Consider the following 42,968-nt stretch of genomic DNA (forward strand, 5'->3'; position numbering starts at 1 on the left):
TTTTTATACCAATACATATGAGATATATCCTACGAATGTGGTTAAATTCCAACAGAACGTAAACTTGCAAACGTACGCAATAATCGACATAAGATTAAAGCGTAGAAGCGCGCAAATTCACGAAATATTAAGATGCATACACGTATCTCATATGTTAAAGCTCATATGTTAAAGCTAAAGCGAGGAATGATGGCTGAGAACTTGAATACTACGGTAACTGTGAACGAATCCTCGGATCCGCAAAACAAAAGCGGCGAAGACCGTACAGCATTGAACCGTCAACTGGCACAAATGCTTAAAGGCGGCGTGATTATGGATGTCACCACCCCAGAGCAGGCGCGAATTGCTGAGGATTCTGGCGCGTGTGCAGTTATGGCTTTGGAACGTATTCCTGCTGATATTCGCGCAGCCGGCGGCGTTTCTCGTATGAGCGACCCAGCAATGATTCACGGCATTCAAGAGGCTGTGTCTATTCCTGTTATGGCAAAATGCCGCATCGGTCACTTTGTTGAAGCACAAGTGCTTGAAGCTATCGAGATCGACTACATCGACGAAAGCGAAGTGCTTTCTCCAGCCGACGACGTGTATCACATCAATAAGCGCGATTTTGCTGTGCCTTTCGTTTGCGGTGCTAAGGATTTGGGCGAAGCTTTGCGCCGAATTAACGAAGGTGCTTCCATGATTCGCACTAAGGGCGAGCCTGGAACTGGAGACGTGATTCAGGCTGTGCGTCACATGCGCATGATGAATTCCGCAATTCGTAAGCTTACAAGCATGCGCGAGGATGAGCTTTTTGAAGAAGCCAAAAATTTGCGCGTGCCTTTCGAACTCGTAAAATACGTTGCACAAAACGGCAAGCTTCCTGTTGTTAACTTCGCAGCCGGCGGCGTTGCTACCCCAGCCGATGCTGCTTTAATGATGCAGCTTGGTGCCGAAGGCGTATTCGTTGGCTCCGGCATCTTTAAGTCTGGAGACCCAGCAAAGCGCGCTGCCGCAATCGTTAAGGCTGTAACTAATTACAAGGATGCCAAGATGATTGCTCAACTTTCCGAAAACTTGGGCGAAGCTATGGTTGGCATTAACGAGCAGGAAATCAAGCTTTTAATGGCTGAGCGAGGCGAGTGATTTTGTCAAACTCACCTACCAATACTGATAACTCCGCTCATACTGTAGCAGTTTTAGCTGTTCAAGGTGCTTTTCTTGAACATCGCTTAATGCTTGAAAAATTAGGCGCGCACGTTATTGAACTTCGTCAAGCGCGCGACTTGGAGCAGTCTTTTGACCGCTTAGTACTTCCGGGCGGCGAAAGCACTGTGCAAGCTAAGCTTCTTCGTGAGCAAAATATGCTCGAACCTTTGCGCGAGCGCATTGCAGGAGGGATGCCTGTTCTTGGCACTTGCGCAGGTTTGATTTTGCTTGCGAAAAACGTGGAAGGTGACGAAGTAAACGGTTTTGGCACTTTAGACGTAACAGTTAAACGCAATGCTTACGGACGCCAGCTCGGAAGCTTCCATTGCGAGGCTGAATTTGGTGAGCTAGGCAATGTGCCGATGACGTTTATTCGCGCGCCTTACATTGCAGAAGTAGGCTCTAATGCCAAAGCTCTTGCAACTGTAGATGGTCATGTTGTCGCCGCGTGCCAAGGAAAGCAAATCGGCACATCCTTCCACCCGGAGCTTGACGACGATATGCGAATCCATCAGCTTTTCCTGGATTTGTAATCGAATTTGCAAATAAAAACGTAAGTAAAGCGCCAGTTAAAGCGTAAAATTTAAATAAGTTACATACAAAAACCTTCGCAAGTAGCAATATTTGCGGAGGTTTTTGATTCTGAACATTGACACAGAACGAAAACTATCCTGCCTTCATATTTATCGACGAAGGCAGACCTCCCTCACATTTGGAGCACAACACAACCCAAAACCCTCCAAACACGAGCAAAATTACCCACGTTTGGAGCAAAAAACAACAAATAAACGATATTTACTATTAGCGCAAGTTTCGTTGATAAATCGAAGCCATACCTTTGAAAATAAGATCCGGATCGTAATAATCAATCGATTGCACGTCATTTTCAAAAAGCCTACCCAAGCCACCAGTAGCAACTACCTTAAATGGCTCGTCTATTTCAGTTTTAAATTGTGCAATTGTGCGCTCAATTCCACCCAAGAAGCTGTAATATAATCCAGCTTGCATTGCGAGTTTAGTAGATTTTGCAAGAACAGACTGCGGTCTAGCTATTTCCACTTCTGGAAGCTGAGCCGTGTTATCCCAAAGTGCCGCAGCTGCAGTACGAATACCTGTGCAAATAAGTCCGCAAGTAATAGCACCACTTTTATCTATATAGTTGTAAGTTGTTGCCGTACCAAAATCAATAACTAGTACAGATCCTCCATACTCACTAAACGCACCAACGCAATCAGCTAAACAATCCGCGCCAAGAGTTCTTGGCTCATCAATACGAATATTCATACCGGTTTTAACACCAGGACCTACAATCATAGGATCAATATGAAGAAATTTGATAATACTAGCGCGGAATGAATGCATAACTTTCGGCACAACAGAAGCAACGATAACATCTTCAACATCGTTTATTGTAAATCCGCTTAAATGCAAAAATTGCGCAATCATAATGCCATACTCGTCTGATGTATGATTAGACTTTGTTGTCATACGATAAGTGCCAACAATTTGGTTATTTTCCAAAAAACCCAGCACAATATTCGTATTACCAATGTCTACTGCTAATAACATGTGTGCCTACTTCCTATATTGACATTTACGGATTAATTAAGTTAATCTGCAATCACGCGCGCACGTATTGTATGTGTATTTATACTATCCTATTGTATTTATACTACTTTTGCTAATGATCTTACTTTTACGCAAAATTAAGCTGCTTTTACGAAATCACTTAATTTTAATACGTTACGAAATTATCTAACTACAAATCCTTGATTGTAACCATATTCTTGAAGATCTTTTTCCCACAATAAAAGACCATCTTTTAAAGAAATACGTTTACCAGGATCATCTGGAAGCCACAATTTACTTCCATCATCTTGAGTAACACCAGCATCAATCATGGCTTGCACGTTTAATCTAGCTAAAGATTTAACACTCCAGTCATATGCTTGACCCATAGTTGCTCTAAAATCACTTCGCGAATACACTTCAAAAGGCAAATACCTGTATCCCGTATCCACGCGATTAGCGGCATCTGCAAATACACGATTAAACTTCTGGCCGCCAAAATAAGGTATATCAATGCCTCGTGAATCACGAATAGTAGCTCTATCTAAAAATGACTTATCTCTAAGCGTAACAACATCTGCAGGAAACGCTCCACCATTGACACGAGTACGAATTCCATGCATATCATGGCATACAAAATTCACAAATCGCATTGCTGCTTCAGGCTTACGACTCGATTTAAGCACAGATAACGAAGAACCGCCCATTTCTGCATTACGCTTTTCTCCGTGCATAGTTGGCACATTCGTCACCTTCCACAATCCTGCAGTTCCAGGCACATTTTCCAGAAGCAAAGACGGCATCCAGGCTCCTGAGAAAACAGAAGCAATCTTACCAGCTCCAACACCGTTCTTCCAGCGTTGACTCCAAGTTGTAGTTCTAATGTCAATCAATCCTTCATCAATCATTGATTGCCAGAACTTTGTAAACTCTTCAGTACCCTTATCTTTGCTCAATCTAACAGTAACTGTTTTCCCATCATGAGAAGTCATAAACGGGTGTCCACCTGCAAGCCAAATCATAGCGTTATAAAAACTTGCGTCACCTGAGTCTGCTGCAATATACACACCGATATCTTTAAGCTTACGAGCAGCGTGACGGTAATCTTCCCAAGTGTGTATTTTTGTGGCATCTACACCAGCCTGCTTAAACACGTCATCATTATAAAACCAAGCCATTGGGCCAGAATCCATCGGCAAACCGTAAACACGTCCACCAAGTTGCACAGAAGACCATGTTCCAGGAGTATAGAATGTGCGAGTATTTTTCACACGATCAGTAATATCTAAAAGCTGTCCACTTACAGCATATTGCGGAAGAGCAAAATATTCTAATTGAACAATATCTGGCATACCATAGCCATCTTGAATAGCACTATTAAGATTGCTATATCCGCTAGTATCTTTTACAGTTACATGAACATCTGGATTATGTAATTCAAATTCTTCAGCAAGTCGTTTCATGCTTGGTTCCCAAGACCAAACACTAATTTGAGTTCTAGAATCTTTAGTTCCGCATCCGCAAGAAAACAGCAAAGAAAAAACACAAAGTATCGACAGAAGCAAGCGTCCAAAATGATTGCGTTGTTGCAAAATTCTTGCAAATGCAGACATAAGATTTGCCATCCGTTACTTTATGTTACTCAACGTTGTTATGCGCTTACTCAACAGTTACAGACTTTGCAAGATTACGAGGCTTATCAACATCATAACCTTTTAACTTTGCCATATCCATTGCAAATAATTGCAATGCAACTACATCTACAAGAGGACTTAGCAAAGTCGCACATTTAGGACGCCAGAACACAATATCTGCATAGCGAGAAGCATCTGGATCACCCTCTTCTGCAACAGCTATAGTGAAAGCTCCGCGCGCTTTAACTTCTTCAATTCCAGAAATAACTTTCGCATGAAGCACATCACGACCGCGAGAAGATGGCACAATCACAACTACCGGCTCACCTTCATCTACAAGCGCAATAGGACCGTGCTTAAGCTCACCCGCAGCAAAACCTTCAGTAAACGTATACGCAATTTCCTTAAGCTTCAACGCACCTTCTAGCGCAACAGGATATCCAACATGTCGACCTAAGAAAAGGAAAGATTTAGCTTCCAGAGTATGCTCAGCAGCTTTCATAATTGATTCAGATTGTGTATCAAGTACATGCTGAATTTTATCCGGCATCTCTTTTAATTGCGCAACGATTTGCTGAATTTCGTCGCGATACATAGTGCCTTTTACTTGCGCCAAAAACAGACCAAGCATATAGGCTGCAACTATTTGCGCAACAAAAGCTTTAGTAGATGCAACTGCTATTTCTGGACCTGCATGCGTGTAAAGAACTGCATCAGATTCGCGCGGAATGCTAGAACCTTGCGTATTGCAAATTGCAAGAACTCGACTACCTTGCTCGCGCGCATGGCGCAAAGCCATAAGCGTGTCCATTGTTTCACCAGATTGCGAAATAGCAACAACCAGCGTGCGATGAGTCAAAATAGGATCACGATATCTAAACTCATGCGCTAATTCAACTTCTACAGGCACACGAACCCAATGCTCGATAGCATATTTTGCAACCAATCCGGCATAACTTGCAGTTCCGCAAGCAACAACAATAATTTTATCTATTGAACGCAAAACATCTTGGCTAATATGCACTTCATCTAGCACAATATTTCCTTGCGCATCAAAGCGACCTCGCAAAGTGTCAGCGACAGCATGTGGATCCTCATGAATTTCCTTATCCATAAAGGAATCCCAACCGCCTTTTTCTACTGCAGAAGCATCCCAATCAACCGTAAAACAAGTAGGATTTTCAACAATATTATTGTCAAAATCAGTTAGAAGCAAAGATGCCTTGCCGCTGCCATCTACATCTCCAATGCACACAGCTTGATCTTGACCAACTTCCAAGACTCGATCCGTATAAGCAACAAAAGCTGCAACGTCAGAGCCAAGGAAATATTCACCGTCTCCAAGACCTACGACCAAAGGCGAATCATGACGAACAGCAGCCACAATACCAGGCTGACGAACGTCAACAGCAAGTAATGTGAAAGCTCCTTTTAACATTTTTGCAGTACGACGAAGAGCTGTAAATAAATCAGGCTTACCAGTTTCGTTTACAATATCATTCGCAATTTTGCCAAGTAATTTTGCAGCAACTTCAGTATCTGTTTGAGAAGAAAATTCGTATCCTTCTTCGTGAAGCTGCTCTTTTAATACAACAGCATTTTCAATAATGCCATTATGAATAAGCGCGATTTTGCCATCTGCACTAGTATGAGGATGCGCATTAATGTCACAAGGAGCACCATTAGTAGCCCAACGAGTATGACCAATAGCTGCACTCGCCTCAGGCATAGGGTTTGCATCAATATCATTGCGAAGAACAGATAAACGACCAGCTTTCTTTCTCACAGTCGCACATTTCATCCCAGGAGCAACTAAAGCTACGCCCGAAGAGTCATATCCGCGATATTCTAGACGCTCTAACCCACCTAAACAAACTTCTAAAGGTTTTGCACAAACTTTTCCAAAACCTGCGTATCCTACAATGCCACACATAATCTTCTATTGTACGTTATGCGAGCGAGTGCACGCCAGAGAAGCACACAAAAACTATGCAAAACTACATAAATAAGATACGTTTCTTACGTAAATTACAATACGTGATTTAGGAAATCTTTAAAACGATCAGTTTGCGGATTAGTAATAATATCTGCACTACCCTGCTCAACTATGACACCGCCATCCATAAACACAACCTGATCTGCAACCTCACGCGCAAAACCAATTTCGTGAGTTACTACAATCATAGTCATGCCATCTTTAGCAAGATTTCGCATAACGGTTAACACTTCACCTACAAGCTCTGGATCTAGCGCAGATGTTGGCTCGTCAAATAGCATAATTTCCGGTTTCATAGCAAGAGCGCGAGCAATTGCAACGCGCTGCTGCTGACCGCCTGAAAGTTCTGCAGGATAATGGTTCATACGCTCATCCATGCCAACTCGCTTTAGTTCTTCAATAGCTAAATCGCGCGCTTCTTGAGCTTTCATATGCATAACATGAACAGGAGCTTCCATAACGTTCTCTAAAGCCGTCATATGAGGGAATAAATTAAAACGCTGGAATACCATGCCAAGCTTCGCACGCTGTTGAGCAATTTCTTTGTCGTTAAGAGCCTGCAGACATTTCTCACCTTTATGCATTACTTGCTTTACACCGATGCGCTCGCCATAAATACTTATACTTCCTGCAGTCAAAGTTTCTAGTTGATTAATTAAACGCAATAACGTCGATTTTCCAGAACCGGACGGACCCAAAATAACTGTTACGCTACCTGGATTCACTGTCATATTAATACCGTTAAGTACATGCAATTGACCGAAAGATTTCTGCACGTCGTTAATAGCRACCGCAGGAAGATTAGATTTTGCTTCTACCATTTATTCACATCCAATTTGTTTGTTTCATGCAAAATTTAAAGTTTACAAAGAAAAATATTTAAAATTTAAGCTATTATGCGTTTATTTAGGCATTAAATCCGAGCATAGCAGCATCATTTCGTCCTTTAACATTTTTCCGTTTAGCATCTAATGATTGATCGCCGCGCTGATCAGAATCAGTATTAAGTTGAGCATGCTTTACAATATCTCTTGCTTCAAAACCTTTAGCAAAATGCTTCTCGAGCATGTATTGCAAAACCATCAAAATGGAAGTAATAATCAAATACCAAATACTCGCAACAAGAAGAAGCGGAATTGGTTTATAGATACGGTTAGCAATAGCATTTGTAGCAAATTGCAATTCAAGAGTAAACGGAACTGCAAGAACTAACGAAGTCGTTTTTAGCATACCGATTGTTTCGTTACCAAGCGGAGGAACAATAATACGCATTGCTTGAGGAAGAATTATACGCCTCATAGTTAAAGCTCTACCCATTCCAAGAGCCTTAGCAGCTTCAACTTGTCCACTATCGACAGCTTCCAATCCTGCGCGAACAATTTCCGACAAATAAGCCGATTCATTCAAAGACAAACCAACTACAGCAGCAGTAAGAGAAGTCATAATTACATTAGAATCAATAGACCAAAATTCTACAGAAGTAAAAGGAATACCAATACCAATTCTCGGCACAAGAACCGCAAACATGCCCCAAAATACAAGCTGCGTATAAACAGGAGTACCACGGAAAAACCAAATAAAGAACCAACTTACGCCACGAAGCACAGGATTAACTGACTTGCGCATCATCGCTAAGCCTACAGCAAACACGATTGAAATTACCATAGCAATTAGCGTAAGAAGTAACGTCCAGCCAATACCAGAAAGCACATTATCGCTTATTAGATATATTCCGACTACTTGCCATTCAAAACGAGGGTTAGTAATAATACTGTAAAGAAGCGAACATGCTATTACAGCTACAATGACTCCGGCAATAATAGGTCCTGGCTTTTTTACTGGCAAAATACGTTCAGAGTTAGCTACTCCGGACTTGCTCTTAGCAGAGTTACCAATTAAAGAATTCAAAATATGCTCCAATAAATACGTTTATACAAAAACAGCAAAGTAAAGAAACAATCTGAGCCGAGAATTAAATCACGACTCAGATTAACGATATCATTTTAGATAATTATTCAATTATTTGRTAGCTAAAGTTTGATAGCTAAAGTTTTATAGTTTTGGATTAACTACAGACTTTTCAATAGCAACATCTTCAACGCCCCACTTCTTCAAGATATCCTTGTAGATGCCGGACTTCATAAGCTTATCAATACCAGCTTTTACAGCCTTCAACATCGCTGCATCACCCTTTTTAACAGCCGCTCCCATTGGTTCAGAATCCTTGCTGTTTTCCAAAATTTCAAGCTTTCCAGGATTCTTAATTGAAGCGTAACCGGCAACAGGAGTATCTGCATACATAACATCAGCGCGACCGGAAAGAAGTGCGGTAGTTGCGTCAGTTTGCTCCTTGAAGCTCATGATTTCAAGAGGCTTATTCCCTTTAGCTGCGCACTGTTTCTTTGCTTCTTCCATAATAGGTTCGCCAACAGTTCCAGTTTCCAAAGTTACTTTCTTGCCACAAAGGTTCTTTGGATCTACTTTAGTAGGATTTCCCTTACGCACTTCAAAAGACAAGCCTGCGTTGGCATAAGTAATAAAGTCTACAGACTTCATACGTTCAGCATTTACTGTAAAACCAGAAATACCGACATTATATTTGCTTCCTATTGCTGGAATGATTGAGTCAAACTGAGCATGCATAATTTTTGCTTTTAAGCCCATGACCTTTGCAAGAGCCTTCGAAAAATCAATTTCGTAACCTACAGGAGTTTTACCGTCTGCAGCAAAGAATTCTGCAGGGGCATAACTTACGTTTACACCAACAGTTAACTCTCCTGTTTTTGCAACTTCTGCTGGTACCAATGCTGCAACAGCATCATCTTTTTGCACATGACTTATATCATAGCTACGAGCAATATCAGGGTCTGCTTCTTTAGAATCAGCAGGTCCACATGCAGCAATACTGCCAATCATTACTAAAGATGCAACAATAGCAACAGGCTTCATAGATTTAAACATAGTTCTTCTCCTCATGTATGTACTAAGAATCTATAATTTGCATTAATGTGTATAACTATACACGATAACCCTACAAATTCAACAGCCTTTTATACGATTATTGAATATACGAAGATACTCATGCAGTACATCTGCACAATAATTATGCTTTTCATAAACAAAAACTGCATATTATTCGCAATAATGTATAATATGTGCGTGTCGTATTGTCGCACTTTCTATCCCATGCGAAGCGCACATGTGTTTCAAAAACGTATAAAAAGAAACATCAACTCTTAATCAATACTACGAGAACGCAGATTACGGTAACGCATTTCACGCAAAGCCTCTCGCTTATCTTGCTCCTCACGCAAAGCCTGACGCTTATCAAATTCCTTTTTACCGCGCGCTAAAGCAATTTCTACTTTTACGTAGCTTCCCTTAAAATACAAACGCAAAGGCACAACAGTGTAGCCTTTCGCCTCAGTTTGCCTAGAAAGCTTAGCAATCTCAGCAGCATGAAGCAGAAGCTTACGCTTGCGCTTAGGAGCATGATTATTCCATGTGCCGTTTAAATATTCAGGAATATTTGCTCCTTCAAGCCACATTTCACCACGACGATCAATATTCACAAATGATTCAGCTAAAGAAGCACGCCCTTCGCGAAGTGACTTAACTTCAGTACCAGTAAGAGCAAGACCTGCTTCATAACAATCTTCAATTACATAATCATGATGCGCTTTACGGTTTTGTGCCACAGTAACAGTGCCATCTTGCGCAGGCTTATTTGCCATAATTCCCCTCCAGTACACATCACACACAAAAGAAACTTGCCATAAGATACTACTATCTTATGGCAAGAACAATAAGTCGTAAATCTTACAACGTTTTCAATTTCAATAAATTGAAAACTATGAAGTGCTTATATTTAATAATGAATGTACTCATAATCGCCTGGATTATAAATAGTTTCATAAGCAGGGAATGTTGCAAAACCAGTTCCACCTTCAGAAATAAGAACTGATCCATCAGCATTCACACGTTCCACAACCGCAACATGTCCATATTGCCAATCAGCATTCCAATTACCAACACGTTGGCCACGAGCAAACACCATAACAGCACCAACATGTGGAATTCTATTAACTAAATATCCAAGCCTACGAGCAGTATTCGCCCACTCAGCACCATTACCCATGTAGGAGCCAACAGGCAGACCAAGTTGCGAACGACGCAAATAAGCCCATAACGTGCATTGACGAGCAGGATAAGCAGAACCACCAACAGTGTTTCCAGTATTATGCCCGTAGCAGAACTTAGAACCTTCTGCGCAATTTCCAGGAACAGTATAATTCATACCATTAGCAGCGCCATTAGAAAGTTGCATCGGAGGAAGGTAAACATTCTTCCCAGAACTTCCATTCAATTGCTGACGATTACCAGCATTCGGATCGGCTTTAGCGAATGACTTATTAGCAAGAGCACGCGCTTGAGCATCGATGGCAGATTTCATTGCTATAATTTCTGCAGCCTCACGCGCAGACTGAGAAGTCAAACTACTCTTTTGACCTTCCAGCTGCTTACGAATCTCTTCACCATGATCTCGCAAACTTTGCAAGGACTTTTTGCGATCATTGGCAGCTTTCGCAGCGATTTGAGCACTTTGCGCTTGGGCATCCGCCTGCTGCTTTAACTTGGTTATTTCTGCTTCAATAGCAGCCAAACGCTGACGACGATTCATAGAAGTATTCAACTTGATAGCAGCATCATTAGCAGCGTTTGCTTCACTTCTAGCAACAGCAGCCTCGGATTGTAACTTTCCAACAAACTGTTCTGTGGTAGTTGATTTAGTCACAATATCCATAACATTAGATGCCTGAGAACCATGGAAACTCTTACGAGCAAGCTGTGCTACAGCAGCCTTAGCATCATCAAAATCTTCACCAGTTTTTTTAATTTTCTCTTCCAAATCACGCTTATCTTTTTGTGCAGACTCTAGACGCTGCTGCGTTGATTCTACAAGACTGCGCGCCTGAGAAGCTTGCTCTTCTGCTTGTTGAGCAGCTCGTATTTGATTTGGAATTTTATGCTCATTTAAATCATTCAATTCAATGATCTTATTTGCAAGTTGTTTACTTACGCCAGCAAGTTGGCGCTTCAAATTCTCGTTTCGTTGTATTTTGCGCCTATATTCCTTCATGTTGACAGCACTTGCTGTAGACGCATTAAATAATGCACCAGCAACACCAGCAAACATCATTGAAATAGCAACTATTAAACTCACTACAGTATGAGTGCGTCGAATTGCATACATGCTATGTCGATCTTCGCTCATATCACTTCCCTTTCAACATCACTATTGCGAATTATACCGTAATGCAAGGAATCACGCGAGTTTCTACTTCAAATCTTCTAAAATAGTACTTTTACAATACTCATACGAAAATAACGCAAATAATTACACACCTATTATTTTGCATTTTAAGCTTTTAAGTATCGTCTCAAAGCAATAGCAGAAGCAACTATAGATAACACCACTGCACCAGCTACAAGTATTGGAACGCATAGCCACACAGTTGTTTGAGTAACAAATGGCATCCAACGCACATTCTGCGCAAGCCAATCAGTTACAAAAATTTTAACTACTAAACTTAACGCAGCACCAGCAAGTAAAGAACCTACAAACGACGCGAACGCTCCTTCAAGAATAAACGGCATACGAATAGTCCAGTTAGAGGCACCAACTAAGCGCATAATTTCGGTTTCTTGACGACGGCTAGCAGCAGACATTCGAATCGTAGTGCCAGTAAGCATAATAGCTACAACAACCATAACCGCTGCAAGCACAATTGTCACAACAGTAGCGCGATTAAGTACACTGAAAACAGGATCAAAAATCTGACGCTGATCAACAACTTCTTCCACACCATCGCGTCCAGAAAGAACTTCTGAAACAACCTGATATTTCATAGGATTAGTAAGCTTCAAGCGCAACGAATCTTGCATGTCTGCCGCAGTTAAAGTACGTCCTTGATACATTCCGTTAGGATATTGCTTTAAGAATGTGTTTTTATAAAATTCGTTGCGGCTAGCATAAGTGATATTTGAAACATCATCGCCTAATTCTTGGTGAATAATATGCTCCAATTTTACAATTTCGGCACTAGTAGGCGCTTTTCCAGAAGCACAAGAAGGAGATTGGCTAGTTCCATCCGGGCACAGCCAGGCAACCACTTCTACTTTGTCATACCAGTCACCTTTTGCCTTGGTAATCTGCGCTTGCATAAGCACTGAAACACCAATAAAAAGGAAAGAAATGAACGTTACAAGCATAACCGAAAGAATCATCGAAACATTACGACGCAAACTAATGCAAGTTTCGGAAAAAATAAATCGTAAACGCATTACTCTGCTCCTTCAGTTTTATTAATGTCATTATTGCTATCGTCAACACTAATGTTCTCATTATTAGTATTTTCAGCTGCAACAGGTGGCTTAGGCGGAGCTGGAGGCATAGGAGGAAGCTGAGATTTACGCTCAGATTCAGCATCGGATTGCAACTTACTTTCTGCTTCTGATTGCAACTCATCGCTGGTTTCGGATTGTGATTCTCCGCTCACTTCAGAGTTTTCAGTAGATTCAGTAGATTCAGTAGATTCATTAGTTTCAGCAGTTTCGTGAGATTCGGCAGTTTCATAGGATTCTTTATTATCTTCCGAAATCTCAACTTCTGAATCATTCTCTTCAACATCTTCATTATCGTTTGCAGAAATCAATCCGCGTCCCCAAGTCATCGTTGTTTCCAAAGACTGGAACACTTCGCCGTAACGACCAGTTCTGCCAGAATGAACAGACTGAGCCAAACGTGCAATTCCTTCATTTTCTGAAGTGTCACTCTTCAACGATTGCGTTACCATGTCAACAACTTCACGCGCCTGAGCAGCACGTTGAGCTTTTTTAGAAAGCCTCTTATGACGTTCAGTATGCTCAGATTGAGCAATTGATTTTTGAGCATCACTATCTGATTGATCTTGAGAATTTTCAACAGTTTGTTGTGCTTTAGAATTATGCTCAACTTCACTATCCGGGAAATACAATGCAGAATCATATGATCCTTCACGCTCATCACGCACAATTTTGCCGGCATGAAGCTCCACAACGCGCTTACGCATTGAGTTCACAATTTCCTCATTATGCGTAGCCATAACAATCGTTGTGCCAGTTCGGTTAATAGCATCCAAAACTTCCATAATTCCAAGAGAAGTAGTTGGATCCAAATTACCAGTAGGCTCATCTGCAAGAATAATTTGAGGGTGATTGACATATGCGCGAGCAATTGCAACTCGCTGCGCCTCACCACCAGAAAGCTCATGTGGGTAATTATTTTCTTTACCAGTCAAACCAACCGTTTCAAGAACACGAGGAACAAGTGAACGAATCGTAGACCGACTCGTGCCAATCACTTCCAAAGCAAAAGCAACATTTTGGTAAACTGTTTTATTATTAAGCAGCTTATAATCCTGAAAAATAAAGCCAAGAGATCTACGATACTGCGGCACCTGTCGGTTAGAAAGTCTGCGCAAATCGTTACCGGCTACGTGAATTTCCCCACCATTTGCTTCTTCTTCGCGAAGCAGCAAACTAAGCAATGTAGTTTTACCAGAACCGGAAGCGCCAACAAGAAACACAAAATCTCCACGATCTACATGCAAAGACACATCGTCTAATGCAGGACGTGTACCTCGAGGATATATTTTTGACACATGATCTAATGAAATCAGCGACATTGTTTCAATTCCTTCCGAAGATTATGTGTAATTGTTGGTTTTTAGTTCTAGCTTTAGTTTTTTAAGATTCTGCTTCAGCTTCTTTTTGAGCTGCGACTCGCTGCTCGTGACGCCAACGAATGCCAGCTTCAATAAAACCGTCAATATCGCCGTCAAAAACAGCCTGAGTTTGCGAAGTTTCGTAGCCAGTGCGCAAATCCTTCACCATCTGATAAGGGTGAAGCACGTAAGAGCGCATTTGATCTCCCCAACTTGCCTTAATATCTCCAGCAAGTTCCTTCTTTTTTGCAGCTTCCTCAGCATGCTTAAGCACAAGCAAACGCGATTGCAAAACTGCCATTGCAGCGGCGCGGTTCTGAATCTGACTTCGCTCATCTTGCATAGAAACAACCAAGCCGGTTGGCAAATGCGTAATACGAACAGCAGAATACGTAGTGTTCACGCCCTGACCTCCTGGCCCTGAAGCCTGGAAAGTATCCACGCGAATATCCGAATCCGGAATATCAATATGATCCGTAGCTTCAACAAGAGGAATTACTTCAACAGCAGAAAAACCAGTTTGGCGACGTCCTTGATTGTCGAATGGCGAAATACGAACCATTCTGTGAGTGCCACCTTCTACAGAAAGACGACCATACGCGTACGGGGCATCCACTTGGAAAGTGGCTGATTTAATACCAGCCTCTTCTGCATAAGACGTGTCCATCATCTTAGTTTTATAGCCGTTTCGCTCAGCCCAGCGCAAGTACATACGAAGAAGCATTTGAGCAAAATCGGCAGCATCCACACCGCCCGCACCAGAACGGATCGTAACAACCGCAGAACGAGCGTCATACTCGCCGTCAAGAAGAGTCTGAACTTCCATATCGTCCAACTCGTGAGCAATATTTCCAAGCTCTTCTTGAGCCTCATTCATTGAATCAGCATCGCCTTCTTCTTCACCAAGCTCAATTAAAGTCTTAGTATCTTCAATACGCTGTTCAACAGCTTGCAAACGCTTCAATTGAGACTGAGCTGCAGAAAGCTTACTCGTGACTTGCTGAGCATGCTCAGAATCGTCCCAAAGTCCAGGCTCTGCAGCCTGCTTTTCTAAATCAGCAATCGTAGCCTTCAACGAATCGACATCTAGTGCTTTAGAAATCAAAGAATACTTTGCTTCAACATCATTTAACGCTTGGGAAAAATCAAATTCCGCCATTTACTTAAAGTACCTCTTTACATACCTGTTTTACGCAATTACTACTCGCAAAATACTTACAAAATCAACTATTGATAAGTTTAGCGCACGGTCAAAATCTCAGGACCGTTTTCCGTAATTGCAATCGTATGCTCAGTGTGTGCACCGCGAGAACCATCAGCAGAGCGAAGAGTCCAACCATCCTTAGGATCCTGGTAAATTTCGTCAGTAGTCTTTAAGAACCATGGCTCAATTGCAATCACAAGACCTGGGCGAAGCTTGTAGCCATGGTGAGCAGTTCCATCGTTAGGAACATGCGGATCGCCGTGCATAATATGACCGACTCCGTGACCGCCAAACTCAAGATTTACGCTATAACCATACTCGTGAGCAACGCAACCAACAGCTGCAGAAATATCGCCAAGACGGTTGCCAGGCTGAGCCATATTAATACCAGCCTCAAGAGCTTCCTCAGTGCACTTAATTAAGCGTAAATCCTCAGGATCAGCATGCTTTCCAACCACAAAACTAATAGCGGAATCACCAACCCATCCATCGACGTTAATTGCCAAATCAAGGGTCAACAAATCTCCGTCTTTAAGGTTATAATCAAAAGGAACTCCGTGAAGGACAGCATCGTTTACAGAAGTGCAAATATAGTGTGCAAAAGGACCTGTACCAAAATCAGGAGCGTAATCAACATAGCAAGAAGACGCACCTTTGCGGCTCATAATTCGCTGACGAACGAAGTCATCAATCTCAAGAAGATTCGTGCCAACTTTGGTCATTGCTTTCAAGTCTTTAAGAATACTACCGACGAAGCGACCTGCAGGCTTCATCGCTTCAATTTCAGATGGAGTTTTAAGTTCAATCATGCTTCAAGACTAACGCGCAGGCACGAAAATAAAGCAAAATATAGCGAAAATACTAACAATAGTGTCGCTTAATACTTGTAAGCTAATCACATGTCTAACAACAATGAAAACAATAGTAATAATAGTAATAATAAGGAATCGCAGAAGGAAATTTCTGCTGTAGATTTCGACCCTGCCTCCTTCTCGTCGGCTACTCGTCCACAAGACGATTTATTCCGTTACGTAAATGGTCCTTGGATTGACACTTACACTCTCCCAGAAGACAAACCAATGTATGGTGCTTTCCACAAGCTTGCAGAAGATGCAGAAAAGCAAATTCGAGATATTTTAGAAAACGAAAATTGCCCAGCCAAAAAGTCGCAAACCTTATACCGTAACTATTTGGATACCACATCTATTGAAAAAGCTGGAATTACGCCAATTAAGGGCGATCTAGACGCTGTGGATTCAGCAGAAACTAAGGAAGATTTGGTTCGCACTATTGGCACGCTTAATCCGTACGGCGGTCCAGATGCAATGTTTTATTTTGGAGTTTACGGAGATCCTAAAGATCCTAAGACGAATATTATGCATATTGAGCAATCGGGATTGGGCTTGCCAGACGAAGCATACTATCGCGAAGATAACTACGCTCCAATTCGCACTGAATATGTAAAAATGGTAGCTTCGTTGTTGAGATTGGCTGGTTACGGAGATACCGCCACTACCCAAGCTCAAGCCGAGCGTTTTTTGAATGTTGAAACTAAAATCGCGAAGCATCATTGGGATAACGTGGCAACTCGCGATTCTCAAAAAACTTATAATCCTTGCAATTATGCTGATTTGGCAAAAAATCTTGAAGCGCTGAATCTCGACGCTTTCTTAGATGCTGCACAAAAAGCGTACGAAACTTGCGAAGAAGCAGAACATCAACCAATCAATCTTCGTGAAGCTTTTAGCAAAGTAGTAGTTCACGAGCCAAGCTTTATAGAAGGATTGAATAAGATTTGGCAGGAAACTAACTTAGAAGATTTAAAGCTTTGGGCACGCGTGCACGTGATTTTGTGCTGGGCAATCTTACTGAGTGAAGACTTTGCCGAAGCTAGATTCGACTTCTACGGCAAGGTGCTTTCTGGAGCCACAAAGCAACGCGACCGCTGGAAGCGAGCAGTCGGAGTTGTTGACGATGCTTGTGGCGAGGAAGTTGGACGCGAATACGTGCGATTGCATTTCCCTGAGTCTTCTAAGGAATATATGCAAGGCTTAGTTGACAATCTTATTAACGCTTACCGCGAGTCGATTTCTCACAGCAGCTGGCTTGGCGAGGAAACTAAAGCGAAGGCTTTGGAAAAGATTAGTAAATTTGAGCCAAATATTGGTTACACAAACCATTGGGTTGACTACTCTGCGCTAAATATTAAGGAAGACGCTGATTTAGTTGAGAATATGCGCGAAGTTTATCGATTTGGCTTTGGTAAAAATACTGCAAAAGCCGGAAATCCTGTGGATCGCGAAGAGTGGCAGATGACTCCGCAAACTGTGAACGCTTACTACGATCCTCTGCTGAACGTAATCGTGTTCCCAGCTGCTATTTTGCAACCACCATTCTTTAACCCAAGCGCTCCAGACGCAGCAAATTATGGTGCTATTGGTGCCGTGATTGGTCATGAAATCGGTCACGGTTTTGACGATCAAGGTTGCGAATACGACGGCGACGGCGTACTTAACAATTGGTGGACTGAAGAAGACAAAACCAACTTCACTGAGCGCACTAAGAAGCTTATTGAGCAATACAATGCTTTCACACCAACGCAGCTTATTGTTAAGTACTCTCACTTGAAGAGCAAAGAAGAGCGCAATGCGATGCCTCACGTAAACGGTGCTTTAACAATCGGCGAAAATATTGGCGATTTAAGCGGCGTGACTATTGCGCTTAAAGCATACGCTTTCGCCTTGCAAAAGAGCAAGGGACAAGAAATCAACGGAAGTGATGATGCTATTCGCGAAACCTTGCTTAACGCTCCTGAAGTAGATGGTTTCACTGCTTTGCAGCGATTCTTCTTAAGCTACGCGTTAGTATGGCGTTCCAAGGCTCGTAATGAAATTGCGGAACAGCTGCTTCAAATCGACCCGCACTCCCCAGCCGAATGCCGCACTAACGGCATTGCTCGCAACGTTGACTTGTTCTACGATGCGTTCGATGTTCAAGAAGGCGACGAGATGTGGCTCGACCCAAGCGAGCGCGTGCACATTTGGTAAAGCATCTCAAATTGAGCACAGAAAATAGAAAATAAGAAATAGAAAAGCCTGCAAGCGTTCTTTACTAATCGTTTGCAGGCTTAATTTATATAACCTTATAAGTTTTTATTCTTCCGCAGAGGCAGAACCTGCAGAAACAGCTTCTTCTGCAGCAAAATCTTGCGAAATAGTCTCATTTGAAACAGCTTCTTCTGCTACAACAGCAGTATTATCAGCAGCTTCTTTTACAGCAGTATCAGTATTAGCAACAGCAGTATTAGCAACAGCAGTGTCTACAGAAGCAGCTTTTGTACGCGCATTTTTGCGTGACTTATAAAGTAAAATAGAAAATACAACTACAGCACAAAGAATAATTACCATTGCAATTACAGCAACCACCATTCCAGAAATACCAGTTTTTTCAGTATTTTTAGCGGAATCTTTACTATTTGCAATTTGAGAATTAACCTTATTGGCTAAATGCTTATTTTTCCCAAATGCTTTCTTTTTGCTAGATCTATCACCCTTATGTTTTTTCTTATTTTTATCGTCCTTCTTATCTTTCTTATCTTTTTTATCCTTGTCGTCCTTTTTATCCTTATCGGATTTAGCTGCCTTAGTATTATTCGCTACTGCAGCAGGACGCTGATAAACTTGAGGGCTTCCATAACCAATTTTGCCATCAGGATAGTCAATATCACCGTTATATTCCGACAAAGTTAAATCACCAACAATGCCGTACGGACCGCCTTGAGCTTCACCATAACCAAAGGAGATATTTCGTGGATTCAAAATTTGATACAAATGACCATTCTCGTCAGTAAAGGCACCACGAGTAGCGCGCAATGGTCCCTCTTCATTTTGAATCCATAAACGCATAGAACCAGCAAGATCTGTACCCCAGCTTAAGTTTTCACCCCAAGCTTTTCTACCATTAAAATCAGGTGCGCTTTTACCATCTGGAGCAAAATGACCAAATTTACCATGTTGAGCAGTCTCTTGTGCGCGACGATACGCATCCTCTTCATTTGCGGAATCGTATTGAATATTATTCACATAAGCTTGTTTAGTTAAACCGCAACGACTCACATAATCTTGCAAAGGAATTCCTTCAAAGTAAATACTACGATCGTCGTATAAACGCGAACGTGCATTACGAATTGAAGCCAGCACATAGCGCACTACATCAACAGATCGAACCCAGCCAACACTACGTGCAACGTTTTTTTGTTTAATAATCGGGTTTTTAATAGACAGGTTTGACGTAGACGAATTAGATGCTTCTTTGCTTAATTCTAACGAATTTATGCCCATCAAATTCATATTCATGGAGCTTTGTGCAGACAAGCACACAAAGGATACTACAGCAAGCAGGCTTATCAGCGAACATACAATATGCTTCACTACAGCACTTTTAACTATCGTATTCTTCGAATTCATTGAACTATTCGATTTAAAACCAAATGATTTAAATAAATTAGATGAGCATGAATTTACATGCATAGCTAAATTGCGCACCAATCCCTGCTTATTATTTTTCATAGTAAAAAACTCTTCTTCTGTTCATTCAATGCAACAAATATAGGTTAATAGTATCTCTTAATAAGGAATTATTGCGAAAATGCTTGCAATCTTGCTGTTTTACAAGTGATTTTATTGTCAATATTTTTAATAAATTGTGGTTAAAACATAGCTTTTAACCACAATAAAAGAATTTTCTAGAACAATTCTCGCAAAACATTCATAGTTGTTATTACTGCGGCATTTCCTTGTGGCTGCGAAGCTCAGGGGCAATGATGGCTCTGATTTCGGGGCTGAAATGGCTGCAGTCCAAATCGTGAAAGGATGATGAATATGGTACAACAACAGTCAACTGTGACTATTAGCGGATTTGTAGGCGCAGAACCAATAAGTTTTGGACGCAACGAAAATTCTCCTGCTTGTTCTCTACGAATTGCAAGCACACAATCTTATTATCGAAATGATGAGCAGCAATGGCATGAGCGTCCAACCACATGGATGACTGTGAAGGCGTATCGAACTTTGGCTTCAAACGTTCTTAAAAGCGTGCATAAAGGTGATGCAATTGTTGTTTCTGGAAATTTGAGTACTGAAAGTTGGACAAAAGACGGCAATGATTATAATCGCATAATTTTAGAAGCGGCTACTATTGGTCACGATTTAAATCGTGGAACTACTCAATTTACAAAGCGAAACGCTGATTCCGCTAAAAATGATCATACGAAAGAAAGTAATCAAGCACAGCAGAACAATAGGGCACAACAAAATAACTCTAACGCAAACATTTTGAATGATGAATTTGGGGGCGAAACTGATATTTAAGAAAAATAAAATCGCAACTCAAGAAATCCCTCAAACTCGCGCAACGGTAAGCAAATTAATATGAATAAAATAAAATAGCCGCCAAGAATCAACATTCCTGGCGGCAAATCTATTTATTCTCTATTTCGCAAATTAAGTATTTCCTAATTTACTGAAACTGAGATATCTACTACTTAATCACATGTATGTCATCAGAAGAAACCGATGGCTGACCATAAGGCAAATCACCACCATGATACATAATGCCATTAGGTTTCGTTGCAATAGTAATTCTCTTACCTTCGTATTGTTTGAAATTATTACTAGTTCCATCATTAGAGTCACTGATAAGCACAGCTACTTTATTAGCGAAAGTAATAGTTGGTCTTAAAGCACAATCCATAAAACCATTAGCCACTGTAACTGAAGATGGATTATCTAGCAAAAGAACAGTAAAGCGTGCATTATCATCATAAGTGTCTGGGAAGCCAGTAGTATCATCCTTATCAGCGCCAGGTAAGTTCTTAGCTTCTTCCTTACTTAAGGTCTTTATTGTTCCAGTGTAGACTTGGTAACCCTTTTCAATCCAATTCTGAACATTCTTATTATGCTCACGCACTTTTTGTGAATTCTCTTCATTATTCACTAATGCGTCAACGCCTCTCATGTCTGAAATTGAAATAAACGACGGCATTACTACTCTTGATAATTCATCAGTTCCTTGAACAACACCATCGCTTCCTAACGGATGCTCAACAGTTTCAGAACTAGTTGTGAATTTATGATGTTTATTTAGGCGATATATTGTTTTTGTCCAAGGCATATCTCCATCACTTGTAGCATCGGAACCAAATGGAGCAAGTGTAACTATTCCATCATGATTCTTGTTAAAATACAAAGTTGCATATGAATCGCTACTAGTGGTCAAATCTTCAGATTTTATAAGCTTTTTACCATCGTAAGAAGCAACACGAACGCCATATGTAGCGTCTATCATTCTAGTAGTATCAGCGCTGCGCGAAGACGCAATCACTAAATCTGGGATAGAGTCTTTGTTTATATCCCATAGCGTGTAGTAATACTTCATGTCACTACTGTCGGAAGATTTGGTTTCGCTAAAATCTTTTAGAACTTTTTTATATTGTTTTCCAGCCTCACTAATTACGTTATTATGAGACCCATCAGCACTATTTACTCTTTTATTTAGATTCAAAAAACAAACTATTCCAGCAATTACCACAACTAATGCAACTACTGCCGAAATAATAATTGTTAATTTTGAATACTTACTTTTCTTATTCTTAAGCGCGTCTACAGGCTGCTCATAAACCTGAGTATACAGTTGCTGTTCTGATTGGTTATAAACTGCTTGCTGCGGATTATTTATTTGTTCTGCAGAAGTTTGCGAACCAATAGAAGAATCAATCCTCGCTCCACACTCATTACAAAATTGCTGATCATCACTAATTTGTGATCCACATTTTTCACAAAACATATGTGTAACTTCTTCCTATTACGTATATATAAAACAAGTGGGATGCAAACGCAGAGCCCACAAGTTATTAATATTTCTCACGATTCAAAATTACGCACCAAATTTTACTTATTCAAAAGTATTTTGACACGCTCTACAATGCGGCTTGCAGCTTCGTCAACTGGAACTGCTTCAACGTTTGAGCCGTTGCGATCGCGGATTTCAATCGTACCGTTGTTCACGGTATCGCGACCTGCTACAGCAATCAGCGGCACGCCAACAAGCTCAGCATCCTTAAACTTCACGCCTGGAGAAACCTTTGGACGATCGTCGAAGATTACTTCGATTCCCTGCTTACTAAGCTCCTCAACAACCTTTTCAGCAGCATCGAAAGCAACTTGATCTTTGCCTGTTGCAACCACGTGAACTTGAGCTGGAGCAATCGCCATAGGCCATGCGAGACCAGCGTCGTCGTGATGCGTTTCTGCCAAGCATGCGATCACGCGGCTAACGCCAATACCGTAGCAGCCCATCCAAACTGGCACAGCTTTACCGTTTTCGTTAAGAACGCTTAAGCCCAAAGCCTTAGAATACTTTAAGCCAAGCTGGAACACCTGACCGATTTCCACACCGCGTTCGAAGCTAAGCGGACCAGAACCATCTGGGCTCATATCGCCGTCACGAACCTGGGCTGCTTCAACAACGCCGTCAGCCTCAAAATCGCGACCGTAAACAGCGTTGTAAACGTGCTTTCCGTCTTCGTCAGCTCCTGAAATCCAGGCGCTTCCCTTTGCAACGTGAGCATCCATCAAGTAGCGAACAGGATTTTCAATACCACTACCCTCTTTGCGAGCTTGAGGACCTAATACGCTAAAACCAATGTAGCCCTTAACAAACTCAGGATGAGACTTCAAATCATCCTCAGTTGCTTCTTCGATTTCTGCAGGAGCAAACTGAGCTTCAAGACGCTTCATATCTACCTGGCGGTCACCTGGAATACCAATAGCAACGATTTCGCGCCATGGCTCCTCATGCTCGCCACCCTCAGCATCAGCCGGGTGCTTAACAGCAATAATCAGATTCTTCAAAGTGTCGTCTGCTTGCCATTCGCGGCCATCTTTACGCGGATGCAAATCGTTAGAAACCTTAACCAAAGCTTCAATCGTCTTAGCGTCTGGAGTTTCGAGCGCTTCTGCTGCAGGAGTTGCCGAGTAATCAACATCAGACATTTCTGGAGTGGTAAGAGCCTCAACATTCCAAGCTTTTCCGGAAGGAGCAAGAGCAAAAGTATCTTCACCAATTGGCATTGGAGCCAAGAATTCCTCAGAATCAGAACCGCCCATTGGACCGGAAACAGCGTGAACAATCACGTATTTAATGCCCAAACTGTTGAAAATTCGAGCGTAAGCAGCGCGCTCTTCAACATAAGCAGACTTCAAACCATCTTCGTCAATTGAGAACGAGTAACCATCTTGCATAATAAACTCGCGGCCGCGGATAAGACCTGCGCGAGGACGGAATTCGTCGCGATACTTCGTTTGAATCTGATACAAAGTAACAGGCAAATCCTTGTACGAAGAATACATATCCTTAACAAGGAGCGTGAAAACTTCTTCGTGCGTTGGAGCAAGAAGATAGTCAGCTTCATGACGATCCTTAAGGCGGAAAATGTTGTCGCCGTATTCTTCCCAACGGTTTGTAGCCTCATAAGGCTCACGTGGAAGAAGCGCTGGGAAGTGGACTTCCTGCGCACCGATACCGTTGATTTCTTCGCGAATAATCGCTTGAACCTTGTTTAAAACCTTGAGTCCGAGCGGCAACCAAGTCCACACACCTGGGGCAGATTTGCGAATATAGCCTGCGCGCTGCATAAGTTTTGCGGAAGTCACGTCCGCGTCTGCAGGATCCTCGCGCAGCGTACGAAGGAACAGCTGAGACATACGAAGTACATTGGAATTCATGCGTTCCAATCTATTTGCGCATGAGGACATAAACACTTGTTTACACAGCTAAACAAACAAGCCAAAGCAGCGACAAAAACCCAGTTAAAACTCCGGCAAATGTTTCCCAAATACGCAAAAACGACAACAAACGCCAGAGAAAATACACGGCAAATGTTTCAAAAAAGCACCAAAACGCTCGCGCGGGTAACGCGCTCGCTACGAAACTCGCGTTGGAAGTCCCCTGGACTTCCAACTTAAGCGAGTTTCCGCTCCGAGTTGCCTTCGCGCGCTAAATCGCAGCGCTCAGGCAGGTCGTCGCGCAAATGTTCCACAAAAAATCGCACTAAAACTCGTCATCGAAGGAAAACTCTTCATTATCTGCGTAATTGACAGCGCCAAAAATGTCAAACTCTTGCTGATTTGCAGAATCGCCTTCAAACTTATCTGTCAAAAATACAGAAGCACCATCGCTAGCAAGCATCTCACTCGCACGTTTGGAAGCATTGCGCAAAGATCCATCTAGTAGAACGGCATCAACTGAAACGCTAAACGCGCGATCGTTAATACCTTCCAAATAAAGACCGCCCAGATTTTCCACACGAGAAAGCGCAACATATCCCATTCCAGGAGCGAAAGTTCTACGCAAATCCATTACCGCACTATCGAGCGTCATACCTTGCGACTTATGAATCGTAATTCCCCACGCGCAACGAAGAGGCACTTGATTTACGCTAGCAAGTACAGTCTCACCGTCCGTCATTTCCCACGCAGCTGGCTTAAGAGTGACAATATTTCCGTTTTCAAACTCAACAATCGGCCAGCCACCTTTAGATTCAGGCACAAAACGCAACACACGTCCAACAGAGCCGTTTACATACTGCTTTTCTTGGTCATTACGCAATGCCATCACAGCAGCTCCGACCTTCAAAACTAAACGCTCCGGAGCAAGCATATTCTTCTTTAAGCGTTCAACAAGATTTTTAGGTCCTGCTTCCGTTGCAACGAATTCGTGAGGCTCAGCATTAATTTCCGCAAGCTGCATATTATTTAAGCCATCTGCTTGCGCGTTCGTTGGGAAAAGATGTACTGCAACTTCGTCATCTTGCGGATACTCACCAAGACGGCTGGCCAACACTTGCTTATCGTCGTCACTTACTAGACCGCTACGAATATCTGTTAAAACATCAAGTAACTTACCGTCGTCTTGACGATGTTGCTCAGTTAAATAGCACACAACAGGTTTCAAAGCATCCCAGGCGAAAGATTCCGTAATATAGCCTTCCGGATTTTTTCCAGCTGCAGCATACTTTTCGCGCGACGAAATAAACTCCGGGCTCGGCTCGAACACGTCACGATTTCGCATAGAAATGCTAACAGGAGGCAGCTGGAAGAAGTCGCCCGAAATAACTACTTGAAGCCCGCCGAAAGGAGCGGGATTTTTGCGCACTTTTCGGCATACTTCGTCAACCATGTCGAAAAGCCACGCGTGTATCATTGAAACTTCGTCCAGCACGAGCACGTCCGTGGCTTTTATGCGCTTTCCTCGCCTAGCTCTAATGGTTTTAAGAAGCGTATCCGTAAGTGCGTTTGCAACTCCAACTCCACTCCAAGAGTGAATGGTTTGACCGTTTAAATGAGTTGCTGCGATTCCGGTAGAAGCCGTTACAGCCACGCTTAAACCGTTCTTTCGCATTTCGCGAATAGCTTCGTTTAATACGTAGGTTTTACCTGCACCCGGAGCGCCGGTAATGAACGCGCTTGCACCAGCGTTGATTATGGTTAGAGCTTCGGATTGCTTCATTGGCAGTACCTTTTATTGCGTTTAGTAGTCACGCTTTATTTAATAGTAGCGTTGTGTTTAGTAGTCGCGCTTTTCTGCGGAATTTACGTCTTCTAGCGCCTCTCCGCGGCGTTCGTAGTCACGAAGCAAGCTCGTGCTTTCAATGTGCTGTGCGCCAGCTTTTGCTTGAGACTCACTTGGGCCTGGAGCTGGAACGAACATCATATCGCGGTAGTAACGAAGCTCGTCAATCGACTCAATAATATCCGCGAGCGCACGGTGACCGCCATGTTTTGCCGGCTTATTGCGGTAAACGTCCGGGTAAAGCCTGCGCGAAATTTCCTTCAACGTGCTTACGTCTATTACACGATAGTGCAGATTTGCCATTAAATCTGGCATATAGCGGTCGAGGAACTTTTTGTCGGAACCGACGGAGTTTCCAGCAAGATGAGCTTTTCCGCGAGCCGGCAGGAAGCGCTTTACGTATTCAACTACCTGCTTTTGCGCTTCTTCTAACGGCAAACCGTTCTTATTCCACTCGTCAACGAGTCCGGAAGAAGTGTGCATATTGCGCACAAAATCGTTCATATGAGCCACAGCAGCATCGCTCGGCTTAATCACTAAATCAATGCCGTCGTCCAAAACTTTCAGATTAAAGTCGGTTGGAACTACAGATACTTCACATAATTCGTCGTGGAAAATATCGAGTCCCGTCATCTCGCAATCAATCCAAATTAAGCGCGACTCTTCCGGCGTAAACGTAAGATCTTCCTTAGCTTCAGCCATTTTCGTTCCTTTCCTAATATTTTTTCGAACCCATCAGCCTACATCTTCCCACCGACTACTTTGAATTGAGTTGTACGAAATACTGATTTAAGCATCTAATAAATCCTGCATAAGTTCATCTGTGTTATTAAATGATTTTCCCTCATGGGCTTCAGCTTGACGACGAGCTTCGTCAGAAAGATCAACTGGTTCAGAGACTTTGTCAATATTAAAATTGCGAATTGCTTCATCCATACTTTTAAGAGTTCTAGAAGATATACTCTTTGGAATAGTAAGCTCACGAGGCTCTAATAAAATACAACCATTATCGCATTCTTTAACATTGTAATAAGGATATTTAGCCCCACGCAGAGTTACACGCTTTTTACTATCAAGACGAACATCATAATCTTTCACTACTTCCACAAAATCACCTCATTTTTAGTGGGATATCCCACTAACTATATAATAATTTTATCCGTCTTGTCAAAACAAAAAACGACGAAAAGCAGGCAAGTTTTGAGTAACTTGCGTAACTTTTCGCCGTTTAAAATAGTTGCGATTTATACGCGATTTAATCGCGCAACTTACGCACCACGCGATTTAGTTGTGGAAACCGCTGTAGTTTGGTGCTTCTGCAGTCATCACAATATCGTGAGGATGCGATTCACGAAGACCTGCATCAGTAATACGAATAAAGCGTCCGCGCTCTTGCATTTCCTTAATATTGTGAGCACCAACGTAGAACATGGACTGATGCAAGCCGCCAAGCAATTGGTAAAGCACAGCGTTAAGTGGACCGCGATATGGAACTTCGCCCTCAACGCCTTCTGGAACCACCTTATCGGAGCTGGTAACGTCTGCCTGGAAGTAACGATCCTTCGAATAAGACTTCTTACCGCGAGGAGCCATTGCGCCAAGCGAGCCCATGCCGCGGTAAAGCTTGTACTGCTTGCCGTGAAGAAGAACCTTCTCACCAGGAGCTTCCTCGCAGCCAGCCAAAGTACCGCCGAGCATAACGGTGTCAGCACCTGCAACCAAAGCCTTAGCAATATCGCCGGAATAGTGAATGCCGCCGTCTGCAATGCATGGAATACCAGCAGCCTTGCAAGCCTGAGCAGCGTCGTAAACTGCAGTAAGCTGAGGTACACCAACGCCTGCAACAACACGCGTAGTGCAAATAGAGCCTGGACCAACGCCAACCTTTACAGCATCAACGCCAGCATCAATCATAGCCTGTGCGCCTTGGCGAGTTGCAATATTTCCGCCAATAATTTGCACGCCGTCGAAAGCCTTATCTGCCTTAATGCGACGAATCATGTCGAGAGCCAAGCGAGCCTCGCCGTTTGCGGTATCGACCACAAGCACGTCAACTCCAGCTTCCATAAGAGCGCACGCACGCTGCCAAGCATCACCAAGGAAGCCAATGCCAGCAGCAACGCGCAAGCGGCCCTGATCATCCTTAGTAGCATCCGGATACTGTTCAGTCTTCACAAAGTCCTTAACAGTAATCAAGCCTGTAAGCTTACCTTCGGCATCAACCAAAGGCAACTTTTCAATCTTGTTATCCGCAAGCAAGCGGTGAGCATCTTCCTTAGAAATATCGGAAGGACCAGTGACGAGATTTTCGCGCGTCATCACGTCCTTAACTTTCAAGCGATCGTAATCTTCGGAAGCAATAAAACGCATATCGCGGTTGGTAATAATACCAACTAAACGATTTTCGCTATCCACTACCGGAAGACCAGAAATATGGAAACGCCCGCACAATTTATCTAAATCGGCGAGCGTAGCATCTGGGTGAACAGTAAGCGGGTCGGTAATCATACCGGATTCACTGCGCTTAACAATATCAACCTGCGCAGCTTGATCATCAATAGAAAGATTGCGGTGAAGTACTCCAATACCACCGTTACGCGCCATGGCAATAGCCATATCGGACTCGGTAACAGTATCCATAGCTGCCGAAATAGTCGGCACTTTCATGGTAATTTCGCGAGTCAGACGAGTGGAAGTATCCACTTCGGACGGAATAACATCAGTTTCGTTTGGAAGCAAAAGGACATCGTCATAAGCGAGACCGAGCTTCTCGAAAATTGGTGGAACAGGAGCATACACGGATTTCGTGTTAATATCAGTTGTAGCCATAGGGTTACTATACGTTTTTGCTATGACGTTTGCCGAAACTCCGAACGAAACGCTACGAATTGCGAAGTTCAGGCAGGCGGCGACGCAAGTACGGCATCATTGTGAGCACAGTAAGCAACGCAGCAGCAAGAATCATTCCAACAAGCACATACACAGCTTTAAAGAACAGAATCATAATAGAGCCAAACGCAATCAGCGCCGCCCATCCCCACAAAATCAGCACAGCACCCTGCACAGAATGTCCGATTCTAAGCATGCGGTGATGCAAGTGCATGCGATCCGGATGCATTGGCGACTGCCCTTTAGCAACACGCCTAAAAATAGCCAAGCACATGTCAAGAACTGGCAAAAACAGTACAAGAATCGGCAACAAAATCGGCATAAATACAGGCAAATAAATACTCGTATGCACAGCCGACGGATCCAAATGACCGGTCATAATAATTGACGCGCAAGTAATTAAGTAGCCGATTAGCATGGAGCCGGAATCGCCCATAAAAAGTTTCGCAGGATGCCAATTGTGCATAATAAATCCAACGCACATACCTACCATTGCAACGTCAATAAGAGTTGCCATTGATGCGTAGGATGGCGACGTGCGTGCGAGCATGTAGGAGTAGGTTGCGAAGGCGATTCCGCCAATTGCAACAATTCCGGAAGCCAAGCCGTCTAATCCGTCTACAAAATTTACTGCATTAATTGAAGCAACGATTAGTATTGCAGTTATTGCGATTGACACGCTTGGAGATGCCGTCACGAGCGAACCGAGCGGCAAAGTTACGATTTGCAACCCTCCCCACGCTACAAAAACAGCTATAAGCAGCTGACCGGCAAGCTTTAGCATCCAATCTAAATCCCAAATGTCGTCGCATACCCCAAGCAGGCATATCATAACGGCTCCTGCTAGTACAACCCACGGCTGGTGCGTTCCTGCAAAAAGCCCAGAAATAAATGGCATAGAACTAGCGAATGCCATCGCAACTGCAAAACCAAAAAGCATACCTACACCACCCATACGTGGCGTTGGAATAGTATGCACGTCGCGAGCGCGAACTTTGCCAACAGCACCCATACGGATCGCAAGGTGACGAACAAGCGGCATAATAAGCCACGTAGCACCGCCTGCAATTGCTGCAATAAACAGGTATACCCTCATAAATGCGTCCTTTGCTATGCGATTACTTCGTTGGTTTTAGCAGCGTTTGCTAAATTTTTCGCTTGCTTATTTTGATTGTAGCGATTTGTTAGTACCAGAAATTTAGTATCAGAAATAAGTTAATAAACTTACTCACTTAACGCATTACGAATTTCGCACTCCGAAATCACACCTTCGCGCAAAATCACAATACCGTCTTTATCGCTTGAATCCGCACCAACTACCGTGCTTGCCACGTGCGAGCGAGTTGGACCTGCGTTCAAATACAGCGGAATTTCGTTGCCGAAAGCCTCAAATGCTTCCTCGACGCTGTCTGCACTTTCGTTACCACTGCGATTCGCGCTAGAAGCAGCCAGCGGGCCCGTAACGCGCAAAATTTGCATTAATTCCGGGCAATCAGGCACGCGCACACCTTGAGTTGATTCGATTGCTTGAGTTGTTTCAGTTTCTTGAGTTTTCTCATCAGTCTCATTCGTTTTGCACAGCGTTGCAAGTTTGGACGCAACCGAGTCCTTCTTAGCGCGCGCAATCGGAGAATATCCACCCGGAAGGAACTTTTTGCCTAAAATATCCAGCGGAGACGGCAAATACAGCCCAAGTTTTTCTAAATCTTCCACTCCGCTCATTAAAATTTGCAACGCCTTCGTGCGCGGCCTGCGCTTAAGCTCGTAAATTTTTGCAACTGCAGCTTCATTAAATGGGTCACAAGCAACGCCATACACAGTGTCAGTTGGCACTACGATTACGCCGCCTTCGTTAATAATTTGCGCTGCCATTTGCAGTGATTCTCCGTTGATATTGCAAATTTTGCTCATTTTTGCCTCTTTTGTTGCTTTTGTTGTTTATTTTGCTTATTTTCTTCTATTTGATTCAAGTCATATATCTGATTCAAGTCATATTTTTGCGCAAAAGTGTATCGCGGTCTGCCTGTTAAGTCGTTTCCAACTCGAGTACACACAAAACCTAGGCTTTCCGCGTACTTTTTAAGCGCATCTCCTTGCGAAATATCATGCTCCATAACCATAGCTCCCCCGGGTTTAAGAAGCGCAAAAGCCGCGCGCATAATCTGCTCCGGAATAAGCAAGCCATCCACAGAGCCGCCGTACAACGCAAGCGGAGGATCATATTCTCGCACTTCAATCTGTTCCGGCACTTGATTTTCCGGCACGTAAGGCGGATTCGTTATTACTAAATCTACTTTGCCGCAAATTGCGTGAAGTTCAGGAGTTAAATCTGAAATATGCGCTTTTGTTGCATCTGCAAGAACAGCATGGTATCGACTGGAAATCTGCATATTTTCGTAATTCTTTGCAGTTTCTTCAGAATTTTTTCGCAAATATTGAAAAGCTTCAGGAGATTTTTCTACAGCCCACACTTGCGCGTCTGCAACTTCCGTTGCAATTGACAATCCGATTGCTCCCGAACCTGCGCATAAATCGACTACCGTAGGCTTGCTAATATGCGATTCGCACAACCAATCTAGGCCAGCATCAACAACAACTTCTGTTTCCGGACGCGGCACAAAAACGCCCTTGCCAACGCGCAAATCCAAGTAGCGGAAAGACGCGCGACCAATAATATGCTGCAACGGCTCGCGAGAAGCACGCCTAGATACAAAATCGCTATATTTGCTAGCATAATCGGGCGAAAAATTCTTGTAATCACCCATAAGCAGAGCTTTGTTTAGCTCAGCTAAGCTCACTCCGCAAGCGTGAGCCAGCAGCAAGCGCGCATCATATTCTGCTGACTCCACACCTGCAAACTCAAGCTTTTTAACAGCATCGCGCAAAACTCGCAAAAGTTCTTGCATTTTAAGAATTGTTTAGAAATTTTAATCGGCTACTTACTTGGCTTGCGCTAAGCGGTCAGCTTCATCCGCCTGAATATCACTGTCGATAACAGGCTGCAAGTCGCCGTCAAGAACCTGGTCAAGATTGTAAGCCTTGTAATTCGTGCGATGATCCACAATACGATTTTCTGGGAAATTGTACGTGCGGATTCGCTCAGAGCGGTCGAGCGAACGCACCTGTGAGTGGCGCATATCCGCCGCTTCTGCTGCCTCCTGCTCATGCTTCATAGCGAGCAAACGAGACTTTAGCACGCGAAGGGCTGCCGCACGGTTTTGAATCTGCGACTTTTCGTCTTGCATGCTAACAACAATTCCGGTTGGAATATGCGTCATGCGAACCGCGGAATAAGTAGTGTTCACGGACTGTCCACCAGGGCCGGAGCTCATGAAAATGTCGATCTTCAAATCTTTTGGATCGATTTCGATTTCGTCGTCATCTTCGTCTGCTTCTGGAAACACGATTACGCCGGCTGCGGAAGTCTGTATGCGCCCCTGCGATTCAGTAACTGGGATTCGTTGCACACGATGTACGCCACCCTCGTACTTCATGCTTGCCCACACGCCGTCTTCTGGAGCAGGAGTACCTTTTGCGCGAATCGCAAGCTGCACATCTTTTACGCCGCCAAGTTCCGTTGAATTTTCGCTTTGGATTACGGTAGTCCAGCCGCGCTTTTCGGCATAACGCATGTACATACGCAATAAATCGCCAGCAAACAGAGCCGCTTCTTCGCCGCCTGTGCCAGCTTTAATTTCCATAATCATATCGCGCGCATCATCCGGATCCCTAGGAATTAATGCCGTGCGAAGCTTTTCTTTTGCTGCTGGAAGCTGCTCTTCTAAGCGCTTAGCTTCTTCAGCAAAATCTGGGTCGTCGCTTGCCATTTCGTTTGCGGCTTCAAAATCGTCGCAAAGCTGCTTGTAATTTAGGTAAGCATTTACGATTGAGCCGAGTTCTGCGTGCCTGCGGCCGAGCTTGCGAATAGCGTCCGGGTTTGACGCAACTTCCGGACTTCCCATGCGACTTTCAATATCGCGATACTCTTCTAACGCGGTAACTGCTGCCGGGAATTGTTCCTCTACTGACTCAGCCATCATATTCCTTTGTAGTCGCGCTTAACGCGGATTGTAAATCAAAAATTTAAATGTTAAATGTAGAACACTAAACACACATGTTTAGCACATAAAACGCCAGCCCCGATTCCGCGAGTTACACGAAAGCAGGGCTGGCGTCACAAAAGCTACTTAGTCTTCTTACCGTAGCGCTTCTCGAAGCGAGCCACGCGGCCGCCGGTGTCGAGAATCTTCTGCTTACCGGTATAGAATGGGTGGCACTTTGAGCACACGTCAACCGTCATGTGATCGCCATCAGCGGTGGAACGAGTTACGAAAGTGCTTCCGCAAGAGCAGGTAACCTGCACTGCGTGATAGTCGGGATGAATACCCTGCTTCATAATGTCTCCTATGGAATTCGGGCGACCCGGGTCGCAAAGCCCCAATAGCTAAGCGTGAACCGGAACCTTCGTTATTCTAGTCACCACCCTCGACGCGCTTATAATTCGTATAAAAATGGAGCGCATGAAAAATTCAAACGCTCCAAATTTAAATAAATTATTTATTATTGCGACGCTTGCGATGGTGCTTGCCAGTCTTTACCACCGCAAGACCAATTGCTGCGATTGCTGCCGACAAAATACCAGCAGATGCAGAAGAAACCGTGTCGCTACCAGTTTTAGCTAATTCCAGCTTTGCTTCAACAGTTTCTTTTAGATCCTTTTCTTGCTTCTTTTCATCCTCAATAGTTACGTCATATGAAGTAGAAGAATCAAGAGAAGGAATAACTTGCTCAGGCGCTGGTGCTGGACTTGGAATTGGTGCTGGAGTTGGAGAGTTTGGTTTGCTCTCAGAAATCACATCAATTTCAACAGCAATTTCCGCTTCGCGACCATACTTATCGGTAGTAGTAAACGTTAGCTCAACTTTTGGCTTTCCATTCACAATCTTAGGAGTGCCGGAAATCTTGCATGCAGTACCAGCGCAGGTTGCGTTAATACCGTTTACAGAATTCGTAACCTTTGAGATTAACTCGTTAATGGTTACTTCCTTACCATCTACCGTAATCTTGTTAGTAGCATCGCCAGATCCTTCAGTCATGTTTTGCAAAGTAAAGTTCGTTAACATACCCTCGCGAGCAGAACCACTAAACTTAAACCTCATAGGAGCCATCTTCTCGAAGTTTGCAGTAATAGTGATTTCGTGTTTTGAGTGAGGCTTTGGCAGCGAAATCTCTGGATTTACTCCAGCATTGCGCAAAACCTGCTTCAAAGCTTCCAAACTAGACTTCTTGGAGCTGCGAATTATCTTTGCAACAAATGGCTTATCTGCTTCATCAGCAAGCTCAGCGAGCACTTCTCGCTGTTCATCAAGAACATAACTATCAATTGCGTTCTCAAGATTAGCAAATGTTAAGTCTATTCCTGCTTCTTGCATCAAATTCTTCAGCGCTTCTATTGAAGAATACATAGAATTGGAAATTTGCTTGGCAAGCCATGGTTGTCCAGCTTCTTTAGCAAGTTTTACAAGCAAAGTCTTTTCATGAACTTGCTCAATGACTTTGTCAACATCAATGCCATTTTGGACAAGCTTATCCTTAATCTTTTGTAAGGAATCATGAGACTGACGAATTTCAGAAGCTAGATCAGTCTTATGATTTCTTTCAGCAACCTGAGCTAATTCTTCACGCTTAGCATTGTAGACTTGCGCAGCATGTTGCTTTTGCGCTTCGTTCAGGAGATTTTGCAAAGCAGCAAGCGTAAATTTATCTGAGTTACGAATCAACTTTGCTACATATGGCATACCATCCATAATTGCCATTCGAGCCAAAGCTTCTCGTTCTTCTTCTGTGGCCTTGCGTTTATCTGCCAGAGCCGCTGGCTTTTCAGTCGTATTAGACGACCAATCCTTGAACACGTAGCCCTTATCGGCAAGCACATCTGGAACTGGCATAAGCAAATTAGTAGCGCCGTTTCGTACCCAATATACTGAAACTATCTTGTCGCCAGCACTCTCAAGAGGCGATTTTTGCAAACTTCCGCCCTTACCAGCTACATACGTCACCTTCGTGTAGTTCTTTTCTATGAACTTAGCCGCAGCAGTGCCCTTAGCCGGCAAATCGTTATCTGCAATCACGTTAGGCAAAACATACACATGCACAGGCAACTTAGTTGTAACAGTTTTTTGCTTTCCTGTAGTCTTATCAATTTCATCAGTAGGCTTAGTTACATTCACCATAATTGTTGAAATTCCAGGCTTTGAAACATCAACCTTAGCATTCTCATCTACAGATACACTCACTTTAGGGTCAGCACTATGTACGAGCTTATTGACGTTTGGAATCTTATCTCCAACGCCAACAACTGTTTCTGGAATCTTCACACCATCAGCGCCATTTTGTTCAGCAACGAAAATGCGCGGCCTGCTGATATCCCAATTGTCGTGTAAGAGTATGTTTGACTTACGGCTCTTTGCATCATACATTTGCCACTTTGTAAAACCGGAAAGTTCTGCAGCAGTATCGTTTGCAACTTTTTGAGCAAACTTAATGTTATCTTCTTTATCTTTTCCGTGACGAATATACAGAAGTTTTGGCTTATACGAACCGTCAGCCCACGTTCTACCAAATCCTGGAAGGAATATGGTTGCAACGTAGCCATCTGGAATATCGTCTTGTTGAGAAGCGTCAATTACGTTTGGCACAAGCTTATAACGTGCTATAAAAGTGGTGTTCCCACTAAACTTCATACCAGCAATTTCAGCACTAGAATATAGCTTAATTTTTGGTGGATTCGACACAGTAGTAGGTGTTGGAGCCGCAGTAGCAACAAGTGTCACAACAGGGACTACTGATGCAGCAGTATTTGTACCATTCGTAATATTTGGCGTGTTGGTCGAATTTGCTACAGGTGCAGTAGCTGCCTGCATCTCCCAGCCTTGGAACTCGTAATGGTATCCTTTTGCATCGTAATCCTTGCCAATAACCTGCGGTGCACGAACGCCACTAGCAGATTGCTTATACGCGTAGTACAACTCGCGCGAACCTTCAGCAAATTCACCCTTGCCATTTGGTGACTTATTATCACTCTGAGCATTTATAAAGTTGACTGAAACATACTTAGTCTTATCAAAAACTAGTTTGCGTTCAGCATTAGCACCAGTTTGCAAACTCGACTGTTGACTATCATTCTTCGGCAAGCTTTCTGGATACATAAGCTGATAAAGCACTTTTAAGCGTCCTACAAGTCTATAAGCCTTGTAATCCACTGCATCCTTATACTTAACTGTAACTTTCAAAGGAACAGTGTACAAAGCAGGCTTCTTAAGCATTTTTTGTTTAAACTTATTTTGTTCAGCTTCAGTTGGTAAATCGTATTCGACTTTTATGTCTTCTATGCCATTATTCACAGCAGCATCTGCTTTGAGTTGAGGCATATTAGTTATAAAATCGGTTAGCTTTGGAAGCGTGTCAGGGTCATCTTGCACAGCAACAAGGTAATCAGTCTGCACTGCTGGCTCTGTCCAAGGGGTTTGATCTGCCACGAACTCTTGGAATGGTTCATTGACTTTCCAGCCATCTTTCCAATCACCGGTCACGTCAGCAACATCTTTAACTTCAGTAACTTTCTTACCGTCATTAAGCATACTGCTTCGTTTCCAAGTGCCAGTAGCTCCAGTGAGACTGCCTTTCAGCATCTCAAGAACATTCACTTGCTTTCCATTAATGATCTTCGTAATTTGGGAAATATCAGTGCCCTTCTTTACGTAGAACACTTTAGGTCCACTCGTGCCGTCACTCCACAATCGTCCTGGAGCAGGCTTGAAGATTGCAACTACAGCATCTTTAGGAACTTCACCGCCGTCAGAGGAACTCGAGAAGTATTCAATCTTCTTGTAAACAGCGTTATAAGTTATGCCGGAATTATCGTTAACCTTAACATCCTTATAACGACCTTCAGAATCGATATCGTACTTCTGCTCTGGATTCGGATTCTCAGCAGTCGGCTTTACAACATTAGTTGCCCAGCCCTTAAACACGTAGTGGTAATTATCGGCACTATGATCCTTACCGAAAGCTTGCGGCACGCGGATTCTAACATCCTTACCTTTATAAACGTACGCAGTAAGCGTAGTGTCTCCGTCATCAGGATGATTAGAATTATCTCCATCGTGACCAATAATAGTGCCTTCATCGTTCTTACCGGTAAAGGTAATCGGCACGTACTCGTCTTTATGCTTGCTACCGTAGTCAGTAGCCTTAAACTTCTCCCACTCGCTTCCGTACACCAAATCCGGCAGCGTGCGGTACAGCACTTCAGTTTCAGCAATGTTGCCATCAAGATGCACTTGCACTTTAATCTTGTGCAAGCCTGGAGTGTTGTCAAACTTTTCGTCTTTACCGAATGAGAACGTAGCATCACTTGGATACTCATCAGCATTCGTTATAAGAGCTTTAGCTGCAGTTGGATCAGCCGGATTCAAAGTATCTATTGGCTTCAAAACCTTAGTATCAATTGCAACAGGAGCTTTTATCTTGAAGTTAGCAGTGTAAATTACCTCAGGATTGTTCTGCTCTTCGGAGCGAATCGGCAAGCGATTTACACCATCGGAATACTGAAGCGTATGCGAGCCAACTTCAGACGAACCGACTTTCGAAGTCCAGCCTGCAAACTCAAATCCAGGCTTTGCTTTCACTGTTGGAAGTGGCATTTGATAAGCTTTTGTGCCCTTAATTGCGTCGTACACAAGAGCAGAGCCGTCAGCTACATCCTTGTTCTGCCAGTCAACAACGCTGCCCATAGAGTCTTGACCATCAGCCACTTTAAACACGTAACGCGTGTAGTGATCTGGGCGAGCTTGATAATCGTCCTTACGCTTAAGCACGCGTACGTCATCATATCTAAATGTGATAGTACGAATATCGTCAGCTTTTTGCTTGCCGTAAGCATCAGTAACGTATTCAATACGCTGCTGCGTATTTTCTGGCTTAAAGCCTTCAATAGGCTTGTAGAATACTACGTCATACTTTCTATTTACAGAGCTAACTTCGCTTTCTGGAAGAAGCTCCTTTTCTTTACCGTCCTTACCAATAGTTACATAGCGAACTTTGTACTTGCGCATATTATAAGTTTGGTAAATAAACTCGCCAGTATTCTCAGATTCAGTACTCGAAGCTTCAAAGCTCGTGAAATGCTTATCTGGGAAGTGCGTTTCGTCACTATAGACTGCTTCCGCATTGTAGCGCAAATGCTCGCGCAAGCCGGAAACCGTTTGCTCGGCGGTATGGTCTACCATCGCAGCTTTGGCCTCTTTCGTAACAGCATTCTTATAGTCAGAAATCGTGTATCCAGGCTTTAAGAATATATGCTTAAAAGTGCCTTTGTAGCGAGTATCCTTCACCCACACTGCGTTAAGCGTTATATCTTCTACTACTTTGTTGCCAAAGGCGTACGGCAAAGTTTTGCCATTCTTGTTGATTTCCCAACCGTAGAAGTCGTAGCCTTTGCGAGTTGGAGTGCCTATTTCATCCTTTTCGTCAATAACATGGTAGCGAGCGAACTCCTTTTTCTTAACTACGTTTGTGCCAGCTACCTCATTACCGTTTCCATCGGTATTTGGCATATTGTAGTTAAACGTTACCGTGTGCTTAATATTAGTTGGCTTACCCCACGCAGCATAAAGCTTAATGCCATTAACTGGCATTGTAACATCTTTAGCTTTACTTTTATCTTTGCTTTCACCTTTAGCATCTTCACTCTCGCCATTTATAAGCTGACTACCAGCTTGATCAACAGCCCAGCCTTTAAACACGTAGTCTTTTGGCAAATTGTTAGGACGAGTGATGGAGTAAGTTTTGCCGTTAAGTGTGAATGTGTACTTGCCATCGAACTGAGTTGCGGTGTTATCACCACCCTCTTTAGTTACAGAATCATCGTAAGACTTAACGTTGCCGTATAGCTCTTTGTCTTCGCCCGTCAAATCTTTTTTGCCGCGCTTAGTCAAGCTATACTCGTACGGCAATCTCTCTTTAGCAGCGACATTGCCATCTGTTATAGCATTGCCATCCGCATTATAAAACTGCACGTCGTACGACTTGCGGTCGTACCTAAACTCAAGTGGTTTGTTATCATTAAATTCATCTTCATCACCTTTATAATTTTCTTGTTCATCTACTGGAACGCCCCTATACTTTCGAAATGCTAAATGATACTTTTTAGCAAAAGCTTTCTGCTCATCCTCACTTAAATCATCCCAATTCCCATGAGCATGAGATTCGTTATACCACACTTCCAGATTATCTTTAAAGTCGTCTGAATCTAACGCATCACCAACTTTTGTCTTATCATAACCATCAGCAGGATTAAAACCAGCAATAGATGGAGCTGGATAATCATAGCCAGTGTTGGGAGTATCATCTTTGCTATAAGAATCGGTAGAAAGCTCATAATCGTCATCGCTTGCTGTACCACCCTTTTTAGCGGATGCAATACTTTGCTTCCTAATAATCACCTGTATAGGCTGACTTTGATCACTGCTATCAGCAGTAAGCAGACGCTGATTATCTTTTAACTCATATTGTTTTGCATCAGGATTCGAAGGGTCATCACTAATTTTAGGCGCTTGGTTCTTACCCACTACACGCCAACTAGGGTCAGCAAATTCTTCTTTAGTAAAACGATACGGAGGAGTGTCACGATACTTTACATCCCCCGCAAATCCAAGCTGCCACCCTAAAGAGCCTTTTCCCTCTTCACTAAAATATAATTCATTTACATCAGGCCAAATATCAGTAAGCTTTTGACCGTAACGAACATTTACGTGGTAGCCTTTATGGTTAATTTTAGCGCCATTATCATCCTCATCTTTACCTTCATACTTCGTTGAGCAACCGCCACCGCCAGCATAGCAATAAATAGTTGTTTTGCCGTTTTCATCTTTTCTTTTTATAGCAACATTGTCACCGCTATTGACGCCAGCAGGCTTAGCAAAAATAAGCTCATAAGTATTGCGGTCGTAAACTAAGTTAAGAGTGTTGTTTAAGTCGTTTGCGCAAAGCTTCGCTTTACTGCGTTTGCCTAAATCTGGGCGACCTTGCACAAAATCATGTTCCTCAGTGTTAAGCTTTTTAGTAAGCTCCTTATTCACGTGGAAGTAGCGCGTGAATAAGTCCTTACCCTTGTTGTTAACATCACCAGGATGCTCAGTATCATACCCGTCTAAGCTTGTTACAGGCGTATCGTTCATCCAGTTGAACTTTGAAATTAAGCCATCTTTATGATTATTCGCATCTGTACCTTGCAGCTCTTCTTTTGTTAAGCCAAGCTCCGGGCTCGTTACATAATCAGTTTCGCTTTTGCCATTAAGCTCATCAGTATCTTTAGCAACACCAGCATCATCCATCTTATCGAGCACAACGTCGCTATCAGTTTGCACATTCGTGCGCTCAACAAGACCAACAAAGTCGTAGTTTACAAGCGAATCCGGATGCTCTTTGTCTACCAAATCCGCCTTCTGTACCCACACGTTCACGCGGTAGCTGGTAGTATTGTTAGCTTCCCAAACTGCGCGGAATCGCACATTGTGATCCGGCATCTTGTAGTTAGTAGAATTTCCTTTAATTAGTGGACTACCAGAAGTATTTGATTGATTAGTATCCCCTGGTTTTACTACCTGCCACCCAAGGAACTTATGACCACGATATGTAGGTTCTGGAACCGCAGGCACTTCCTGATCATAATACACTTTTTGAGCAGTAACATCCGTGCCGCCAGCAGAATCGTAAGTAACTTCATACGCCTTACGATAGTAACGAAGGTTCAAAACTAGCTTGTCTTTTTCATCTTCAGAATCAGAAAGTGGCGAGCTAATAAGATTATGCTCCGGCTCGTAGCCTGGAATATACAGAGCTACAGCACTCACATCTGAACCAACAGTGCCAGTAACTTCAGTGACGTGGATACGTTCTTTTTTGCCATCTTTGTAAGTTACTTCAATAGTCTTGCCAACGCCAAGATTTGGAGCATCGTGAAACTCATCCTTATTATCGAGATCCTGCACCAAGTGACGCACATAGTACTTAGCTGTTTTAGGAGCGTAGTTGATATTCAACTCGCCGTAATACTGAATGCCGTCTTCTACTGCCGGTTGCGCAGATGATGAAGATTGCGAAGTTGTTTGAGATGACGAGGCTTGCGGGGCTTGAGCGCCGTTGTTAGCTCCAACAGCAGGCCTTTTCTTTACAGCATACTCAGTAATCAGCTTCTTACTCAAACGCAAGTAGCGCTTAGCATCCGCATCCGTACCGTCGTCAATAACAAACTTGCCTTCGTCGTTTTTAATGTAGTACTGATAATCCCCGGAATGGTATACAGATGGACGGTATCCAGCAGCCTGCGGAAGCTCAACGTATTCGTACTTACCATCTTTGTCAAGCTTATCGAAGTCTTCTTGGTCAATTGTAAGCTCATAAGGCTGTACAAGCTGCTTATTCGCAGCACCGCCAATCGTATAGCGAATTTGCAAATTGTACGTAGCTTTTGACTTAGTGTCGGTTTGTACCTGTTCGTTGGCTTGCTCTGTACTCTTCGCCTCTGGATTATCCGTATTCGGCTTAATTACCTGGCTGTCTGGATCAGTTGCTGCGTTATTAGTTGTTGTGCCAGTGTTCGGTGTGCCAGCGTTCTGTGTGCCAGAGGTCGGTGTGCCAGAGGTCGGTGTGCCAGAGGTCGGTGTGCCAGAGGTCGGTGCAGGAGAAGGTGAAGGCGTTGGCTGATTGTTCGAAGCAGGCGTTGAGTGAGTTGTATCATTGTTCGGCGTAGAAGCAGATTGATTCTGGGAAGCAGAGTTTTGTGCAGTAGTTGAAGGCGTAGCGCTTTTATCTTTGCCTGTGGCACCTGTAGTTGCACCTTCTGCACTGCTTTGCGAACCTTGTGCATTGGTTCGTGCAATTGTATCTGTACCTGTGGTCGCTGCAGTTCCAGTGCCAGTGTTAGATTCTGCATTTGCAGGAGTTACAGGAGTAGACGATGCAGTTGTATTACCTGCAGGAGCCGCATCTGCAGCAGCTGGCTCTACGTTTGCAGGCTGCTGATTTTCAGCTGGATCAACGTCACCAGCATTTGCTTCCGGTTGCTTTGTTTCTGCTGGCTTCGCAGTTGGCGTTGATTCTGGCTTTACTTCTGCTGGCTTTGTAGCTGCAGTATTTGTAGTAGCCGGCTTATTATCAACATTCTGAACCGGTTTCGCAGTATCTGGCTTCGTCGTATCTGGATTAGTAGTATTTTGATGAGCTTGCCTATTAGCAGTCGCACTTTTTACAACAGAATTAGACACTGGCGCACTCACCGTAGCAGATTCAGCAGCACTTACTGTATTTTCAGTAACATTTGACTTTGAGCCTAAAGTTGCATTTTTAATCTCAGAAGTCTTTGTAGGCGTAGCAGACTGAACGTCATGAAGAGCTTTATCAGAATTTACAGACTTCACAGCACCTACAGAAGGCATAATAGGCATGGGAGAAGAAATTGCAACTGGGGTATTTTTCACACTAGTCAGCGGCTCAGAAGGAGACGCAGCCAATGCAGATGGAGATGCATTCGTTTTCAGCACAGATGCACCAGAAGTAGTTTCACTAGGTTTCTTATCTTCTTGCTCTTTGCGAGATCCCTCAGCCTCGCGCAACTGTTGCATTTGTGCATCATGACGCGCAAGCTCTACAAACTTTTGAGTTTGAGCACTCTTATTGAGCACGCCAGCACCCCAACGCTGCATGTTCAATTCGTCTACATCAGGCTTACCTTTGCCCATTTTTTGCGTCATATTAGACGCATCGATAATATCTTTTTGAGTAGGCTGAAGCGCGGAAGCTACAACAGATGGCAGCATCATTGCCAAAGTTGAAGCAACAGCAACTCCAGCAACTCCCTTACGCAAAGCACGAGAACGCTTCACCGCATGAGCCTTACGAAGTGTTCTTCTTGGTACCACATCACCGTGTAAATCTTTACGCTCTGCCATTATTTCTCCTCACTCCAACCAATTTCAAGTAGACCACGCATACTTATAAATCTTCATATGTATCATACATGAATACAATAT

General features: G+C 43.2%; 29 protein-coding genes. 4 read left to right on the top strand and 25 right to left on the bottom strand.

Translation table 11 applies throughout. The features are described 5' to 3' along the window. Positions 1-291 precede the first annotated feature (291 nt). Both pdxS and pdxT read left to right on the top strand, forming a co-directional pair. Complete coding sequence (gene pdxS, locus A5294_RS00005) at positions 292-1,125, top strand: pyridoxal 5'-phosphate synthase lyase subunit PdxS (protein WP_064340158.1); 834 nt, start codon at positions 292-294, stop codon at positions 1,123-1,125. Next, positions 1,122-1,721 (top strand): pyridoxal 5'-phosphate synthase glutaminase subunit PdxT, encoded by a 600-nt coding sequence (pdxT, locus tag A5294_RS00010; RefSeq protein ID WP_004118885.1) that lies wholly within the window; start codon positions 1,122-1,124, stop codon positions 1,719-1,721. The genes pdxS and pdxT overlap by 4 nt, the downstream gene beginning before the upstream one ends. Positions 1,722-1,989: 268 nt before the next feature. Here the strand turns inward: pdxT and A5294_RS00015 are convergent, their stop codons facing one another. The 12 genes from A5294_RS00015 to map all read right to left on the bottom strand — a co-directional run bounded on the left by A5294_RS00015 (position 1,990) and on the right by map (position 16,166). Continuing rightward, positions 1,990-2,757, bottom strand: a complete 768-nt coding sequence (locus A5294_RS00015) for a type III pantothenate kinase (protein WP_004107486.1) — start codon at positions 2,755-2,757, stop codon at positions 1,990-1,992. Positions 2,758-2,939: 182 nt separating this feature from the next. After that, the gene (locus tag A5294_RS00020; protein ID WP_064340159.1) at positions 2,940-4,370 is read right to left on the bottom strand and encodes an ABC transporter substrate-binding protein; all 1,431 of its coding nucleotides are present in this window, start codon (positions 4,368-4,370) and stop codon (positions 2,940-2,942) included. 46 nt (positions 4,371-4,416) lie between these two features. Further along, positions 4,417-6,324: a glutamine--fructose-6-phosphate transaminase (isomerizing) gene (gene glmS / locus A5294_RS00025; RefSeq protein ID WP_004118863.1), complete on the bottom strand. Its 1,908-nt coding sequence runs from the start codon at positions 6,322-6,324 to the stop codon at positions 4,417-4,419. 95 nt (positions 6,325-6,419) lie between these two features. Next, positions 6,420-7,208: an amino acid ABC transporter ATP-binding protein gene (locus tag A5294_RS00030; protein ID WP_004118860.1), complete on the bottom strand. Its 789-nt coding sequence runs from the start codon at positions 7,206-7,208 to the stop codon at positions 6,420-6,422. Between the two features lie 85 nt (positions 7,209-7,293). Next, positions 7,294-8,283 (bottom strand): amino acid ABC transporter permease, encoded by a 990-nt coding sequence (locus tag A5294_RS00035; RefSeq protein ID WP_032835534.1) that lies wholly within the window; start codon positions 8,281-8,283, stop codon positions 7,294-7,296. Between the two features lie 156 nt (positions 8,284-8,439). Further along, a complete protein-coding gene (locus A5294_RS00040; RefSeq protein WP_064340150.1) occupies positions 8,440-9,348 on the bottom strand; it encodes an ABC transporter substrate-binding protein in 909 nt (302 codons plus the stop codon). Between the two features lie 275 nt (positions 9,349-9,623). Next, on the bottom strand, positions 9,624-10,121 hold the full coding sequence (smpB, locus tag A5294_RS00045) for an SsrA-binding protein SmpB (RefSeq protein ID WP_004107461.1): 498 nt from the start codon (positions 10,119-10,121) through the stop codon (positions 9,624-9,626). A 134-nt stretch (positions 10,122-10,255) separates the two neighbouring features. Then, complete coding sequence (locus A5294_RS00050) at positions 10,256-11,662, bottom strand: CHAP domain-containing protein (RefSeq protein WP_004107459.1); 1,407 nt, start codon at positions 11,660-11,662, stop codon at positions 10,256-10,258. 146 nt (positions 11,663-11,808) lie between these two features. Next, on the bottom strand, positions 11,809-12,732 hold the full coding sequence (gene ftsX, locus A5294_RS00055; RefSeq protein ID WP_064340151.1) for a permease-like cell division protein FtsX: 924 nt from the start codon (positions 12,730-12,732) through the stop codon (positions 11,809-11,811). Beyond that, positions 12,732-14,114 (bottom strand): cell division ATP-binding protein FtsE, encoded by a 1,383-nt coding sequence (ftsE, locus tag A5294_RS00060; protein ID WP_064340152.1) that lies wholly within the window; start codon positions 14,112-14,114, stop codon positions 12,732-12,734. The genes ftsX and ftsE overlap by 1 nt, the downstream gene beginning before the upstream one ends. 61 nt (positions 14,115-14,175) lie before the next feature. Then, complete coding sequence (gene prfB / locus A5294_RS00065; protein ID WP_004107453.1) at positions 14,176-15,312, bottom strand: peptide chain release factor 2; 1,137 nt, start codon at positions 15,310-15,312, stop codon at positions 14,176-14,178. An 80-nt stretch (positions 15,313-15,392) separates the two neighbouring features. Further along, a complete protein-coding gene (map, locus tag A5294_RS00070) occupies positions 15,393-16,166 on the bottom strand; it encodes a type I methionyl aminopeptidase (protein WP_004107450.1) in 774 nt (257 codons plus the stop codon). Positions 16,167-16,256: 90 nt separating this feature from the next. Between map and A5294_RS00075 the strand changes: the two genes are divergently transcribed. Further along, complete coding sequence (locus tag A5294_RS00075) at positions 16,257-18,404, top strand: M13 family metallopeptidase (RefSeq protein ID WP_064340153.1); 2,148 nt, start codon at positions 16,257-16,259, stop codon at positions 18,402-18,404. A gap of 105 nt (positions 18,405-18,509) precedes the next feature. On the opposite strand, the gene A5294_RS00080 is transcribed toward A5294_RS00075, so the two are convergent. Then, positions 18,510-19,925 carry a hypothetical protein gene (locus tag A5294_RS00080; protein WP_064340154.1) on the bottom strand — a complete coding sequence of 472 codons (1,416 nt, stop codon included), beginning with the start codon at positions 19,923-19,925 and terminating at the stop codon, positions 18,510-18,512. Positions 19,926-20,237: 312 nt separating this feature from the next. On the opposite strand from A5294_RS00080, the gene A5294_RS00085 reads away from it, so the two are divergent. Next, positions 20,238-20,726: a single-stranded DNA-binding protein gene (locus A5294_RS00085; protein WP_004118831.1), complete on the top strand. Its 489-nt coding sequence runs from the start codon at positions 20,238-20,240 to the stop codon at positions 20,724-20,726. Between the two features lie 169 nt (positions 20,727-20,895). On the opposite strand, the gene A5294_RS00090 is transcribed toward A5294_RS00085, so the two are convergent. The 12 genes from A5294_RS00090 to A5294_RS00150 form a co-directional block, all read right to left on the bottom strand. Continuing rightward, positions 20,896-22,200, bottom strand: a complete 1,305-nt coding sequence (locus tag A5294_RS00090) for a zinc ribbon domain-containing protein (RefSeq protein WP_231880158.1) — start codon at positions 22,198-22,200, stop codon at positions 20,896-20,898. A gap of 104 nt (positions 22,201-22,304) precedes the next feature. Beyond that, the gene (locus A5294_RS00100) at positions 22,305-24,140 is read right to left on the bottom strand and encodes a proline--tRNA ligase (RefSeq protein ID WP_064340160.1); all 1,836 of its coding nucleotides are present in this window, start codon (positions 24,138-24,140) and stop codon (positions 22,305-22,307) included. Between the two features lie 325 nt (positions 24,141-24,465). After that, positions 24,466-25,923: a PIF1 family DEAD/DEAH box helicase gene (locus tag A5294_RS00105; protein WP_064340155.1), complete on the bottom strand. Its 1,458-nt coding sequence runs from the start codon at positions 25,921-25,923 to the stop codon at positions 24,466-24,468. Positions 25,924-25,980: 57 nt separating this feature from the next. Next, complete coding sequence (gene orn / locus A5294_RS00110; protein WP_004107431.1) at positions 25,981-26,688, bottom strand: oligoribonuclease; 708 nt, start codon at positions 26,686-26,688, stop codon at positions 25,981-25,983. Between the two features lie 87 nt (positions 26,689-26,775). Continuing rightward, positions 26,776-27,093 carry a hypothetical protein gene (locus A5294_RS00115; protein ID WP_082851852.1) on the bottom strand — a complete coding sequence of 106 codons (318 nt, stop codon included), beginning with the start codon at positions 27,091-27,093 and terminating at the stop codon, positions 26,776-26,778. A gap of 177 nt (positions 27,094-27,270) precedes the next feature. Further along, positions 27,271-28,815: an IMP dehydrogenase gene (gene guaB / locus A5294_RS00120; RefSeq protein ID WP_004118803.1), complete on the bottom strand. Its 1,545-nt coding sequence runs from the start codon at positions 28,813-28,815 to the stop codon at positions 27,271-27,273. Positions 28,816-28,867: 52 nt separating this feature from the next. After that, on the bottom strand, positions 28,868-29,971 hold the full coding sequence (locus tag A5294_RS00125; RefSeq protein ID WP_004107423.1) for an MraY family glycosyltransferase: 1,104 nt from the start codon (positions 29,969-29,971) through the stop codon (positions 28,868-28,870). A gap of 128 nt (positions 29,972-30,099) precedes the next feature. Then, positions 30,100-30,786, bottom strand: a complete 687-nt coding sequence (locus A5294_RS00130; RefSeq protein WP_004118801.1) for an L-threonylcarbamoyladenylate synthase — start codon at positions 30,784-30,786, stop codon at positions 30,100-30,102. Continuing rightward, positions 30,783-31,781: a peptide chain release factor N(5)-glutamine methyltransferase gene (prmC, locus tag A5294_RS00135; RefSeq protein ID WP_064340156.1), complete on the bottom strand. Its 999-nt coding sequence runs from the start codon at positions 31,779-31,781 to the stop codon at positions 30,783-30,785. The genes A5294_RS00130 and prmC overlap by 4 nt, the downstream gene beginning before the upstream one ends. 33 nt (positions 31,782-31,814) lie before the next feature. After that, entirely contained in the window at positions 31,815-32,912 is a 1,098-nt protein-coding gene (gene prfA / locus A5294_RS00140) for a peptide chain release factor 1 (RefSeq protein ID WP_004118799.1), read from the bottom strand. Positions 32,913-33,058: 146 nt separating this feature from the next. Beyond that, a complete protein-coding gene (gene rpmE, locus A5294_RS00145; protein WP_004118797.1) occupies positions 33,059-33,271 on the bottom strand; it encodes a 50S ribosomal protein L31 in 213 nt (70 codons plus the stop codon). Between the two features lie 157 nt (positions 33,272-33,428). Further along, positions 33,429-42,887 carry an InlB B-repeat-containing protein gene (locus tag A5294_RS00150; protein WP_064340157.1) on the bottom strand — a complete coding sequence of 3,153 codons (9,459 nt, stop codon included), beginning with the start codon at positions 42,885-42,887 and terminating at the stop codon, positions 33,429-33,431. Positions 42,888-42,968: the final 81 nt, after the last annotated feature.

Source organism: Gardnerella sp. 30-4 (genome assembly GCF_001641215.1).
Taxonomy (GTDB): domain Bacteria; phylum Actinomycetota; class Actinomycetes; order Actinomycetales; family Bifidobacteriaceae; genus Bifidobacterium; species Bifidobacterium leopoldii.

What these genes read in the sequence shown, in the direction of transcription:
- pdxS (WP_064340158.1), top strand. Translation starts at nt 292, where the DNA reads ATGCTTAAAGGCGGCGTGATTATGGATGTCACCACCCCAGAGCAGGCG.
- A5294_RS00015 (WP_004107486.1), bottom strand. Translation starts at nt 2,757, where the DNA reads ATGTTATTAGCAGTAGACATTGGTAATACGAATATTGTGCTGGGTTTT.
- A5294_RS00020 (WP_064340159.1), bottom strand. Translation starts at nt 4,370, where the DNA reads ATGTCTGCATTTGCAAGAATTTTGCAACAACGCAATCATTTTGGACGC.
- glmS (WP_004118863.1), bottom strand. Translation starts at nt 6,324, where the DNA reads ATGTGTGGCATTGTAGGATACGCAGGTTTTGGAAAAGTTTGTGCAAAA.
- A5294_RS00040 (WP_064340150.1), bottom strand. Translation starts at nt 9,348, where the DNA reads ATGTTTAAATCTATGAAGCCTGTTGCTATTGTTGCATCTTTAGTAATG.
- smpB (WP_004107461.1), bottom strand. Translation starts at nt 10,121, where the DNA reads ATGGCAAATAAGCCTGCGCAAGATGGCACTGTTACTGTGGCACAAAAC.
- A5294_RS00050 (WP_004107459.1), bottom strand. Translation starts at nt 11,662, where the DNA reads ATGAGCGAAGATCGACATAGCATGTATGCAATTCGACGCACTCATACT.
- ftsX (WP_064340151.1), bottom strand. Translation starts at nt 12,732, where the DNA reads ATGCGTTTACGATTTATTTTTTCCGAAACTTGCATTAGTTTGCGTCGT.
- ftsE (WP_064340152.1), bottom strand. Translation starts at nt 14,114, where the DNA reads ATGTCGCTGATTTCATTAGATCATGTGTCAAAAATATATCCTCGAGGT.
- prfB (WP_004107453.1), bottom strand. Translation starts at nt 15,312, where the DNA reads ATGGCGGAATTTGATTTTTCCCAAGCGTTAAATGATGTTGAAGCAAAG.
- map (WP_004107450.1), bottom strand. Translation starts at nt 16,166, where the DNA reads ATGATTGAACTTAAAACTCCATCTGAAATTGAAGCGATGAAGCCTGCA.
- A5294_RS00075 (WP_064340153.1), top strand. Translation starts at nt 16,257, where the DNA reads ATGTCTAACAACAATGAAAACAATAGTAATAATAGTAATAATAAGGAA.
- A5294_RS00080 (WP_064340154.1), bottom strand. Translation starts at nt 19,925, where the DNA reads ATGAAAAATAATAAGCAGGGATTGGTGCGCAATTTAGCTATGCATGTA.
- A5294_RS00085 (WP_004118831.1), top strand. Translation starts at nt 20,238, where the DNA reads ATGGTACAACAACAGTCAACTGTGACTATTAGCGGATTTGTAGGCGCA.
- A5294_RS00090 (WP_231880158.1), bottom strand. Translation starts at nt 22,200, where the DNA reads ATGTTTTGTGAAAAATGTGGATCACAAATTAGTGATGATCAGCAATTT.
- A5294_RS00100 (WP_064340160.1), bottom strand. Translation starts at nt 24,140, where the DNA reads ATGAATTCCAATGTACTTCGTATGTCTCAGCTGTTCCTTCGTACGCTG.
- A5294_RS00105 (WP_064340155.1), bottom strand. Translation starts at nt 25,923, where the DNA reads ATGAAGCAATCCGAAGCTCTAACCATAATCAACGCTGGTGCAAGCGCG.
- orn (WP_004107431.1), bottom strand. Translation starts at nt 26,688, where the DNA reads ATGGCTGAAGCTAAGGAAGATCTTACGTTTACGCCGGAAGAGTCGCGC.
- guaB (WP_004118803.1), bottom strand. Translation starts at nt 28,815, where the DNA reads ATGGCTACAACTGATATTAACACGAAATCCGTGTATGCTCCTGTTCCA.
- A5294_RS00125 (WP_004107423.1), bottom strand. Translation starts at nt 29,971, where the DNA reads ATGAGGGTATACCTGTTTATTGCAGCAATTGCAGGCGGTGCTACGTGG.
- A5294_RS00130 (WP_004118801.1), bottom strand. Translation starts at nt 30,786, where the DNA reads ATGAGCAAAATTTGCAATATCAACGGAGAATCACTGCAAATGGCAGCG.
- prmC (WP_064340156.1), bottom strand. Translation starts at nt 31,781, where the DNA reads ATGCAAGAACTTTTGCGAGTTTTGCGCGATGCTGTTAAAAAGCTTGAG.
- prfA (WP_004118799.1), bottom strand. Translation starts at nt 32,912, where the DNA reads ATGGCTGAGTCAGTAGAGGAACAATTCCCGGCAGCAGTTACCGCGTTA.
- rpmE (WP_004118797.1), bottom strand. Translation starts at nt 33,271, where the DNA reads ATGAAGCAGGGTATTCATCCCGACTATCACGCAGTGCAGGTTACCTGC.
- A5294_RS00150 (WP_064340157.1), bottom strand. Translation starts at nt 42,887, where the DNA reads ATGGCAGAGCGTAAAGATTTACACGGTGATGTGGTACCAAGAAGAACA.